Origin of the sequence: Cellulophaga sp. RHA19, assembly GCF_002813425.1 — a bacterium.
Lineage (GTDB): Bacteria > Bacteroidota > Bacteroidia > Flavobacteriales > Flavobacteriaceae > Cellulophaga.
Genome location: NZ_PHUL01000001.1, coordinates 1,626,028 through 1,680,000 on the forward strand (window position 1 = coordinate 1,626,028; position 53,973 = coordinate 1,680,000).

At 32.4% G+C, this 53,973-nt stretch carries 32 protein-coding genes and 1 rRNA gene (2 of these 33 cut by a window edge); 20 read left to right on the plus strand and 13 right to left on the minus strand.

Going from position 1 to position 53,973, the window contains the following annotated elements; all coding sequences use genetic code 11:
* The 3 genes in view from alaS to AX016_RS07275 are tightly spaced (at most 8 nt apart) and all read left to right on the plus strand, a layout consistent with a single transcriptional unit that may run on beyond the window.
* A protein-coding gene (gene alaS, locus AX016_RS07265; RefSeq protein WP_100894982.1) for an alanine--tRNA ligase crosses the window boundary here: on the plus strand, nt 1-2,595 show its 3' portion. Its footprint begins 21 nt before the window's first position; only the last 2,595 of its 2,616 coding nucleotides appear in the window; its start codon lies off the left edge, out of view; its stop codon occupies nt 2,593-2,595.
* A gap of 8 nt (nt 2,596-2,603) precedes the next feature.
* A complete protein-coding gene (locus AX016_RS07270) occupies nt 2,604-3,560 on the plus strand; it encodes a GSCFA domain-containing protein (RefSeq protein ID WP_100894983.1) in 957 nt (318 codons plus the stop codon).
* Nucleotides 3,561-3,562: 2 nt separating this feature from the next.
* Nucleotides 3,563-4,189, plus strand: coding sequence for a DUF4230 domain-containing protein (locus AX016_RS07275; protein ID WP_100894984.1), 627 nt, complete (start codon nt 3,563-3,565; stop codon nt 4,187-4,189).
* A 1-nt stretch (nt 4,190) separates the two neighbouring features.
* On the opposite strand, the gene AX016_RS07280 is transcribed toward AX016_RS07275, so the two are convergent.
* From AX016_RS07280 to AX016_RS17285, 3 genes are all read right to left on the minus strand, one after another.
* Nucleotides 4,191-5,942 carry an aromatic amino acid hydroxylase gene (locus AX016_RS07280; protein ID WP_100894985.1) on the minus strand — a complete coding sequence of 584 codons (1,752 nt, stop codon included), beginning with the start codon at nt 5,940-5,942 and terminating at the stop codon, nt 4,191-4,193.
* A 152-nt stretch (nt 5,943-6,094) separates the two neighbouring features.
* On the minus strand, nt 6,095-6,649 hold the full coding sequence (locus AX016_RS07285; protein ID WP_100894986.1) for a DUF4136 domain-containing protein: 555 nt from the start codon (nt 6,647-6,649) through the stop codon (nt 6,095-6,097).
* An 82-nt stretch (nt 6,650-6,731) separates the two neighbouring features.
* Nucleotides 6,732-6,893: a DUF5522 domain-containing protein gene (locus AX016_RS17285; RefSeq protein ID WP_198519413.1), complete on the minus strand. Its 162-nt coding sequence runs from the start codon at nt 6,891-6,893 to the stop codon at nt 6,732-6,734.
* 167 nt (nt 6,894-7,060) lie between these two features.
* Here AX016_RS17285 and AX016_RS07290 point away from each other — a divergent pair, with 167 nt between their 5' ends.
* The 4 genes from AX016_RS07290 to hemL are packed head-to-tail and all read left to right on the plus strand — an operon-like array spanning nt 7,061 to nt 10,433.
* Nucleotides 7,061-7,390 carry a hypothetical protein gene (locus AX016_RS07290; RefSeq protein WP_100894987.1) on the plus strand — a complete coding sequence of 110 codons (330 nt, stop codon included), beginning with the start codon at nt 7,061-7,063 and terminating at the stop codon, nt 7,388-7,390.
* A 12-nt stretch (nt 7,391-7,402) separates the two neighbouring features.
* Entirely contained in the window at nt 7,403-8,308 is a 906-nt protein-coding gene (locus AX016_RS07295; RefSeq protein WP_100894988.1) for a 1-aminocyclopropane-1-carboxylate deaminase/D-cysteine desulfhydrase, read from the plus strand.
* Entirely contained in the window at nt 8,301-9,143 is an 843-nt protein-coding gene (locus AX016_RS07300) for a glucosaminidase domain-containing protein (protein WP_100894989.1), read from the plus strand. Before AX016_RS07295 ends, AX016_RS07300 begins: the two co-directional genes overlap by 8 nt.
* A 9-nt stretch (nt 9,144-9,152) precedes the next feature.
* Nucleotides 9,153-10,433 (plus strand): glutamate-1-semialdehyde 2,1-aminomutase, encoded by a 1,281-nt coding sequence (gene hemL, locus AX016_RS07305; RefSeq protein WP_100894990.1) that lies wholly within the window; start codon nt 9,153-9,155, stop codon nt 10,431-10,433.
* 52 nt (nt 10,434-10,485) lie between these two features.
* On the opposite strand, the gene AX016_RS07310 is transcribed toward hemL, so the two are convergent.
* The 5 genes from AX016_RS07310 to AX016_RS07330 form a co-directional block, all read right to left on the minus strand.
* Entirely contained in the window at nt 10,486-10,998 is a 513-nt protein-coding gene (locus AX016_RS07310; RefSeq protein ID WP_157811109.1) for a hypothetical protein, read from the minus strand.
* A 156-nt stretch (nt 10,999-11,154) separates the two neighbouring features.
* Nucleotides 11,155-11,334 (minus strand): hypothetical protein, encoded by a 180-nt coding sequence (locus AX016_RS07315; RefSeq protein WP_100894992.1) that lies wholly within the window; start codon nt 11,332-11,334, stop codon nt 11,155-11,157.
* Between the two features lie 322 nt (nt 11,335-11,656).
* The gene (locus tag AX016_RS07320) at nt 11,657-14,137 is read right to left on the minus strand and encodes a zinc-dependent metalloprotease (protein WP_100894993.1); all 2,481 of its coding nucleotides are present in this window, start codon (nt 14,135-14,137) and stop codon (nt 11,657-11,659) included.
* A gap of 342 nt (nt 14,138-14,479) precedes the next feature.
* Entirely contained in the window at nt 14,480-15,910 is a 1,431-nt protein-coding gene (locus tag AX016_RS07325; protein WP_100894994.1) for an SLC13 family permease, read from the minus strand.
* A gap of 91 nt (nt 15,911-16,001) precedes the next feature.
* Nucleotides 16,002-17,510, minus strand: coding sequence for a hypothetical protein (locus AX016_RS07330; protein WP_100894995.1), 1,509 nt, complete (start codon nt 17,508-17,510; stop codon nt 16,002-16,004).
* Between the two features lie 149 nt (nt 17,511-17,659).
* Between AX016_RS07330 and yiaA the strand changes: the two genes are divergently transcribed.
* Nucleotides 17,660-18,139: an inner membrane protein YiaA gene (yiaA, locus tag AX016_RS07335; protein ID WP_100894996.1), complete on the plus strand. Its 480-nt coding sequence runs from the start codon at nt 17,660-17,662 to the stop codon at nt 18,137-18,139.
* A 120-nt stretch (nt 18,140-18,259) separates the two neighbouring features.
* On the opposite strand, the gene lysS is transcribed toward yiaA, so the two are convergent.
* Entirely contained in the window at nt 18,260-19,951 is a 1,692-nt protein-coding gene (gene lysS / locus AX016_RS07340; RefSeq protein ID WP_100894997.1) for a lysine--tRNA ligase, read from the minus strand.
* Between the two features lie 271 nt (nt 19,952-20,222).
* Between lysS and AX016_RS07345 the strand changes: the two genes are divergently transcribed.
* Nucleotides 20,223-20,381 (plus strand): YqaE/Pmp3 family membrane protein, encoded by a 159-nt coding sequence (locus AX016_RS07345; protein ID WP_013620258.1) that lies wholly within the window; start codon nt 20,223-20,225, stop codon nt 20,379-20,381.
* 15 nt (nt 20,382-20,396) lie between these two features.
* On the plus strand, nt 20,397-21,101 hold the full coding sequence (gene lipB / locus AX016_RS07350; RefSeq protein WP_100894998.1) for a lipoyl(octanoyl) transferase LipB: 705 nt from the start codon (nt 20,397-20,399) through the stop codon (nt 21,099-21,101).
* A gap of 5 nt (nt 21,102-21,106) precedes the next feature.
* Here the strand turns inward: lipB and AX016_RS07355 are convergent, their stop codons facing one another.
* The gene (locus AX016_RS07355; protein WP_100894999.1) at nt 21,107-23,536 is read right to left on the minus strand and encodes a ribonuclease HII; all 2,430 of its coding nucleotides are present in this window, start codon (nt 23,534-23,536) and stop codon (nt 21,107-21,109) included.
* Nucleotides 23,537-23,575: 39 nt separating this feature from the next.
* Complete coding sequence (locus AX016_RS07360; protein ID WP_100895000.1) at nt 23,576-24,172, minus strand: ribonuclease HII; 597 nt, start codon at nt 24,170-24,172, stop codon at nt 23,576-23,578.
* A 436-nt stretch (nt 24,173-24,608) separates the two neighbouring features.
* Here AX016_RS07360 and AX016_RS07365 point away from each other — a divergent pair, with 436 nt between their 5' ends.
* The 8 genes from AX016_RS07365 (at nt 24,609) to AX016_RS07400 (ending at nt 44,716) form a co-directional block, all read left to right on the plus strand.
* On the plus strand, nt 24,609-27,728 hold the full coding sequence (locus AX016_RS07365; protein ID WP_100895001.1) for a SusC/RagA family TonB-linked outer membrane protein: 3,120 nt from the start codon (nt 24,609-24,611) through the stop codon (nt 27,726-27,728).
* Between the two features lie 12 nt (nt 27,729-27,740).
* Complete coding sequence (locus AX016_RS07370; RefSeq protein WP_100895002.1) at nt 27,741-29,159, plus strand: RagB/SusD family nutrient uptake outer membrane protein; 1,419 nt, start codon at nt 27,741-27,743, stop codon at nt 29,157-29,159.
* Between the two features lie 394 nt (nt 29,160-29,553).
* Nucleotides 29,554-32,817: a SusC/RagA family TonB-linked outer membrane protein gene (locus tag AX016_RS07375; protein ID WP_100895003.1), complete on the plus strand. Its 3,264-nt coding sequence runs from the start codon at nt 29,554-29,556 to the stop codon at nt 32,815-32,817.
* Between the two features lie 4 nt (nt 32,818-32,821).
* Nucleotides 32,822-34,339, plus strand: coding sequence for a RagB/SusD family nutrient uptake outer membrane protein (locus AX016_RS07380; RefSeq protein WP_100895004.1), 1,518 nt, complete (start codon nt 32,822-32,824; stop codon nt 34,337-34,339).
* Nucleotides 34,340-35,010: 671 nt separating this feature from the next.
* Complete coding sequence (locus tag AX016_RS07385) at nt 35,011-38,067, plus strand: SusC/RagA family TonB-linked outer membrane protein (RefSeq protein ID WP_100895005.1); 3,057 nt, start codon at nt 35,011-35,013, stop codon at nt 38,065-38,067.
* 5 nt (nt 38,068-38,072) lie between these two features.
* Complete coding sequence (locus AX016_RS07390) at nt 38,073-39,449, plus strand: RagB/SusD family nutrient uptake outer membrane protein (RefSeq protein ID WP_100895006.1); 1,377 nt, start codon at nt 38,073-38,075, stop codon at nt 39,447-39,449.
* Nucleotides 39,450-39,987: 538 nt separating this feature from the next.
* Nucleotides 39,988-43,176, plus strand: a complete 3,189-nt coding sequence (locus tag AX016_RS07395) for a SusC/RagA family TonB-linked outer membrane protein (RefSeq protein WP_100895007.1) — start codon at nt 39,988-39,990, stop codon at nt 43,174-43,176.
* A gap of 10 nt (nt 43,177-43,186) precedes the next feature.
* Nucleotides 43,187-44,716, plus strand: coding sequence for a RagB/SusD family nutrient uptake outer membrane protein (locus AX016_RS07400; RefSeq protein ID WP_198519414.1), 1,530 nt, complete (start codon nt 43,187-43,189; stop codon nt 44,714-44,716).
* Between the two features lie 144 nt (nt 44,717-44,860).
* On the opposite strand, the gene AX016_RS07405 is transcribed toward AX016_RS07400, so the two are convergent.
* Both AX016_RS07405 and AX016_RS07410 read right to left on the minus strand, forming a co-directional pair.
* Nucleotides 44,861-45,562: a hypothetical protein gene (locus AX016_RS07405; protein WP_100895009.1), complete on the minus strand. Its 702-nt coding sequence runs from the start codon at nt 45,560-45,562 to the stop codon at nt 44,861-44,863.
* Nucleotides 45,563-49,834 (minus strand): thrombospondin type 3 repeat-containing protein, encoded by a 4,272-nt coding sequence (locus AX016_RS07410; RefSeq protein WP_100895010.1) that lies wholly within the window; start codon nt 49,832-49,834, stop codon nt 45,563-45,565.
* Between the two features lie 283 nt (nt 49,835-50,117).
* On the opposite strand from AX016_RS07410, the gene AX016_RS07415 reads away from it, so the two are divergent.
* Both AX016_RS07415 and AX016_RS07420 read left to right on the plus strand, forming a co-directional pair.
* Nucleotides 50,118-52,079, plus strand: a complete 1,962-nt coding sequence (locus AX016_RS07415) for a putative porin (protein WP_100895011.1) — start codon at nt 50,118-50,120, stop codon at nt 52,077-52,079.
* Between the two features lie 694 nt (nt 52,080-52,773).
* A 16S ribosomal RNA gene (locus AX016_RS07420) occupies nt 52,774-53,973 on the plus strand (it continues 320 nt past the right edge of the window).

Genomic DNA, 53,973 nt, shown 5'->3' on the forward strand with positions numbered 1-53,973 from the left:
TCTCAGTTTTTAGAATTTTTTCAGAATAAAACACACAAAATTGTTTCTTCTGCCCCAATGGTCATTAAAGATGATCCTACTTTAATGTTTACCAATGCTGGGATGGTACAGTTTAAAGAGTTTTTTCTTGGAAATACTGAAGCCAAAAATACTAGAGTTGTAGATACTCAAAAATGTTTGCGTGTTAGTGGTAAGCATAACGATTTAGAGGAAGTTGGTAAAGATACCTACCACCATACAATGTTTGAAATGTTGGGTAACTGGAGCTTTGGAGATTACTTTAAAGAAGAGGCTATTGCTTGGGCTTGGGAATTGCTAACCGAAGTTTTTAAAATTGATAAAACAAGTCTTTATGTTACTGTTTTTGAAGGAAGTAAAGACAGAGATAATTTAGATATGGACCAGGAAGCATTAGATTTATGGAAAAAAATTATTCCAGAATCTCAAATTCTTTATGGTAATAAAAAAGATAACTTTTGGGAAATGGGAGATCAAGGACCTTGTGGACCTTGCTCAGAAATACACGTAGATATTAGATCTGCAGAAGAAAAAGCAAAAGTTTCTGGTGAAGACTTGGTAAATATGGATCATCCTGAGGTTGTAGAAATATGGAACCTTGTATTTATGCAATACAACCGTAAAGCAAACGGAGAATTAGAAAACTTACCTGCAAAGCACGTAGATACAGGTATGGGATTTGAACGTTTGTGTATGGTAATGCAAGGTGTGCAGTCTAATTATGATACAGATGTTTTTACTCCTATCATTAGAGAAATAGAGACTATTACCAATGCAGAATATAACAAAGAAGAAGAAATAAATATAGCAATACGCGTTATTGCAGATCATATTAGAGCTGTTGCTTTTTCTATAGCAGACGGTCAGTTGCCAAGTAATACAGGCGCTGGTTATGTTATACGTAGAATTTTAAGAAGAGCAATACGTTACGGGTTTACTTTTTTAAATACTAAAGAACCTTTTATGTATAGGTTGGTAAATGTGCTAACTAATACTATGGGTGATGCTTTCCCAGAACTTAAAGAGCAAAAGCAATTAATAGAGAATGTTGTTAAAGAGGAGGAGCACTCTTTCTTAAAAACATTAGACCAAGGCTTGGTATTGTTAGATAGTGTTATTAACAACGCATCATCTAAAAATATAGATGGTAGAAAAGCATTTGAACTGTATGATACATATGGTTTTCCTATAGATTTAACTGCTCTTATTTTAAGTGAGCGCGGGTATACTTTAGATGAAAAAGGGTTTGAAGCAGCAATGCAAGAACAAAAAAAACGTTCTAGGTCTGCGTCTGAAGTATCTAAAGAAGATTGGGAAGTTTTATTGCAAGATGCAGAACAAGAATTTGTTGGGTATGATGCTTTAGAAACAAATGTACGTTTGGTAAAATACAGAAAAGTAACGTCTAAAAAAGATGGTGAGCAGTATCAGTTGGTATTTAATATAACTCCTTTTTACGCAGAGGGAGGCGGACAAGTAGGAGATAAAGGGTATTTAGAAGCACAAAACGGAGATGTTGTGTATATAGTAGATACTAAAAAAGAGAATAACGAAATTATTCACTTTGCTAAAAATTTACCTAAAAATACTACAGATACTTTTAAGGCTGTTGTAGATGTTAAACAGCGTCAAAGAACAGCAAGTAACCATACAGCTACACACTTATTGCACCAAGCATTAAGAGAAGTTCTGGGTACACACGTGGAGCAAAAAGGTTCTGCTGTACACTCTAAATACTTACGTTTTGATTTTTCTCACTTTTCTAAAGTTACTGCAGAGCAGTTAAAAGAGGTAGAAGATTTTGTAAACGCAAGAATAGAAGGTAACTTACCTTTAGAGGAAAAACGTAATATACCAATGCAAGAGGCTTTAGATGCTGGTGCAATGGCATTGTTTGGAGAAAAATACGGAGATACGGTTAGACTTATACGTTTTGGGCAGTCAGTAGAACTTTGTGGAGGTACACACGTACAAAACACAGGAGATATTTGGCACTTTAAAATTAAGTCAGAAGGTGCAGTTGCTTCAGGAATACGTAGAATAGAAGCTATTACTTCTGATGCTGTTAAAGATTTTTATGCAGCTAATAGTGAAGTTTTAACAGATATTAAAGAGGTATTAAATAATGCTAAAGATCCTGTAAAAGCTGTAACTTCTTTGCAAGAAGAAAATAGCAAGCTTAAAAAAGAAATAGAGCAATTATTAAAAGATAAAGCTAAGAACTTAAAAGGCGATTTGTTAAACGAGTTACAAGATGTAAATGGCGTGCAATTTTTAGCTAAAAAAGTAGATTTAGATCCTGCAGGGATTAAAGATCTATGTTTTAATATGGGTGCAAACGCTACTAATATGTTCTTGCTTTTTGGAGCAGAGAACAATGGTAAAGCTACCTTGTCTTGTTATATATCTAAAGAATTAGCAGGCGATAAAGATTTAAACGCGGGTACCATTGTACGCGAACTTGGTAAATACATTCAAGGAGGTGGCGGTGGCCAACCATTTTTTGCAACTGCAGGCGGTAAAAACCCTGGCGGAATTACAGAAGCTTTAGAAAAGGCAGTATCTTATATAAATTAAAATAGTGTATGAAACTACAAACTAAAGTACCACTTAAGCCAAGTACGTTTCAAATAGACTATTCTAGTAAGCTATTGTTATTGGGTTCTTGCTTTGCAGAGCATATAGGTAATAAGTTTACGTATTATAAAATGCAAGCCGCAACCAATCCGTTTGGTATTTTGTTTCATCCGCAAGCAATAACGCAGTTGATAAAAAATGCAGTTTTACAAGAAAAATACACAGAGGAAGATATATTTAAACAGAATGAGCGTTGGCATAGTTTCAACGCTCATTCTAGTTTAAGCACGCCATTAAAACAAGAACTACTACAAAATTTAAATACAGCAGTAGTAAAAACTAAGTCTACTTTAGATACCGCTACACACGTGGTAATTACCCTAGGAACTGCTTGGGTGTACAAACACTTGGAGTTAAGTAAAGTAGTTGCAAATTGTCATAAAGTGCCACAAAAAGCCTTTAAAAAGCAATTGTTAACCGTGGCAGAGATAGAGAATAGTTTACAAGAGCTTATTACATTGGTAAAAAGTGTAAATGCTAATGCTAAATTTATTTTTACGGTTTCTCCTGTTAGGCATATAAAAGATGGTTTTATAGAAAATCAGCGTAGTAAATCTCATTTGCTAACTGCTGTACATAACACCATAGAATTAGAAAAAAATAGAGGTACTACTTTTTATTTTCCTAGTTATGAGATTATGATGGATGAGTTGCGTGATTATCGATTTTATAAAGAAGATATGGTACACCCAAGCAAATTAGCTGTAGATTATATTTGGGAGAAGTTCTCTAGTGTCTGGTTAACTAAAAAGGCCTTAGAAACTACTGAAAAAGTAGGCGCTGTACAAAGAGGATTAGAGCATAGACCATTTAATTCGCAATCAGAGGAGCATCAGAAATTTTTAAAAAATATTCAAGAAAAAATTACGTATCTTCAAAAAGAATATCCTTTTATTTCGTTTTAATTATGAAGAGAATCCTTGTAGGAATTATTATTGTTTTAGTAGCTTTACTTGTATTTAAAACTTGTTCAGATAAAAAAGAAGAACAATCTATTTTACAAGAAAACTCAATGTTAATACAGCAGCAAATACAAAATGTATCTAAGCTTGTGGTAACCGAAGGTCACTTTGCAGAGGTGTATAATTACAAAGATTCTCAGCAGCTTTTTGGGCCGCTAATTACAGCAGAAAAAAAAGCATTGGTTGTAGTAAATGCAGATGTTACTGTTGCTTATGATTTAAGTAAAATTGTTTTTAATCTTGATGAAGAAAACAAGGTGTTGCAAATAACAAGCATACCAGAACCAGAAGTAAAAATAAGTCCAGATTACGAATATTATGATGTTACGGCCGACTTTTTAAATCAGTTTGATGCTAATGATTATAATAAAATAAAGAAAAACGTAAAAGCATCATTACTTAAAAAAGTTGAAAATTCAACCTTAAAAACAAATGCGCAAAACAGACTTTTAAGTGAGCTGTCTAAGTTTTATGTATTAACAAATTCTTTGGGGTGGACATTACAATACAATGACAACCCAATTAATAAAATTGAAGAGTTAAATTACATTAAAGAGTTAGAGTTACAATAACTTATACAACCAAACTTTTATCTACCAGTTCCAGTCCGTCATCTATTAAATGTCCAACCTTAGGATTGTTTTGTTTTACAGTTTCTAAGTGCTGTATAATTTCGGAAGCAAAATCCTCATCATTATTAGATTTGGCTAATTCATACAATTCTACTGGCAACAACCAATCTGTTGGGTAGTTGTTTTTTACTTCCTGAAAAACTTTGTTTCTAGAGATTGTAATATTAGTGCCTTCTCTAAACTCACGTACTTGTTTATATAAATTTTCAAGCAGTGTTTTTGCTTCTGTTTGTTTAGGTTTAATAGTTTCTTCAGTAATGCTATGTGTAATTAAATCAAAACTATGCAAATCTGCTGGTCCGTTAAATGCAGAAACAATGTTTTCGCCCACTGCCATATGGTATAATCCCCATTCTGGTTTAAACAGTATAGTTTCTCCTTGTGTAACAGTACAGTTTTCAAAAGTAATAAGAACAATTTCACCTTTTAGGTTTCGTGTTCCGGTTATAATACTTCCTTTAACTTTTATGCCGCCAACAAATTCTAAGGTAATGGTTTGTCCTTCAAAAATATTATAAGCTTTTAAGTCGCGCGGACTCATATCTTCAATGGCTAAATTAATGCCTTTTAGTTTGCCAATAGGAGAGCCAAAGCCATCTGCGTGGTGTTTTGTACTGTGTCCAACCAATTCTTTTTCTCTGTAAGACAAAGCTGTTTTACCAGTAGTTTGTATGTAGCTAGGTTTTCCTTTATGAGTAATTACATTTGTAAATACACCAGATATTTGCAAGCCTGTGCTAAGTTCTACAGTTCCTAAAGCATTAGAGTCTATAAGTTTATTAACGCCGTCTAAACCACCAGTACGTAAAGCCATTGTGTTGGCAAACTCTTCTAAAACCTGACTTAAAAAAGCAAAGTCTGGTGTTACAAAAAGCTGAGGTTGAGGTTGTGTAATATCAAAAGATTTATGAGCAGCTTCACTAGAGTATTCTAATTTTTTAACTTGGTCTGTCATACACCAAGCACTTTCTCCTATAGAAGAAAGTAAACCAGCACCGTAAATTTTAGGATTTTCAGTAGTGCCTATTAATCCGTACTCTACGGTCCACCAGTGTAAATTACGAATTAACGCCATTTCACTAGGTTCGCCCATATTTTGTTGTAAATCTTCTACGTGTTTTTCTGCTTTTTCTATTTCTTTTTCATCAGATCCAGCAGCTTCCTTTATAATAGATAAATGCCTAACAGCTTCATACAGCTCATAATCTTTTCCGCTAGATATTGCTTTGCATCCTATTTCTCCAAATCGTCTTAAATACTCTGCGTATTCAGGATTTGCAATAATGGGAGCGTGGCCAGCACCTTCATGAATAATATCTGGTGCAGGTGTATATTCTATGTTTTCTAATTGTCTAATGTCAGACGCAATAACCAATACGTTGTAAGCTTGGAACTCCATAAAAGCAGAAGGAGGTATAAAACCATCTACTGCAACAGCAGCCCACCCTATTTCTTGTAAAATACGGTTCATACCGTACATATTAGGAATGTTTTCTATAGAAATACCTGTCTTTTTTAAACCTTCTAAATAAGATTTATGGGCAACTTTACTTAAATAATCTACATTTTTACGCATAACATAACGCCAAACAGCTTGGTTTACGGGAGTGTAATCCTCATAATTTTGCGGTTTTATATATTGTTTTAAATGCGTTGGTAGTTTATCTAATATGTAATTGCTTGTGTAAGACATTGCACTTTATGTTAGGTATTAACTTAATGGCAATAAAGATACAAAATTGGAAAATGATTTTAGTTTTATTTAGTTGAAATAAGCATTAATAACGAAGAATAAGTTTTGAGTTTTAAGCAAAAAAAAACCGCTATAAATAGCGGTTGTAATTTTTATTTAGATGCTAACTCTGGCGGATAAGCTTCTAGTATCTGAGAAACAAACTCTTTAATACGTTGTTCCTTTTTTTCTATGTTACTAGTGTTGTTTAAGGTTCCAATACCACGGCCTTGCCAAACTAGCTCTTTATTTTTAGCATCAATTAAGTCTATATATAAAGATCCTTCTGTACTTGTAGAAACATTACTTCTGTTAAACCCGTTACCAAAATAATAAGGATTCCAGCCCCAGCCAAAGCCTCCGCCCCAGTAGTTATTGTAAATATCTACACGTTCTTTTTCTTTGGTAAAAATACTTACTAGAATATCTGGTGTTGCAGATTTTACAAAGCCTCTAGAACTCATTTCAGCATCAATAGCTTTTAGAATTCTTTTTTTATCTAGGTCAGATATTTGAGCTTTATCTATGCCTGTTTTATAAAAAGCATATGTTTTGTATGTGTTAAAACTTGCTTCCTTATCGTAGTCAGACAATACGCGTACAGACGTACAAGAGCTAAAAAGAACCAGAGCAAGTACTGGTGCTAATGCTAACTTTAATGCTTTCATATTTTTGATGTTTTTAGTTTGTATAAATAGCACAAAAACTGTGCCGTTACTTTATAAACGCCTAATAATAAGCTGTTTTAATTTATTTTTGAGTATTTGTTTTAGCATTGTAACCATAAGGACAGTGTCTGCAACCACTTTCGCAACAGTATCCTCTTCTTTTGTGGTATTGCTCTGTAAATACTCTGTAACCCTCTTCAGATAAATAATAGTCACCTTCTATAGGTTGAAGATTTTTTTTCATATCGGTAAAATTACGAGTTTTTGCGTTAAGTATGTAAAACCGTAATTGTTAAAAGTTAAAAATAGTTGGTAGTCGGTGTTTTCAGTTATTAATCGTTTTAAGTCTTAAAAATGGTATAGTTTCTGTACTAAGTTGTTAAATTTGACAATGTTAATTAATAAGTACGTATGATTTTAGTTTCAAAACTCTTCTTTAGAAAAAATTATGTAGGCCTATCTTTATGGCCTTTTATAATTTTAAAGAGTGATGCGCTAAGGGATGATGACTCTTTAATTAATCACGAAAAAATACACTTAAGGCAGCAATTAGAACTTTTAGTTTTGCCTTTTTATATATTGTATTTGCTAGAGTTTTTAATTCGTTGTTTGTTTTATTGGGATAGTTATAAGGCTTATCAGAATCTTAGTTTTGAAAGAGAGGCTTATTATAATGAAGATAACCCTAATTATTTAAATGAACGTAAACCCTTCAGTTTTATTAAATATCTTTGGCGCTGAAAATTATAAAACGTGAAAGTTTTAAATCAGCAAGTACGACTTCCTATTTTATCAGAAAAAAAGATATCACTCTGTATTAAGAGAGAAGATACGCTACACCCTTTTATCTCTGGTAATAAGTTTAGAAAATTAAAGTATAATTTACTGCACGCTAAAGAAATAAAAGCAACAACACTTTTAACATTTGGTGGTGCGTACTCCAATCATATTGCGGCAACTGCCTATGCAGGAAAAGAAAACGGTATAAAAACCGTTGGTGTAATTAGGGGTGAAGAATTGGTAAGTAAATGGCAACATAACCCAACTTTGGCTTTTGCTAAAGAAAACGGAATGGAGTTTAAATTTATAAGTAGAGAAGCTTACAGACAAAAAAATAATTCTGAATTTTTAACCAATTTGCAGTTAGAGTTTCCTAATAGTTTTGTGTTGCCAGAAGGTGGTGCTAATGACTTGGCTGTAAAAGGTTGCGAAGAAATATTGACAGAAAGAGATGCTGATTTTAATGTGGTATGCAGTGCTGTTGGTACAGGTGGTACAATAGCAGGTATTATAAATTCTGCAAATAAGAATCAATTGGTTTTGGGTTTTCCGGCGTTAAAAGGTGATTTTTTAAAAGAAGATATTTGTAAATTTGCTAATAACACAAATTGGGAGCTTATAAATAGCTATAATTTTGGTGGTTATGCAAAGGTAACATCAGAATTAATAAATTTTATAAACTCTTTTAAAAATGAAACCAGTATACCTTTAGATCCTGTGTATACGGGTAAAATGGTTTATGGTATTTTAGATCTAGTACGTAAAAATTATTTTGCACCTGGCACTAAAATTGTAGCAATACACACTGGCGGATTACAAGGAATAAAAGGAATGAATAGTTTATTACTAAAGAAAAAATTACCTCTTATAAATGAATAATAAGACACAAAAAAATAGTTTAAGGTTAATTTATAAAGCAGGAATAATAGTGTTGCTTGTTTTTTTTGCAAGTTGTAAAGCTAAAAGAAGTGTTACCAAAAGGTCTCATAAAAAAGTATCTACAGTTACGCCTAAAAGTAATTCTAACAATGGTGACGCTCTTTATGGTTTGCCAAAAGATGAAGGTAAATTTGTAAGTTTTGCTATAGAAAATACAGACGATTATATAAATACATTTGCTGCAATAGCCCAAGATGAAATGAAAACTTATGGAATACCCGCAAGTATAACTATTGCACAAGGTATTTTAGAAAGTGGATCTGGAAAAGGAGAGTTGGCACGTAAAACCAACAACCATTTTGGTATAAAATGTCATACTGGTTGGGAAGGAGATTTTGATTATCATGATGATGATGAAAAAGGGGAGTGTTTTAGAAAATACAACCACCCAATGTACTCTTTTAGAGATCATAGCTTGTTTTTAACAACAAGAGGTAGGTATTCTTCTTTGTTTGATTTACGCGCTAATGATTACAAAGGATGGGCTAAGGGATTAAGAAAAGCTGGTTACGCAACAGATCCTAAATACCCGCAAAAGTTAATTTACTTAATTGAAAAATATGACCTTCATAAATATGATGGTAAGCATAAAGCAGTGCGTACAGCTCCAAAAGAATATGTTGTAAAAAAGCATAAGGTAGAGGCAGGTGAAACACTGTATGCTATATCTAGAATGTATTTTATGGGAGTGCCAGAGTTAATGAAACTAAATAATTTAAAAAATACAAACCTAAGCGTAGGTCAAGAACTTATTGTAAAATATACTAAAAATTAAATCTTAAAAATGATTTATAAAAGAAGCAGTGAACTTTTTAACGAAGCTAAAAAATACATTCCAGGTGGTGTAAATTCTCCTGTAAGAGCTTTTAATGCAGTTGGTGGTGAACCAATTTTTGTAAAGGAAGCAAAAGGAGCATATTTGTATGATGAAGACGGAAATAAAATTATAGATTATATAGCATCTTGGGGACCATTAATCTTAGGTCACGCTTATGATCCTGTAATAAATGCAGTAATAGAAAAAGCAAAAAAAGGAACCTCTTTTGGTATGCCAACAGAGATAGAAACAGAGTTAGCAAAACTAGCAGTTTCTATGGTTCCTAATATTGATAAGATTAGATTTGTAAATAGTGGTACAGAAGCTTGTATGAGTGCCGTGCGCTTGGCAAGAGGTTTTACTGATAAGGACAAAATTATAAAGTTTGCAGGTTGTTATCACGGACATTCAGATTCGTTTTTAATACAAGCGGGTAGTGGAGCTGTAACTTTTGGTAGTCCTAATAGCCCTGGAGTAACAGCTGGTACAGCTAAAGATACTCTATTGGCAACGTATAATGATTTAGCAAATGTTACCTCTTTAGTAGCAGCTAACAAAGGAGAAATAGCAGCGATAATAATAGAGCCAGTGGCAGGTAATATGGGCTGCATAATTCCGTCTAAAGAATTTATTACTGGTTTAAGAGAACTTTGTACAAAAGAAGGTATTTTATTAATTTTTGATGAAGTAATGACGGGCTTTAGGCTGGGTAGAGGCGGAGCTCAAGAAGTACTGGGTATAGATGCAGATATTGTAACTTTTGGTAAAGTTATAGGTGGTGGTTTACCTGTTGGTGCATTTGCGGCTCGTAATGAAATTATGGATTATTTAGCGCCTAATGGACCTGTATACCAAGCAGGTACTTTAAGTGGTAATCCTTTGGCAATGAGTGCTGGTTTGGCTATGTTAACAGAGTTAAATAATAATCCTGATATTTTTAGAAGTTTAGCAGACAAAACAGAATATTTACACAAAGGATTAAAAAAAGCTTTAGATAAAAAAGGAATTGCATACCAAATAAATAGGTTTGGAAGTATGATTTCTGTACATTTTACAGATGAACCTGTTGTAGATTTTGCTTCTTCGGCAAAAGGAAATAATGATACGTTTAAAAAGTATTTTCACGGAATGCTAGATAGAGGTGTTTATTTGCCCCCAAGTGCTTTTGAAAGTTATTTTTTAAATGATGCATTATCGTATAAAGATCTAGATGATACTATTGCCGCTCTTGAAGACTTAGAGTTGTAATAAAATAATTATATAATAAAAAAAAGGAGCCAATATTGGCTCCTTTTTTTTATTAAGACCTAATGGTCTTATTTCGCTTTTGCATCATTTGTCTTCTGTTTACTTTTCTTTTTTCAGGAGAATGATGTCTTTTTTTATGTACTTTATTCCACTGTGCATATTGGTCTTTAGATAAAATTTTCTTCAATGTCTTTTTTTGAGCTATTTGCAGGTCTAACTTTTCGTTAGTCATTGCAAATTTTTCATTAGAAGTTAATTTTTTGTCAGCTTCTTTTCTTGCTTTTCTTTCTTCTGCTTTTTGATGAAATAATTCAGCATTTTTTAAATTTAGCTTTTCAATTTTTGATTGTTGTTCTTCTGATAGATCTAGGGCAAGTGTCATTTTTTTAGTTTGCAAAATAGCTCTTTGTTCAGGAGTAAATTTTGCCATTTTATGCATAGCTCTTTTACCGTCTTTTCTCTTATGCATTTTGTGTTTTGCATCTTTAGATTTTTTCTTGCTTTCTTGTGCTGATATAGTTAAAATGCCTAGCATTAAAACCATTACAAATGTTATTTTTTTCATATTACTATTTTTTATTGTTTAGTATTTTGACTTTCAATTTTTAAAATAGTTTAATCTAAAATTTGTTTTTGGCAGCATTTTAACATTGGGTTAGGTGTAAAAAAAAAGTCTGAAACCATATGGTTTCAGACTTTTTCTGTATTAAAAATAATACGTTTACTCTTCTTCAGTTAACTGTACAATTAAGTCGTTACTGTTTGTGTTCTCTTCAATATTTTGAAGCTCTACCGTGTTGTTATTTTCTTCTAAAACGTTTTCGTTGTCAACTTGTACATAGGCAAAAATTGCTACAACTAAACAAGAAAAATAAACTAAGCTTTTAAGTTTGTATGACATAAGATTTGGGGTTTTTATATCGGTTCTATAACAAAGATACCTAGGTTAATGAATTAATTATAACTCTTGTTGTATAACAACCGCTTTTTGGTTGTGAAACAATTGTTTTTTGTTGTTTGTCTCTTGCAATATATTAAAAAAAATGGATAAACAAGATAAAGTACATCATTTTATAGATGAAATACACGTTTAATTGTGATTTTAGCTTTATTTGTTGTGTAGCTGTTTTTTTAGTGTAGTGTGTTGCTATTAAGTATGTTGCATAAAAAAGGCTGTAATGTAAATTACACTACAGCCCTTTAATAATAAAGATGATATATTCTTATTTAGGATCTAAAATAGATTCTATTCTCTCTTGTATATCTTTTAAGTGAGCTCTTCTAATACCGCTAGAATTTGAAGCAGCAGATTTTACAGAACGTTGCAGCGTTTGTAATTCAGCTCTTACTACAGCTCTAATATCAGACTGACTAACATTTACAGCTGTACCAAACCTAGATGATTTAGGGTTTACTGTCATTAGGTACTCCATACGATCTACATAAGCACGTTGTAAATTACGTCTGTATGTATCTATAGATCTTCCTGTGCTTAACTCTTTCCAAATGCCTTTTCTTACGTCAGCCATCATTGTAGTTAAGTTGTAGGCTTTAGATCCGTTTAAAGCTTCGTTTTCTATTATACGAGCCATTCTACCGGTATCTAAAAGATTATTTAACGTTCTAGACTGTGTATTTCTAATACGTTCAACAGCACCAGCATTTTCAATTTTGTTTAAAATATTGTTGTCTAGCAACCAAGTAGGTGTAGCAAACAATTGTTTATGTAAAAACTGAATTGCTCTTTTTTGTTTTTCTTTAGCTACGTGAGAGTACACATCACCTTCTTGATCATATGTTTTGTAATCTTCATATACGCCACCTACGTTGTTAGATACGTGACCCATATATCTGTTATATTGTCCTAAAACTTGTCCGTATAATTCATCTAAATCATCATAAGACTTGCCATCTTCTGCTGTCCATTTAATTAAGTTAGGTACAATTCTTTTTAGGTTAGCAATACCATAACTACTAGCTTTCATTGCATCATCACCTAAATCTTCGGTTTGTGAACTTGGATCTATAACCCCAAATTGTTGTCTTCCAAAACGATAAAGAGGATCACCAGCGTGCTTTAAAATCCAGCTATCTAAAGTTTTCTTTTCATCTTTAGCAGATTTGTCTAAAATAGGACGGTAACCCCAACTAATAGAATATTTGTCATAAATACCAATATTTGGCATTAAAGCAACACCTTCATCTCCTGGTTGTGCTATGTAATTAAAACGTGCATAATCCATAATTGATGGTGCAGTACCATATTTTTTTGTGAAAGATGCAGAGCGTAAAGAATCTACAGGGTACGCAGCACTACTTCCCATGTTATGAGGTAAGCCTAAGGTGTGGCCAACTTCATGAGAAGATACAAAGCGTATTAACCTACCCATAACTTCAGTTTTAAACTCAACACCTCTTGCATCTGGATTAATAGCTGCGGTTTGAATAAAAAACCAGTTACGTAATAATGTCATTACGTTGTGGTACCAATTAATATCAGATTCTAAAATTTCACCAGTTCTTGGGTCACTTACGTGAGGACCATTTGCATTTGGAATTGGAGAGGCTAAATACCTTACAACAGAATACCTGACATCTTCTGCAGACCATTCTGGATCTTCTTCTGGAGTAGGTGGTGTTTTTGCAACTATAGCATTTTTAAAACCAGCAGCTTCAAAAGCAACTTGCCAATCTTCTATACCTTGCTTAATAAAAGGAACCCACTCTTCTGGAGTAGCCCTGTCTATGTAATAAACTATTTGCTTTTTAGGCTCTACAAGTTCACCTCTTTTAAATTTTTCTAAATCTTCATCTTTAACTTCTAATCTCCAACGATCTAAATAAGTTACAGATTTACTTTTTTGAGCATCCAAACCATAATCTACTTGACTACGAGCAAACCAGCCTACACGTTCGTCAAAATAACGTCTTTTCATTGGGTTGCTTGGAAGCAAAATCATAGAGTTATTAATCTCTAATGTAATAGACCCTAGCGCAGAGTTAGATGGTGGGTTGCCAGCAAAGTATGTTTTTACGTGTCTAGCCTCAATATTTAAAGGGTAACTTTTAACACTTTCAATATAACTTCTGCTATCATCTAAACGACTAACCTTGTATTGTTTTCTGTTACGCTCTGGTAAACCTAATGTTTTTACATCTTTCTGAAAAAAGTCATTAATTTGTATAACAGTTGTAGGGTTTAGAGAATCTTTTTTTATCGCTTTAATATCAAAAGAATATAAAACAGGCTCTAAGTTAGAGTTCATTACAGCTTCATGTACAGGTAGTTTTTCATCTGCAACAATGTTTGTAGACATAATGCGTAGAAGAACTTTTTTGTCTTTTTTCTCCCAACGTAACATTTGAGTGTTAATTTTTCCGCCGCCAAAACCTAATCCGGTTGCTGTTTTTGCTATTCTGCTAACCATTAACATTTCTTTGTTAAACAAAGAATCTGGAATTTCATAATAACGTTTGTCATCTACAGTGTGTACATTAAACAAACCAGTGTCTGTTTTAGCATCTTTGGTAATTACCTTGCTGTAAGGTAAAATAGCTCCTTTTTTTGGTTTTGAAGCTGGAGCTTCTGTTTTAGCATTTTTCTTGCTTTTCTTGTTCTTCTTTTTAGATTGAGCTTCTAAATTGGTAAGAGAACCAAATAGAAAAACAGCTAATAGAAGTTTGGTGAGTAAACTTTTAATCATTGTTAGTTTGAGTTAATTTTTTTGAATAAAAACAAATAACTGCAAAAAAATCCTAATTCTATGTTAATAATATCATAACAATATAATAGGTAGAGTAAACTTGTCTTGATTTTAAGTCTATGATAATCAAGTGTTTATGCAATAAATTAACACAACTTAACATTTGTTAATTAAATTACGATTTAATGATTATTATGTTAAAATCTTACATTTATTGTAACTTTTGAAGATTTTTTTCGTCTATTTATATAACAATCAACAACAAATAGGAATTACAATATCTCTTTGTAGGATTGAATTAGTCGATTGAATAGCCTTTGCTTTGCAGAGGCTATTCTATTTTTAAAAAAGTATTGGTAGTATAAATTGATAAAGTAAAATTAATAAGCCTACAGCAATTAAATTTAAAATAATACCTACTCTTGCCATTTGTTTAACTTTAATATAACCGCTAGCAAAAACTATAGCATTTGGTGGTGTAGCCATTGGTAACATAAAAGCACAGCTACTGGCCATTGTAACAGGTATAAGTATGTGTAGCATTGGAATGTTTAACCCAATTGCAATACCAGCAACAATTGGTGCTAAAACTGTTATTAAAGCTACGTTGCTCATAAGCTCTGTCATAAATAACATTAATAATATTAAAAGCGATACAGTAAAAAAGATATTTATATTACTACTAGATATAGCCTCTGTTACTGTGGTTACAATACCTGTGGTAGCCATACCATTTGCAAGAGCTAAGCCTCCACCAAATAATACTAAAATTCCCCAAGCAAGTTTTTCTGTGTCTTTCCAATTTAAAATAAAATCTCCTTTTTTTAAATTATAGGGTACTGCAAATAAAGATACGGCAGCTATCATACTAATTCCAGTATCAGACAATCCTAAATTGGGGAAAATGGAGTTTATTAATGTTCTAAAAATCCATAGAAAAACGGTGATTCCAAATATTGTAAGAACCATTTTTTCTCTTTTACTAATAGATCCAAGTTTTTCTAATTCTGAATTGATAACGTCTTTAGATGCAGAAAACTCTAGTTGTTTGTTAGGGAACATCCATTTTACAAGGACAAAGTAAATTACAGTTAGCAGTACAATTGAAAATGGCAAGCCAATAATCATCCATTTTAAAAATGATATTTCTATATTATATTGTTCTTCTAACAATCCTATTAAAACCGAATTTGGAGGTGTGCCAATAATGGTTGCAATACCACCGGCATTGGCAGAAAAAGCAATGCCAAGCATTACACTTAGGGCAAAGTTTTTATCACTTTTTGTAAAACCATCTTCATCATTAACAAGTAATTTTATAACAGATACTGCTATGGGGAGCATTACAACTGTACTAGCTGTATTGCTAATCCACATACTTAGTGTAGCAGTAGCAATCATAAAACCTAAAACAACTTTATTAGGTGTTGTACCTGTAATTTTAATAATATTTAAAGCAATACGTTTGTGAAGGTTTACTTTTTCTAACGCAAGCGCTAAAATAAAACCACCAAAGAATAAAAAAATAATTTTATTGCCATAGTTAGCACCTACTGTGTTTAATGGCATTATATTAAGTATAGGAAATAAAATTAAAGGTAATAGTGCAGTTACAGAAATAGATGTCGCTTCTGCAATCCACCAAATAACCATCCAGGCAGCAACGGCTAATACAGCATCTGCTTTTGTAGATAGTATTGTTATTGGAAAAAAAAGAATACAGATAAATACCAAAGGACCTGCTATAAGTCCTATTTTTTTGCTAATTGCCATAGTTTACCATACTTATAAGTATACAAATATAGAGTTTGAGAACAAACCTGAAAGAAAAGTTAGTACTAGCTGATACATTATCAATATAAAATTAATTTTCTTTAGCTAATTGCACCATTTCTAAAGTTGTTTGGTACAGCGGTTTTTTTTCCATTTTACTCTTTAGCCAAGCGTAAAAACTCATTACAAAAATGTCTTCTTTTTCTTTTCCTACCCACTCAAAAGAACTTTGCACTTTTTCTTTAAACTTATCTGTTAATAATTGTGATGGGTCTTTATAATACAGTTCTATAAAAGATAAATATGTAATTGCTCGGTGCTGATTTATTTGTTTTAAATATTTAAAGTAATTTCTTTTAAAGCTAAGCAGTCTAGATTCTACTAGGTTAATGTTATTAAGCTCTATGTGTAAAATAATTTCTATTAAATTTTTTTTAATAACCCAGTCTTTACCAGCCTTACTCTCGTAATAATTATCTGTATGGTAAAATTTAGAAAAAATTTGTTGAGCCTCTTTAAGTTTTTCTGCTTGTATGTAAAATGTACTTAACCCTAAATGAATTTTAAGCAATGAGTCTAAATCACTGTGTTTGCTATTTATATGCTGCTCTAAAATGCTAATGGCTTTATTTTGTTGGTTGGTATAATTGGTATTTAGGGCAAGTAAAAATTGATACTTTAATTTAAAAGCATTGTAATATTTTTTTTTATTGGCTAACATTTGTGTTTCCATCTGCTTTAAATAGTGTAATGATTCGTTAAACTTTTTGTTTCTAAACAAGGTATTAGCAATTAAAAACAATACTTCTATATGGTAATACAGTTGTTTGCTGGCGCTTTTATGTGTTTTTAAAATAGCGTAGGTTTTTATTATAAAGGGTTCTGTTTTTAAATAATCATTAGTTACAAAAGCAGGTATGCTAACTAAGGTTATTAATTGGTATAAAGATTTAAAAGATAAAGACTCAGTTATAGTTATTTGGTGATCTTGCAGTGTGTTTTTTAATAAGGTTTCAATATCTATAACATCTCCTTTATAAGTAATGTTGTTTAATGTTTGCCGCATTTTAGCATACACTATATTTAATTGGTCCTCTAGCAATAGGTTTTTTTGGTTGATTTTAAATTTAATGATTAAGCTATCAATATTTAGATCTGGTACTGCATAAGCATATTGGATTTTAGTATGATATATTTCGTTTAAAATTGCAAACAAATAATGAGTCTCTGCTAAAACCTCTGCTTTGTGCAATATTTTATAGGCAAGCTTGTATTGCTTGTTATGTAAAAAAGACCTAGACGCCAATATGTATTTAATAATTTGCATATCAACAGAGTTTTCTTCTTCTAAATTAATATTAGCTATAAAATCTATTAAAGAGTTGTATAAGCGTTTTCTTAAAGCGTGATAGGCATTTTTTTTATTTGTTTGGTATAACTGCAAGCAAATTTCTGTGGAGGATAAGTTGTTTTGCTGAAGAAGCTTAAATAACTGAATGTTTTTAATGTCGCTACGTTTGTTCTTTTTTTTCAAATAAAGTACAAATTGTTGTTGCTCTTCTGCAGTTAATGTAGTTATTATTAAATTTAAATCTGTCATTTAATCGTCATTAAAAATGTATATATCTTAATAAATATAGTCTATTTAATTGTTTTAATATAAAATATATCGTCAGTTTTTTATGTAAGTTGTGTTGTTGTAGGTTTTAAACCGTCACATATTTGTACCGTAATCAAAACACAAAAATTATGGATTATCAAACAAATGTTTCAGTAGAAAAAGAATTAAAATCAAAAAAGAAAAAAGATAAAAAAGTGTATGACCAAAAACCAACCTCTGCTTTTATAGGAGCCGCTTGGACATCTTTACTTGTTGGTATGGTTGCCTTTTGTATAGGTTTATGGAACGCAGATATGCTTTTAAATGAAAAAGGATACTACTTTACAATTTTACTTTTTGGATTATTCTCTGTTATATCTGTGCAAAAAGCAGTGAGGGACAAGTTAGAAGACGTACCAGTAACAGATATTTATTATGGAATTAGTTGGTTTGCAGCTGTAGCGTCTATAGTATTATTAGTTGTAGGTTTATGGAATGCAGATTTGCAATTAAGCGAAAAAGGATTTTACGGAATGTCTTTTTTATTAAGTTTATTTTCTGCCATTGCAGTGCAAAAAAATACAAGAGATGTGCAGTATATAAACCGTAATGATAAAAATGAAGACTAATTAAATAATACTTAAAAATTAAAACAAACAAGGTTATTTGTTTTGATGACGGTTATTATTTAACCAAAAACAGCGTTACTGTAAAAGTAACGCTGTTTTAAATTTATAGGTAAATGGATTTTAAGCTATTTCTACAAATAAACCATCATCTGTTTTGTTGACTTTAGCAACACCATTTTTGTTTAATTCTTTAATAGTTTTATCCCATTTTTTATTACTTAAACCAGAAGTAGACTTTAATTCTTCTAACGGTAATTTTTCGGCTTTTTTAAGAATAGCTAAAATCGCTTTTCCTTCATCACTTAAAGCAACAGCTTTGCGCTCTGGTTTCATTTGAGGAAAAAACAATACCTCTTGTATAGATTGGTTGTTGGTTAAAAACATAATTAACCTATCCATTCCTATTCCCATACCAGATGTAGGAGGCATACCGTATTCTAATGCACGTAAAAAGTCCTCATCAATAAACTCAGTAGCTTCATCATCACCTTTTGCAGCAAGTTTTAATTGGTGCTCAAAACGCTCTCTTTGATCTATTGGGTCGTTAAGTTCAGAATAAGCATTTGCAATTTCTTTACCACAAACCATAAGCTCAAAACGCTCTGTAAGTTCTGGGTTATCTCTATGCTCTTTACATAACGGACTCATTTCTTTAGGATAGTCAGTAATAAATGTAGGTTGTATGTAGTTGCCTTCACATTTTTCACCAAAAATTTCATCAATAAGTTTTCCTTTACCCATTGTAGCATCAACCTCTATTCCCATACCTTTAGCGGCTTCAAAAATTTCGGTTTCAGTTTTACCAGTAATATCAAAACCAGTAAAATGCTTAATAGAGTCTGCCATTGTTACACGTGCATAAGGAGCTTTAAAATTAATTTTATGCTCGCCAAATGTAGCTTCGCTTGTACCGTTAACAGCAATTGCACAATGTTCTAGCAATTTCTCGCAAAAATCCATCATCCAATTATAATCCTTGTAAGACACATAAATTTCCATAGCGGTAAACTCTGGGTTATGTGTTTTGTCCATTCCTTCGTTTCTAAAGTTTTTAGAAAACTCATAAACACCATCAAAACCACCAACAATTAAACGCTTTAAATAAAGCTCGTTAGCAATTCTCATATACAACGGAATATCTAAACTGTTGTGATGTGTAATAAATGGTCTTGCCGCAGCACCACCAGGAATAGGTTGTAAAATAGGAGTTTCAACTTCAAAATAACCAGACTCATTAAAAAAGCTACGCATTGCGTTAAACAACTTAGTACGTTTAACAAAAACCTCTTTAACGTGTGGGTTTACAACTAAATCTGCATATCTACGACGGTAACGCAATTCTGGGTCGTTAAACTCATCAAAAACTTTGCCTTCAGAATCTACCTTTGGTAAAGGTAACGGTCGTAAAGATTTACTAAGTAATGTAAATTTTTTAACCATTACTGTTTTTTCACCAACTTGTGTTGTAAACAAATCGCCTTCAATACCAATAATATCGCCAATGTCTAGTAATTTTTTGTATACATCATTATACAAAGTTTTATCATCACCAGAACAAATTTCATCTCTGTTAAAATATACTTGTATTCTGCCTTCGCCATCTTGTAGCTCCGCAAAAGAAGCTTTTCCTTGAATTCTACGAGACATTAATCTACCAGAAATTACCACCTGTTTACCCTCTTCAAAATTCTCTTTAACTTGTTTAGAGGTAGTGTTTACTGGGTATAAGTCTGCAGGATATGGGTTAATGCCCATTTCTCTAAGCTTGCCTAATTTTTCCCTTCTGATGATTTCTTGTTCCGAAAGCTGCATATATCTATAATTAAGGCTGCAAATATAGTTACAAACTAGTAATCTATCAAAGTAGAAAGTGTATTAGCATACAAAGGTTTTTAATTTTTTACATTTTGATGTTAGTATATTGTAAATCATTAGTAATAAATGTGTTGTTTTCGGTTGATGAGCATTAGGTTATCAACCTAAAAACAAACCTTAAATAGTGTTTTATAATAAAATTGAAGAAAAACAGTAACAAATAGTGTTTTGGTGCGTCTTATAAATACATCAATCAAAATAATAATAAATGAGTTTTTGGAGAGTTTTATTGGCTATTTTATGTCCGCCTTTGTCTGTAATTGGTAAAGGATGCGGATCTATAGTTATTGTATTTTTACTGTGGTTATGTGGTTGGGTTCCTGGCACAATTGCAGCACTTATAATCTTGAATAATCCGGACAGATAATTGTATCTTTGTAGAATGAATAAAGAAGTATTTCTACAAGATTTAGGACAAAAGGATTATAAAGAAACTTGGGACTACCAAGAAGATCTTTTTAAAGAAACTTTAGATATAAAGATTAAAAACAGGCGAGAAGATGCAGGTTTAAAAACACCTAATCACTTTTTGTTTGTAGAGCATCCGCATGTGTATACCTTAGGAAAAAGTGGGGATATGGCTAATTTGCTAATAGATGAAGAGCAACTAGCTAAAAAAAACGCTACTTTTTATAAAATAAATAGGGGAGGAGATATTACGTATCACGGTCCTGGACAAATAGTTGGTTACCCAATTTTAGATTTGGATAACTTTTTTACAGATATACATAAGTATTTACGCCTACTAGAAGAAATGGTAATTTTAACCTTAGCGGAGTATGGACTAAAAGCAGAGCGCTCTAACGGAGAAACAGGAGTTTGGTTAGATGTAGGAACGCCTTTTGCGCGTAAAATTTGTGCAATGGGTGTGCGCGCTAGTAGATGGGTAACAATGCACGGTTTTGCTTTAAATGTAAATGCAGATTTAGGGTATTTTGATCTTATGATTCCGTGTGGAATAAAAGACAAAGCAGTAACATCTTTAAATGTAGAGCTAGGTAAAACTACAATTGACGAAGCAGAAGTAAAAAGTAAATTACTAAAGCATTTTACAGCATTGTTTGAGGCAGAAATGATTGCAAAGTAAACAACTTAATTTATTTTATACACAATTAAAGAGTTGTCTAAGTCTTTAGCAACCAGTTCTAGCTTTTTATCATTGTCTATATCGGCTAAGTCAATTAATGAACTCCCATAAACCGGAAAGTTCTGTATAGTTGCTGCATTGCTGTCGAACAAATATATTTTCTGGTTCTGTAAATCTGTAACGCTAACGTATATTTTATTGTTAATGTAAAATATTTTTGGTTTACTGTACATACCTAGGTCTAGGGTTACTTTCTTACCTTTTATAGTAATTGTATTTTGGTCCATTAGTACCAATGTATTTGTGGTAGCATCTAAGCCGTGTTCTTTAATTAGATTAAATTTAGAAGCAGAAGTTTTGCCGTTAGTTGCTATTTGGTGTAAAACAGCAGTAGTATCTGTAACTGTAAATTTGTTTTTAAATAAAACTACATCGTTGTTAGAAAATGCAATTTTATTGGTTGTTTTAACTCGGACTTCACCAACTCGGTTTAAAATTTTAAGAGAACCATCTTCAAGCATAAATACGAGGTAATCTTTATTGCCAACAACAAAGTGGTTTGGCTTTTTTATAATAGAACTACTTGCTTCTGTGTATTTAAAACCTGTTACAATTTCTGCTTTGGCATTGTACATAAATACTTTTTTGCCTTGGGTTACAATAAATCTGTAATTTTTGTTGTTTTCATAATCAAATACTGCAAGGGCATTTAAATTTCCACCATCATAAGTTATAGAAAATGGCTCTACCGTTTCTCCATTTCTATCTAAAATTAAAAACTGATTACTTGTCGTAAATGCAAATTGTAAACGTCCATTTTTGTATAGGTCTACTTGTGCTATTTTTCCTTGTATTTTACCTTCCAATTGTTTTTTCCACAATACTTTTCCGTCTGTAGAAATTAGATATAAATTATTTTCTATATCCTGTACTATAATTTCTTTTTTATTAGTTCTGTGGTTTTTAACAAATTGTGGTTCTGTTGCTAAATCATTATCTAACTGTACTGTAAAAATAGGAACAGTAGTATTAGCCTTAGTTGCTTTATTTATTTTTTGAATAGTTATGTTGGTGTGGTAAAAGTTAGCGTCTGCAACCAACTGACGAGCATAAAAGTAATTGTCTAAATTAGGCTTGTTATTGCCTTTTGAAAATTTTGAAATAATAGCTTCCTCAAGCTTTTTAGAATTGCCAATTTCTAAAATTGAAGATTGTTTTGCCATAGTTTCTGTGGCAGATGTGTAAAGAGGCGTTTTGTTAAACGTAGTGCCTGCTTTGTAATTACTAATAATGTCTTGTAGGGTCTCAATTTCTTCAGTAAAAATAAAAGCATTACCTAAAATTGTGTAGTAATTGGCGCTAAACTCCTGTATTAAAGGATTAAAAATATCTGTTAAAACAGTGTTGTTATTTAATGTAATTATAGGATTGTCTTTGTTGCTAGCTTTTTTATAAGTAACTAGGTATTCATCAATATTATCAGCACCAAAAGTTTGTAATAAAATAGCTTTTTTAGATTTTATGGTAATAATGGCTATTTCTTCTACTGTATTAAAAACAGAATCTATTTTAATGTCTTTGCTTAGGTAGTTTTTTCTGTTTTTAGTAAATATGTTATAGTTTGTAAAAGTATAAGATGTAATAGCCTCTGTTTGCTGCGGAGCGTATTCTTGTGCTCTGTTGGCAACAGCAGTTGTATTTTTAAATAGGCTTAAAAAATTTAAAATTGAATCATTAGACATTGTAACACCTGCTAAATTTAACTGGTCTTGTTTAGTGTTAATATCTAAAGATACCCAAGTAGTGTTTTTTCTTTCTTTTAAGCTATCAGTTTGTATTGTGTTTTTTAGAAAAGGACTATTTTTTTGTTGTAAAAATAAGGTGGCAGTTTTGTTATTATTGGAAGCTTGGTACAGCTTACGAACATCTTTATTTTTGTTGGTATTACCTTTTTTTAAGGTGTTTTCTATTAGATTTTTATCTGAAGAGAAAATAGTAAATTTATTATCCTTAACACTATAATAAGGTATGCTATCTAATTTATACTCTTTATATGTTTTGTTATCTACAGAAATGTTGGTGCTTGTAGAGATGCTATCTAAACGGACTAAGTTTATAGAATCTTTAGTAACAAAATAAAAGTCTGTAGTTGTACTGTCATTTGTTATAAACGCTAAAAGCCCTTTTGTATTTGGTTTTATATGGTTTAAGACGTTAGTAGCTCTTTTAAAACTTTTTAATTGGTTGGATTTGGTGAAGAAACTTAAAAGTTCATTGTTTTTAATGTTGCTAGTTAAACTGTTGTAGTCGTTAATTTTTAAAACCGTAATAGTTTTAGTAGGTAAGTAGTCTAAAATAGTGGTTTTAGCTGGTTGTTTATTGGTGCACCCAATACAACAGATACTTAATAATAGAATAGCAATCTTTAATTTCATACAAATACAACTTATAATAACAAAGTTAAATTAATTTAATTACAGCGGAAATTTTAATTGCTCAGGTAATTGCTTAAAGCTTTTTCTGTGGTATTTGGTGATTCCAAATTCTCTAATAGCTTCTCTATGTTCTTTAGTTGGGTATCCTTTATTTTTTTTCCAGTTATACATAGGAAACTCTTTGTGTATTTTTTCCATATATGCATCTCTATATGTTTTTGCTAAAACAGAAGCAGCAGCAATACTCATATATTTAGAGTCGCCTTTAACAATGCATTCGTGTTCAATTTTTTTATACTGCTTAAAGCGGTTGCCATCTACAATTATAAACTCAGGTTTAGTGCTTAGTTTGCCAATGCTTTTGTGCATAGCAAGTATAGATGCATTTAAAATATTTATTTCATCAATTTTTTTAGGATGAATATGAGCAACACCAAAGCAAATACCTTGTTCTTCTATAATAGGCTTTAAAAGTTCTCTTTTTTTTTCAGAAAGGAGTTTAGAGTCGTTTAATATATCATTTTTAAAACCTTCAGGTAAAATAATTGCAGCAGCAGTAACAGGGCCGGCTAAGCATCCACGGCCAGCTTCATCGGTACCGGCTTCATTTATTAATTTGTAATAAGCTTTTAGCATAAAAGATCTAAATATTGAAAAGGTAAAATTAAGAATTTTTCAAAGCTAGGTTTTAAATACTTAATTATAGAGTTGTTTTAATTGAGGTAAAATATATCTTTAACATTTGAAAGTTATTTAAAATATATACTATGTTAACTTATAAAGTATTTTAAATACGCAATAAGTAAACATATGTTATTTTTTGTATTTTTTTTTGTTCTTTTTGTAAGATTTTGTCTTCATTTTTTATGGAATAAATTTTATTTTTTTCTTATGAATCAGCTGTTATTTGATATTAAAATTAAATTTTTGTTTATTTATTTATCATTTTTTTAATTATTATTCATTTTTAATCTTTTTTTTAACATAAGTAGGCTCCGTTAACGGTAATTTCTTGGAATCTTAACCATTAATTAAGAGTTTTGTTGGGTACTAACTCAAAAAATAATAATAAATGAGAACGAAAGTAACGTGGATTTTAACACCCTTGTTGGTGTTATTGATGAGCTTTTCTTATGGACAAGAAAAGACAATTACAGGTATTGTTACAGATCATGAAGGTCTAACATTGCCAGGGGTAACTGTTTTAGTTGTGGGTACAACGACAGGTACTCAAACAGACTTTGATGGTAACTATACTATTAAAGCAAAAGTAGGGCAGGTATTGCGTTACAGCTACGTTGGTCAAAAAACAACGGAGCGAAAAGTAGGTGCTTCAAGTACTATTAGTCTTCAGATGGAAGAAGATGCAGAAGCTTTGGATGAAGTTGTAGTAGTTGCATACGGTTCTCAAAAAAAGAAGTCTATAGTTGGTTCTGTAACTTCTTTAGGAGTTGAGGAAATAGGAAACCAGCAATTAACTACTGTAACTAGTGCTATACAAGGTACTGTTGCAGGTGTAAACGTAATTACATCAGGTGGTCAGCCAGGATCTAACCCAACAATTAGAATTCGTGGTGTAGGTTCCATTAACGCTAGTGCTGATCCACTAATTATATTGGACGGTGTTCCTTTTAACGGAAATATTAATAGTATTAGTGGTGATCAGATAGAATCTATGAACATTCTTAAAGATGCATCTTCTACTGCATTATACGGTTCTAGGGCGGCTAATGGTGTTGTTTTAATAACTACAAAAAAAGGTAGTTATAATTCAGAAGCTAAAATTACTGTATCTGCTGTTTCTGGTTTTTCAACTCCAGCTGTAGCTTTACATGACCGTATTGGTAATGATGACATGATGAGGTATTCATGGGAAGCAGAAAGAAATAAAAATATATATGTGGCAGGTCAATCTGCTGCAGATGCTGGTGCAAATGCATCTAGAGATTTAATTTTAAATTTGGGTTATAACCCTTATAATGTCGCGCAACCTGTAGATCAGAATGGAAACCTAGTTGCCGGAGCTAATTCTCTTTGGGAAACTGACTGGGAAGATGCAATGTTAAGAAGTGCTGCTCAGCGTAATGAGTATACAGTAAGTATTTCTGGAGGTGGAGAGTCATCAAGATATTTTTTATCTGCTAATTACTTAAATCAAGAAGGGGCAGTTAGAGAATCTGATTTTGAAAGATTTACTACGCGTTTAAATTTAGAGTCTAATGTTAAAGATTGGTTAACTGTTGGTTTAAATACTTCATTATCTACATCTAAGCAACAATTTCCAACCCAGTCGGGTAGTACTTTTGCTAGTACTTACCAATGGATATATAGTATGTCTTCAATTTATCCATTGTACAGAAGAGGTAACAATGGAGGTTTAGTTTTAGATAACTTTGGCAACCCTATTTATGATTACGGTTCTACAACTGGGCAGACAGTAAACGGTAGTAGACCTTTATTGGCTAATGAAAATGCGGTGGGTACATTATATAACAATGATGATGTAAATAAAAGAACAAGTGCTATAATAAATGGTTTTGCTAAAATTAAGTTGTCTGACAACTTATCTTTTAAGACAAACTTATCTTATGAAAATTACCTATATGATAGTAATTCATATAGTGCATATAATGTTGGTGCAGCTTCAGGTGTTGGTGGTCGTGTAGACCAAGATAGGGATATTACTACAACTTTTAACTTTACAAATTCTCTTAATTACGATAAAAATTTTGGAGATCATAATATTCAAGCAACCGCAATTTTTGAAGCTTATAAGCTTAAGGTAGATGCGTTAGGTGCGCAAGCAACAGGTTTTTTACCAGGCGTAAAAGTTTTAAATGGTAGTACGCTTCCTGAAAGTGTTAGAGGGTTTATAAATGAAAATAGGTTAACTTCTTACTTAGGTCGTTTGGCTTATAGCTACAAGGATAGATATTTTATTGAAGGGTCTTACCGTAGAGATGGTTCTTCAAGGTTTTCTGCGGACACGAGATGGGGTAACTTTTTCTCTATTGGTGGTTCATGGGTTATATCTGATGAGAACTTTTTAGCAGGCAATAATACTATAAACTTATTAAAGTTAAGGTCTTCTTATGGAGAATTAGGGAACCAAGGTACTACATCATACTTTCCTTATGTACAGGGATTTGAGACAGGATTTAATGAGTTAGGTAATACGGGTGTTATATTAGGCAATGTAACTGACCCTCAATTAACTTGGGAAAATCAAGCAATTTTTAATGTTGGTTTAGATTTTTCTTTGCTTAATGATAGATTGGATGGTAGTGTTGAGTACTACAGTAAAGAGTCAATAGATTTAATTTATACTCAGCCATTACCAATTTCTACAGGTAATGATGGTATTACAACAAATGTTGGTTCTATAAAAAACTCTGGTTATGAGTTTTCTTTAGCAGGAAGAGTTATACAAACTAATAATGTTACTTGGTCTGTTGGGGTTAATGCTGCAATTAACAAGAATGAGATTACAGAGTTAACTCAAGATGAATTCATTAATGGAACAAAGAAATGGAAAGAAGGAAAATCTTTATATGATTTCTTTATTCAAGACTGGGCAGGAGTAGATTCTGCAGACGGTTATGGTATGTGGTATAAAGACGTATTGGATGTAGATGGTAACCCAACAGGAGAGAGAGAAACTACAAAGGATTATTCGGAAGCAACTAGATATTACAAAGGTTCATCTTTACCAGATGTTACAGGTGGTTTGACAACAGATCTTAAGGTTGGTGGTTTTGACTTTAATATGTTGTTTAACTTTAGTTTTGGATCTCAAGTATATGATAGTTCTTATGCAGGTTTAATGGATGGTTTTTCTAGACCAGGTTACAATGCTTCTCCAGATGTTGCTAACAGATGGACTCAACCAGGAGACATTACTGATGTACCACTTTTATTAAACTCTCAAAATGATTTTAATGGTACGTCAACAAGATTCTTATTTGATAACGATTACCTTAGATTAAGAGCTATTACTTTAGGGTATACTTTACCAAAAGATATAACAAACAGAATGACATTGGATAATGTTAGAATCTATTTAAGAGGTGATAACTTATTTACATGGCAAAGTCATAAAGGTATAGATCCAGAACAAAGTTTGGCAGGTACTACAGATAGTAGATCTTCTTTGTTAAAAACGATTAGTTTAGGTCTTAATGTTCAATTTTAATATTTATTATAAATGAAAAATTATATAAAAACAGGATTTTTATCCTTAATGATAATAACTTCTTTCATATTTGTTGGTTGTTCAGAGGATTATTTAAGTGATCCAGAACCAACAGAAGTTGTTGCGGAAAGCGTTATTTTTGGAACAAGAGAAGGTGTTGAAGCCTTTTTGTCAGGAATAAATAGAAGAGCAAGAGGTCAATTTACCAGAACAGATTCAGGAGGTTTAAATTCAATGTATTTTGCACGAACTGTAAAAGGAAATGATTTAATTCATGCGCGTTCTTGGTTTAGTTTTGATTACGATAATGACAATAGGGAGCCAACGTATACTAGAACTGTATTTAGTTGGGAGTTTCCTTATTACATGATTAATCAACTTAATTCATGTATAAATGGAGTTGAGGCTTCTGCTTTGTCTGAAATAGATAAAACAGAGTTAATTGGTCAAGCAAAAGCGTTAAGAGGTTTTTATTACTTTCAGTTAGCTTTGGAGTTTCAAGAAGGATATACTGCTTCGAATAGAGATTTGCCTGCACCTCCAATTTATACAGAACTTTCATTAGAGGGTAAGCCAATGGGTACATTGGGTGAACTTTATGACTTTATAGTTGATGATTTGACTACGGCTGTTTCCACTTTGCCAAAAGATAGGTTAGGAAAGTCTTACATGAATGTAGATGTAGCTAATGGTATACTAGCAAGAGTTTACTTAACTATGGGGAACTGGAAAGGTGCTGAAGATGCTGCAAATGCTGCTTATGGTGGTGATGTAGCTTCTGTGTTAGATTCTAAAAGTTATGGTAATGGTTTTGATGACATCAACAATAAAGAATGGATATGGGGATTGCCTCAGACGGGTGATCAAACTAATTATTATTATAATGCACCATCTGCATTTATAGATAATGTTAATGATGCATATAATAATATGTATATTAATGAATTCTTTTCAAATGAATTTACAGCTACAGATGCACGTAACACTTTTGTTGTTGGTACAGCTCCTAATTACACTAAAGTTACTAGTACTAAGTTTATTTTTGCTTTCTCTAGTGATATAGTTATTATGAGAACGGCAGAGATGATTTTGATTGAGGCTGAAGCTAAATTTAGGCAAGGAGATGAAATTGGAGCAAGAGATTTGATGTATGAATTACAAAGTGATAGAGATCCGTTGGCTGTTAAGTCTACTAATACTGGTTCTGCTTTAGAGGAAGAAATTCTTTTAGAAAGAAGAAAAGAATTGTACGGTGAAATAGGTGTTGAATGGTTTGATGCAAAGAGACTGCAAAGAGGAATTGTTAGAACTCCAAACCATAGAATTGTAAAAACCTTGGAACCTAACGATAAAAGATTTTATTTAAAGATTCCACAAGTAGAAATAGATGCTAATGAAAACATAGATGATTCTGTGAATTCAGGTAGATAATCATAGAATAAATATTTTTTATTTAACCGCTATGAGCAATTGCTCATAGCGGTTTTTTCGTTTTATAAAATTAACAATTAAGAGTATCAAATTACTTAAATACTAATTCTAGAGGTTGCTTTATATTCATAATAACTCTTTTTGTTATTGATTTTATGTTTTCAACCTTATATAATTCTCTATACTTTATCAGTTGTTTCTAAGTAATACTTTTCTTAACAATTGACACTCAAAATTAATGAACAGTTGTTTTTGTAAAGTTAACAATTAGGTAGGTATTTACTTATGATGTACACTTTTTGGTTTTTAATTGTTAATTTAATTAACAATTATTGTTTGTTTCTTTAACTTAATTTTAAGATTTTTGTTGAACTAACTCAAAAATTGAAAATAAATGAGAGCAAAAGTAACTTGGATTTTAACACCCTTGTTGGTGTTATTAATGAGTTTCTCTTACGGACAAGAGAAAACAATTACAGGTAATGTTACAGATCAAGATGGTCTTCCATTACCAGGAGTTTCTGTTTTAGTTGTTGGAACAACAACAGGGACCCAATCAGACTTTGATGGTAATTATACTATTAAAGCAAAAGTAGGGCAAACTTTGCGTTACACTTATATTGGTCAAAAAGCAACTGATAGAAAAGTTGGATCAAGTAGCACAATTAACATTCAAATGGAGCAGGATGCTGAGGCATTGGACGAGGTAATTGTTACTGGATTTGGTAATGTTTCTAAAACATCTTTTGCTGGTTCTGCAAAAGTAGTGGCAGGAGAAAACATTTCTCAAAAGTCTTTCACAAACGTATCTCAAGCATTAGCAGGTGAGGCAGCAGGTGTTTCTGTTTTTAATACCAGTGGTCAACCAGGTAGTACTTCTACAGTAAGGATTAGAGGTTTTGGTTCTGTAAATGGTAGTCAAGCTCCGTTATACATCGTAGATGATGCGCCATTTAGAGGTAGTTTAAATGATATCAATCCAAATGATATTAAATCTGTAACTGTTCTTAAAGATGCATCTGCAACATCTTTGTACGGAGCAAGAGGTGCTAATGGTGTAATTGTTATTACAACAAAAAGAGGTTCTGATACTGGTAACGAAATAAGTGTATCTATTAAAACTGGTGCCAATTTTCAAGGTATTGGTAGATACGAGACTATTGATTCTCCAGAAGAGTATATTGGTATTGCTTGGGAAGGTACTTACCAAAGAGGTTTATTGGAAAATAATGGAGATCAAGTAGCAGCAGTAGATTATGCTAATGCAAACTTATTTGAAGGTGCAAATGCAGATGTTTCAGATATTTCTCCAGTATACAATATGTGGAACACTAGTGATAGTGGAGCTATTGGAGTGTCAGAATTAATAGACCCTGCAACAGGTATGGTTAGACCAGGTGTAACTAGAAGGTATTCGCCAGAAGATTGGGAAGATTTTGCTTTTCAAAGTGCAAATAGAATTGAAGGAAATGTTTCTTTAGCTAACACAGGAGAAAACTCTTCAGTGTATACTTCAGTAGGTTTCATAGATGATCAAGGTTATGCAAGTAATACAGATTATCAAAGATTAAATGCTCGTATCTCAGCAACAAATAAGTATAAAGATTTCATAAAAATGAATACATCTTTAAACTATGCGCAGAGTGAGACTAATAACAATGGTACAGGAAGTTCTTCTTCTTCACAGTTTTGGTGGATAGACAACATTCCATCAATTTACCCATTATTCACTAGAGATGCTAATGGAAATAAAATTGACGATCCTATATATGGTGGTTCTCTTTATGACTATGGTTTAGAAGATGGTCGTGGTTTTGGTTTTGCTACAAATGGTGTTGCAGATTCTCAAATTAACATTAGTAGATCTAAAGACAACTCGGTAAACTTTACAAATGACTTAAAAATTACATTGGTAGAAGGTTTAACTTTAGATAACAACTTTTCATATCAATACTTTATGAGTGATGATATAGATTTAAACGAGCCTTTTTATAGTCCTGCTAAAGGTCAAGGTGGGGTAATTAACAGATCTAGATCTGAAGTTAAAAACTATTCATTAAGAACAGGTCTTAGATATAATAAATCTTTTGGAGCAACAAATTTATCTGCTTTCGTATCTCACGTAGCTACATCTTATAAGTTTAACTATTTAGAAGCAGAGCGTTCTAAGTTAGTAACACCTTTTGGAACAGATATTTCTAACGGTGTTGTAAATGCACCTAGTGATGGTTTTACTAGAGATGAAACAACAGAAAGTTATATAGCAAACGCTACTTTAGATTTTTCTAGTAAGTATTTTTTAAACGCTACATTTAACAGAGATGCCTCTTCAAGATTTTTGAATGAAAAATGGGGTAATTTTTATTCTGTTGGTGCAGCATGGGTGTTATCTCAAGAAGATTTTATGTCTGGCTCAAACTTTGTAGATTTCTTAAAAGTAAAGGGTAGCTATGGTGTTCTAGGTAATTCTGGTGTATTAACAGGTACCGCTAACAACTATTATCCAGGGTACAACTTATATTCTGTAAATAATTTAAATGATAACATATCATTAGCTTTTGCTACTAAAGGAAATCCAGACCTTACTTGGGAAAGTTCTAATCAGTTTAATGTTGGTGTAGAGTTTGAGCTTGGTGGTTTTGTAGATGGTTCTGTAGAAGCATATAGTAAATCTACTACAGATATGTTTTTTGATAGAAGAGTTGGTCCTTCTGTAGGCTATGCTTTAATTTCTGTTAATGATGGTGAGATGGTTAATTCAGGTGTAGAATTTGATTTAGATTTTAAATTGGTTCAAAATGATAAATTTAGCCTGTCATTAGGTATTAACGGTTCTACTTTTAAAAATGAATTAAAAGCAATGCCAATAGATCCATCAACAGGTGAACAACAAAAGCTTGATATAAGTGGAAATTACGGTCGTACAGTTGGTCGTTCTTTATATGATTACTATATGCCAGTGTATGCAGGTGTTAATGTAGATACAGGTGCAGCACAATGGGAGCGTAGCTTTAATGATTTAGATGGTGATGGTGTTTTTGGAACAGGTGACGAGATCATAACAAATTTAACATCTTATACTAATGATAATCCTGATGCTAATGTAGTTCAAGATATTACTGAGGTATATTCTGAAGCTGCGGATAAATTTATCAATAAAACTGCTATACCAGATGTAACAGGTTCTTTTAGATTAAATGCTAGATATGGTAACTTTACATTAAGTACTTTGTTTAATTACTCTTTAGGTGGATATGCTTATGATACTGCTTATGCCAACTTAATGGATAACGATTATGCAGGTACAAATAATTTTCACGTAGACATTAGAGATCGTTGGATGCAACCTGGTGATGTTACAGATATTCCAAGGCAAGATGCTAGATTTCAAATACAGCAAAGTGCTACATCTACTAGATTTTTAGTTAAATCTGATTATTTAGCATTAAACAATGTTAGACTAGGGTATACATTACCAAGTGACATTAGTAAGCAAATTGGACTTAAAAACTTAGATTTTTACATAACAGGAGATAATCTTGCATTTTTCTCTAAAAGACAAGGTTTTAACCCATCTACATCTATAACTGGTGGATCTTCAATTTACCGTTACAATCCATTATCAACTGTTGTTTTAGGTGTTAATTTAAAATTATAAAACTATGAAAACTTTAAATAAAATAATATACGCAGCAGGAGCTTTGTTGTTTATGAGCTCGTGTAGTGAAGACTTTTTAGAAGTGTTTCCAACAGAAACGTTGTCTCAAGAGCAAGTGAGTGAAGCTTCAAAAATTAATCCAGATGTTTCTAAGGCTACATTATTGGGTATTTATGAAAACTTATACCGTAGAGGTAGTGGAGGAACAACCAGCCAAGAAGATTTTGGTATTACCACACAGTACATACAGTTAGATATGTTATCTACAGATATGGCTCATTTAGGTAAGAGTTACAATCGTCAAACACAAATTTCAGAATTAACAGCTACTGTAGATCCAGATTCTGATTACAATTATAGACCTTGGAGGTTTCTTTTTAGAGTTGTAAATCTTTCAAACCTGGTTATAGATGGTGCTGGTGGTAATGATGTTGTTCCAGAAACAGAAAATCTTAGGTACACTGTTGGTCAAGCAAAAGCTTTAAGGGGTTATGCATATTTCTTTTTAGCACATGTTTTTGTAAATGATATTTCAAACTTGTCTCAAGAAGCGCTTCCTATTTATACTAGTGCAGAAGACATAGATCAGCCTAAATCTACTTTACAAGAAGTTTTTGATTTAGTTATAAAAGATTTAACAGATGCTGAAACATTATTAGAAGGTTTTGTTAGAGAAGATAAAATTGAAATTAACCAAGATATAGTAAGAGGGTTATTAGCTAAAACATATGGAGCATTAAATAATTGGCCAATGGCTGAAGATTATGCAGAGTTAGTAGTTAACTCTGGTAATTACCCAATAATGACTGCAGATGAAGTAGCTTTATTGCCAGATGAAAGCGGTGCTGTTGGAGGTTTTAATGATATTAACTCTATCCCAGGTGTTATGTGGGGTATTGATATTACACCAACAGGTCAAGGTTTAGCATCTTTATTTTCATGGTGGGGCTTTATGGATGTGTATAGCTATAGCTATGCAGCTGTAGGTAATTCTAAAGGAATGGATGCAGATTTACATGCTAATTTTAGAGATGATGATATAAGATTAAATCAATTTTCTGGAAGTTTACAGCCTTCAGGTAAGTTTTATTATAAAGGAGCAGAGCTTAATGGTTTTGCAGCTTTCTCTGGTCCACAATCTAATATAGATTCAGATTCTCATTATATGAGAATAGCAGAAATGTATTTATTACACGCAGAGGCTGCAGCAGAAAATGGTAACGATGCAGCGGCTAGAACTAGCTTAAAAGCATTACTAGATTTAAGATTAGATGATAGTTCTTATATTGATGGTTTATCTGGTGCTGCATTAGCAGAAGAGGCAGCTTTACAAGCACGTTTGGAATTATTTGCAGAAGGGCAATCTTATTTTATTATGAAAAGAAGACGTGAAACAAGAACAAGAGGATCTAACTGGTTAGATTTATCAGGAGATTCTTTTAATCATGATGATGAGCGTTTAACTTATGAAATTCCACAAGAGGAAATTTTATTTAATCCAAATATTAATACTCAAAATTAATAGTTTTTATATTATTAAAAAAATTTTAACCGCCAAGAGCAATTGCTCTTGGCGGTTAAAATTTTTTTAATAATTTATTGTCTATTTTTATTACTATAGTATTTTAAATAGACAGGGTAATAGCAATTCATTTTATTTAGAAATAAAGTTATTGTTTCAAGTGTTTTTAAAGTTTAACAATTTATTAATCAATGTATGTAGAAAGATGAGATTTGTTATTACAGATAATATTATTAGTGAAGTGTTAATTTTTGATAAATCCTATGTAAAAAACACTCATTTTATATCTTTTATCTATAAAAATATATACTTCTTTAGGTAAAAGGCATTGACTAGTTTTTTTTAACGTTCTCTTAAATTGATTTAACTGATTATTATTTGATATCAAACGTTAATATATAAAATAACATTTCAAAATATTTAAATACACAAACATTAATAATTGCTTGTTTTTCACTTGTTAAAAATCTTCAATAAGCGTGTTTTTTTTGCATTTTAATCTGTTAAATAGTTAAAAAAATAAATATTAACACGTAATATTATTAATTAATAGTAATATTTTAAAATTAACATTTTTTTTAACATTTACTGTTTTCGTTAACACTAATTTTTTGGAATCTTAACTATTTATTAAGAGTTTTGTTGGGTACTAACTCAAAAATTAATAATAAATGAGAACAAAAGTAGCTTGGATTTTAACACCCTTGTTGGTGTTACTTATGAGTTTCTCTTACGGACAAGAGAAAACAATTACCGGTAATGTTACAGACCAAGATGGTTTGCCATTGCCAGGTGTTTCTGTTTTAGTTGTAGGTACAACAACAGGAACTCAAACAGATTTTGATGGTAATTATACTATCAAAGCAAGTGTAGGGCAAGTACTGCGTTACAGTTATGTTGGACAAAAAACAGCTGATAGAAAAGTTGGTTCTTCTAGCACAGTAAATGTTCAATTGGCAGAGGACGCTGAGGCCCTTGAGGAGGTTATTGTATTAGGTTACAGTACTAAATCTGTAGATGAGGTAACCGGTTCTTCTGTACAAGTTAGTTCAGAAGACATTAAAGATGTTCCTGTTCTATCTGTGGATCAAGCTTTACAAGGTAAAGTGGCTGGTTTACAAATATCTACTACTTCTGGTACTCCAGGAGCACAGCAAGATATTAGAATTCGTGGTGTAGGTTCTATTAATGCAAGTAACTCACCATTATATGTTATTGACGGAGTTCCTGTAGTAAGTGAGAATTTCTCAGGTAGTGCTAACAGAACTTCTCTTAGTTCACTTGTATCTCTAAATAGTAAGGATATAGAATCTATGACTGTTTTAAAAGATGCATCAGCAACTGCAGCTTACGGAGCTAGAGGTTCTAATGGTGTAATTGTAATTACAACAAAAAGAGGTAAATCAGGAAAAGCAGTATTTAACTTTTCATCAGTTTTAGGTTTTCAAAACAATGCTTATAATAAAAGAAGCCCTTTAACAGCATCACAAAGAGCTACATTAATTGATGAAGCAACTTTTAATGCTTATGGAGAAGGTTTTGATTTTGAAAGAGATGAAGCTAGAGATTTTGCAGTAGCTAATAATTTAGGAAATATAGCTAATTGGGATGGTAGTGAATATGACTGGCCTGGACTAATGGAAAATAAAGATGCATTAATCCAAGATTATAATTTTTCAGCATCAGGCGGTACTGAAAAAACAAATTATTATGCATCTCTTGGATTTAATGAAACTGAACCTACGGTTATTGGTGATTCTTTCAGAAGAATATCTGGTAAGTTAAGTTTTCAAACTTGGCTTAGAGATAATGTTAAGTTAGATAATTCTATAAATGTATCTAACTCTAGACAAAATCCAGTATTAGAGAATGGGGCTTTCTTTAATAACCCACATTTAACTAGGTATTATATGACTCCTTTTGCTAACCCATACAATGCAGATGGAACTTATAATATAAATAACTTAGGAACTTCTGTATTTAATACATTATATACTAATGAGAATGATGAAGTTTACAATAAGTATACTAGAGCAACTACTAACACTAAATTAGATTGGGAGTTAATTGAAAATTTAACTTTTTCTTCTCGTATAGGTTTAGATTTTTCTTTGTCGGAGTACAAAGCTTATAATAATAGATATCATGGAGATTCTGATGGTGATGTTAATGGTAGTAGTACTGCTTCAGATGAGAAAAACTACAACTGGGTTTCTCAAAATTCATTAAACTATCAGTTTAAATTAGGTTCTAAACATAATTTTGATGTTACAGCTTTATTTGAATATCAAAAAAATAATTATACATATTTATATGCTTACGGTGAAAACTTTTCTACTGATGGTTTAACAAATATTGCAAGTGCAGGATCTAATTTCGATGCTTCTTCATCTTTTACAGACTGGACTAATATTTCTTATTTAGGAATGTTAAATTATAACTTTGATGGTAGGTATATCTTAGATGCAACTTTCAGAAGAGAAGGTTCTTCAAGATTTGCAAATGGTCATAGATATGGTAATTTTGGATCAGTTGGTCTGGGTTGGAATGTTCATAGAGAAGATTTCTTAGAAGGATCTGTTTTTAATGAATTACGTTTAAGAGGTTCATGGGGTATAACAGGTAACTCAGGTATTGCTACAAATACTTACCAAGCATTTTTGGCTTATGATGCAGATTATGCAGGCAATGGTGCTGTTTATCCTAGTCAATTAGGAAATGAGTTTTTATCATGGGAAAATGGAGAAACAGTAGACGCTGGTTTTGATTTTGGAGTATTTGACAATAGATTATCTGGTAGTTTTGCTTATTTTAATAAAAGAACATATGATCTATTACAAGATGTCCCTTTGTCACCTACTACTGGTTTTGCTTCTCAGAATACCAATATAGGAGAAGTGGTAAATAAAGGTATAGAGGCTCAACTTAATTACGATATCTTTAGAAGTGAAGATTTTAATTGGAGTATTTCTGGAAACTTTGCTACTGTAGACAACGAGGTTACTAAATTAGCTTTAGATTCTACAGGAGAAGAGATTAATCCAAGTGCTACTAGTACATATAAAACTACAGAAGTAGGCTTGCCTATTGGAGCTTGGTTTATGCGTACCTGGGCGGGTGTAGATACGGAAACAGGAGAACCTACTTGGTATGTAAATGGAGTAGATGGTGAAGTTACATCTAACTATGCTTCAGCAGCAAGAGTAAACCAAGATGAAGCTAGTGCATTACCAACTTTCTCTGGAGGTTTCTCAACTCATATAGAGTATAAAGGTATTTTTATGGATGCTAGTTTATACTATGCAGGTGGACATAAAGTATATGAGCAATATGCACAACACTATTTTAGAACTAATAGCTTTACTTTAGGTTCTTACAACGGTGTAGAAGAACTTTTAGAAAGATGGCAACAACCAGGTGATGTAACAGATGTCCCTAAATTGGTTTATAATGGAGCAGACAATTTCCATGCTACTTCTTCTAGACACTTATATGATGGAGATTACATTAGATTAAAAGATTTAACCTTTGGTTATAACTTACCAGCTAAGTTTACAGAGGATATTGGTCTAGATGCAATTTCATTTACAGTTAAAGGTACCAACCTTTACACATGGGTTAAGGATGATGGATTAAAATTGGATCCAGAAGTAGGAGCAGCTGGTTACACAGGATTGGTAACTCCTCCAGTAAAATCTGTTGTTTTTGGTGTTAACGTTAAATTTTAATTAGAATGAAAAAAATATTATATACAGCAATGGTGTTTGCCTTGCTAATAGGAAATACTTCTTGTTCTGAGGATCAACTAGATCCTACAGTTGCTCAAGAAAAAGACTTTAATTTAAGTATAAACACGGAAGAAGATTTAGAGGGTATATTGGCAGGTGCTTATAACAGGTTGTCTATTGAAACTTACTACGGTAGAGATTATATAGTCTTCAATGAGGTAAGGAGTGATAATGCATTTTCTAATGCTAATTCTAATAGATTTGTTACCGCTGGACAGTTAGAAATTTTACCTTCAGATGCATATCCTACTGATACTTGGTCACGTATTTATTCTGTTATAGGTTCTGCAAATATTATTATTAATGCAGAAAACATAGAAGGTGATGCAGCTTTTATTAATCAAATGAAAGGTGAAGCTTTAGTTCTTAGGGCTATGGCGCATTTCGATTTGGTTAGATTATTTGGTCAGCAACACGTAACAGGTGGTACTTCACCAGGGGGAGTTCCTTATGTAACTACATTTAGAGACGAAGAAAACTTTTTCCCTGCTAGAAATACTGTTGAAGAAGTTAAGAATTTAGCTTTAGCTGATATTGATGCAGCTTTGGCAATGATGTCTACCAGTTTAGATGGTTCTAAAGAATTCATTACAACAAGTGCTGCAAATGCAATTAAAGCAAGAATAGCTCTTTATTTTGGTGATATGACTACAGCTGCTACAGCAGCGAAGTCAGTTATAGACTCAGAAAAATTTTCTGTGGCTAGTGAAACAGAATTTGCATCAACTTTTTCTGAAGATAATGCTGTTAACTCTATTTTTGAAATAGCTATGTCTCCAACAGATAATAGAGGTATAAATGGATTAGCTAATATATTTTTAGATACATCTTATGGTGATGTTGTAGTATTAGATAATTTCTTAACTATTTTTGATGATGATGATATTAGAATTGGTGAAGATTTTATTGAAGTTGATGGAAAAGGTTTCACCAGAAATATTGGAAAATACCCTTCTAGTACATTTGATGATAATATTAGTATTATTAGATATGAGGAAGTAATTTTGACATATGCAGAAGCTATGTTAACAGTAGATCCTGCGGTCTCATTACAATATTTAAATATGATACCTGCTCAAAGAAATGCTAGTCTTTATACTGAAGCGACTCTTGATAATATATTACTTGAGAGAAGAAAAGAATTAGCTTTTGAAGGTGCTCGTTTTCATGATTTAGTAAGAATAGGGCAAGGTATTCCGTTGTTAGATCCATTACAACAAACACATAAAGGTGTTCCTTACGGGTCATTTAATTTAGCATTTCCTATTCCAAATAGTGAGGCAGATGTTAACTCTAATGTTTCACAGAATAAAGGTTTTTAAAAAGAAAACTTATTTAAAAAACTATATTTTAACCGCCAAGAGCAATTGCTCTTGGCGGTTTTTTTATGCTTAAAATTTACATCTTCTTATTGCTTGTTTTTTTACTCAATTAACTAAATAAAATACAAGTGTACGTGTTAAATTAACGTTGGTTCTTCTTACTTCTTATTTTAATTTTATTTACATTAAACTGCATATCATTATTGATTTAACAAGAAATAAACTCTTTTTGTTTTGATTATTCAATAAAAAGCAACTTTTTTTAAGCTTTATTGTAATTAACAAAGTTTTTGTACGACAAAATTCGGCATAGATACTTTTTAAGTTACTGTTTTTCTTATTTAAAAAGATTTTTTGGGTAGTACTATTTCTTTGTAAGACAATGAATTTACTAAGTATCTATATTTTTTATTAAATAATTTTTAGCTAGCATTCATTATTTGTTTTTCAATTTAAAAGATTAATTAAATGTTAATCTTAGATAATCTGCTTAACAAAAGATTGGGAATTAGTTAAAGCTAACTCAAAACTAAATTAAATGAGAAAAAAAGTAACTTGGATTTTAACTCCCTTATTGGTGATGTTAATGAACTTCTCTTATGCACAAGAGAAAACAATTACAGGTAATGTAACAGACCAAGATGGTTTACCTTTACCTGGGGTTTCTGTACTAGTAGTAGGTACAGCAATTGGGACACAATCTGACTTTGATGGTAATTATACCATAAGTGCAAAAGTAGGTCAGGTTTTGCGTTACAGTTATATTGGTCAAAAAACCACAGATAGAACTGTAGGTGTATCAAGTACAATTAATCTTCAAATGGAAGAAGATGCAGAAGCGTTAGAGGAAGTTGTGGTAACCGCCTATGGTGTTCAAAAAAAGGAATCGCTTACTGGGTCAATTGCAGAAATTAAGTCTGAAGAAATTGCAAAAGTAGCTTCTGGTAATGCAGTAACTGGTTTAACAGGTAAGGTTTCTGGTGTTCAAATTTTTTCAAATTCTGGACAACCTGGTACTGCTCCAACCGTAAGGTTTAGAGGTATTGGTTCTTTAAACGGATCTTCTGCTCCTTTATATGTTGTAGATGGTGTTCCGTATAACGAATCTATAACTTCGTTAAATCCTAATGATATAGAATCAATATCATTTTTAAAGGATGCTGCCGCTGCGGCTTTGTACGGTAATAGAGGTGCAAACGGTGTTATTATTGTAACGACTAAAAAAGGTAAGGCGGGTAAAGTAAGTGTGACTTTAGACGTTAGAACTAGTTTTACTAGCAGAGCAACCAAAGATTATGATGTTTTTGATGATGCTGGTGAGTATTTAGAAGCGTACCACAAAATGTTAAAAAATAATGATATTGTAGAGAATGGTACAGATGTAGCTACAGCAGGGCTTAATGCTTCTACAAATTTATTTGATGGGCCTCAAGGTTTAGTGTATAACCCTTTTGGTGGAGATAGAGCTACGGTTATAGATCCTAATACTGGAAAATTAAGATCGGGCAATCAATTATGGACATCAGATTGGGAAGATGACTTATTTAATGACGGTAGTGGTATACAAACTTTATATGCAAGTATAGCTGGTGGAACAGAAAAAGCAACTTATTTCTTTTCGGTAGGTAATGAAGATAATACTGGTTATAACGTTAATACAGGATTTAAAAGGTTAACACTAAATATGAACCTTAGTTCTCAAGTTAGTGACAACATTAGATTGGGAATGTCTGCAAATTATGCAAACAGAGAGCAAACAGGTACTTTAACTAATAATATTACAGGTAATTTTGCTTGGGTTAGAAATATTGCTCCTATATATCCTGTTTTTGCAGTAGATCATGCAACAGGTGCTACAGTTTTAGATGACAAGGGAAATCCTCTTTGGGATTGGGCAGATGTTACTTCTCCTAATGCTACAGCCGGAAGACCATTTAATGGTTTTTCTAATCCTCATGCATTACAAACTTTAAATGTTAACAAATCTGTTAGAGACAATTTAACATCTAGAGCATTTGCAGAGATCAAATTTTTAAAAGACTTTACATTCACGTATAATTTTGGTTTAGATTTAGCTTTTTATAATACTACTAATTATACAAATAAAATTGTTGGTAGTTCTGCTTCTTCAGATGTCAATGGTAGGTTGTCAGAGCAATTTGGTAGAGGAACAACATACACAAACCAGCAACTATTAGGTTGGAAAAAAACAATTGCAGATGATCATCATTTGGATATTTTGTTAGGACATGAAAACTCAGATTATAATTTTAAGTTTTTAGACGCTAATAAAAAAAATCAATTTATTTCTAATGATATTTCTGCTAGTCTTTTTGCAGAAAATGACGGTGCTGGTAATGTAACTGGCGGACCAACAGAATATTTGTTAGAAGGTTTTTTTGCTAGAATGTTGTATGATTTTGATAATAAATACTACATAAATGGTAGTTTCCGTAGAGATGGCTCTTCTGTTTTTTCTGAAGATAACAGATGGGGTAACTTTTGGGGTGCTGGTGTTGCTTGGAGAATATCTAAAGAATCTTTTATGGATAATGTAGATTGGATTTCTGAGTTAAAATTAAAGTCTAGTATAGGTCAACAGGGTAATGACTATGTGGGTTATCCAGATAATACAGCTGTTAGAAATTATGCTCCTTATTTAGATCAGTGGGATGTTACTACAGATGGTGAAGAGTTTAACTTAAGTAAAACTGTTTTAGGTAACAAAGATTTAAAATGGGAAACATCTACCAACTTTAATGCTGGTTTTGAGTTAAATATGTTTGATAATAGACTAAGAATAGAATCAGAATATTTTCAACGTAAAATAACAGATCTAATTTTTAATAGACCATTACCAAATTCATCTGGCTTACCGTCTATCCCAGAAAATGTTATGGATATGCAAAACGTAGGTGTAGAGGCTAGTATTGCTTATGATATAATTAGAAGCAAAAATTTAAATTGGACTGTAGATCTTAATGCTACTCATTATAAAAATGAAATTACAAAATTAGCTCCAGGAAGAGATTTTATAGATCCAGGTACAGTGTACAGGTGGGAAAAAGGTAGTAGTGCTTTTGATTATTATATTAGAGATTTTGTTGGCGTAAACCCTACAAATGGTAACGCAATATGGTATACATCTAGTGAGTTTGAGGCAGATGGTACAACGCCTATAATTAATAACCAAACTGAAGATTATTCAGTAGCATCAGAAACTAATTTAGGAAAATCTGCTTTGCCAGATGTTAATGGTGGTTTTACATCGTCACTTACATATAAAAATTTAGATTTTAGCTTTGCGCTTTCTTACCAGTTTGGAGGGTATGCTTTTGACGCTATTTATAATGATGCTTTTGGTGGCGGAATTGGAGAAAATCTTAGTAGAGATTTTTATAAGACTTGGACGCATGATAATACTACGGCTAGTTTACCTAGAGTTATAGATGGTTCTAGAAATTATAATACATCAGATTTACTTTTAGAAAAATCAGATTTTATTAGCCTTAACGATGTTTCTATTGGTTATACTTTACCTAATGATGTTGTAGAAAAAATAGGTTTATCTAAAGTTAGAATATATGGTTTGGGTAATAACTTGGCCTTATGGACAGCTTCTGGTAGAGATGGTTTTGATCCAAGAGCAAGTGTTACTGGTGGTAACAACTCTGTTAGGTATGCAACGTTAAAGACGTTTTCATTAGGTTTAAATGTTAATTTTTAAAAGTATTAAAATGAAAAAAATAGTATTAATAACTGCAGTTTTAGCTGTTATGGTTAGTTGTAGTAAAGATCAGTTAGAGTCTGATTTAGAAAACATAGTTACAGATGCTACTATATCTGAATTAGCAGAAGAATCTCCAGAGGCATTATTGTCTACAGCTAGTTCTTTTGATGCAGGAACAATAAATAACATGCGTACTTTTGATGTAGCTGGTACAGGAGGTGATCATAACGATTACGGTCAAAAATCTATTGATGTTATGATGGATATTATGTCTAACGATATGATAGATTCTAACAACGGTTGGTGGTATGACGATTTGTATAAGTACATTGGTAGAACACAAGAGTCTGGTACAGAAACTAATTTAATCTGGGACTATTACTACGAGATTATAAAAGGAGCTAACCAAACAATTACATTAATTGGTGGTTTAGATGAGTCTGTTTTAACAGAAGATTTATCTTATGTTTTATCTAGATCTAAGGTTGTTAGAGGTTTGGCATATTTACAGTTGATACAAATTTACCAAAAAGGGCAACCTGCATTGTCTGATGCTGGTGTACCTATAATAGATCCAACAGCTGATTTAATTAATGGACCAGGTTTTGGAAGATTAACGGTTGGTGATGTCTATGGTCAAATTGAAACAGATTTAAAAGAAGGTTATGATGGGTTAGAAGGCTTTTCTAGACCAGATAAAACAGTTATTAACCAGAATATTGCTGCAGGTTATTTAGCAAGATTTTATTTGTTATCTAAAGATTATAATAAGGCAGTTCAGTTTGCAGAAATTGCAAAGTCTGAAGGAGCTTTAGCTGCAGATCAATTGTTAGATGGTTTTCAATTTATTTCTAATACAGAATGGTTATGGGGTGCAGATATTAATGGTGATACATCATCTTTATTTGCTTCTTTCTTTTCGCAGATGCAATCTTATTCTCCTGTACAAAAAGCGGCTGGTGGTGTAACTCCAGGATACACGGGGCAATTAGGACATCATAGAACAGTAGATGTTAGGTTGTACAATGCAGTATCATCTACAGATATTCGTAGCAATTGGTTTGGTCCAGATAATGGTCAAATAGATCAGCCAAAAGAGGGTCAAATCTATAATTATAAATTTTATGATGATACTTTTTTTGAAGCAGATTATGTTTATATGAGAGTTTCAGAAATGTACTTAATTATTGCAGAGGCTAAAGCAGCTGCGGGAGATGATTCTGGTGCGGCTCAAGAATTATTTAATTTAATTTCTACAAGAGACCCAGAATATACATTATCTACAAATTCTGGTTCTAGTTTAATGGATGAAATTAGGTTACACAGGCGTATAGAATTATGGGGAGAAGGTTTTGGTTTGTTAGATATGAAGAGATGGAATGTAGGTCTTGTGCGTGATTTTGAAGGAACAACACACCCTAACAACCCAGCATCTTTTTATAATATTCCTGCTGGGGATGCAAGGTTTACTTTTCAGATTCCAGAAACTGAAATTAATTTAAATGATGCAATTACTCCTGCAGATCAAAATCAATAATTTAAAACAAGCATAGTTAATTGTTTTAAATAAAAAATAGTCCAAATATTGTTTTGTATTAGGACTTTTAATTTGAATTAGTCAATAAAAAAAGCTCTTAGATTTTTATCTAAGAGCTTTTTCATTATAAAAACTAAAAATTAGTTATTCAACTTTAAATTCAAACACTTCAGAGGACGATGTGTTGTCTTGACTATCTTTTGTTATTACTTTCCAATAATAAACTGTATTAGCAGTAACTGTTGCGTCTAAAGTTGTTTCTGTTGTAACTCCAATGCTGGTAGTTGGGGTGTTATTTGTTCCAAATAATATTTCATAATCAACTATATCATCATCTACATCTTCACCAGACCATTTTAAAGATACTGTAGTTGTTGTTGCAATAGTTGCGCCTCTATTAGGGCTTATAACATCAGCAGGAAAAGGAGCGTAGTTTTCCGTTCCAACTCCTTGGTTATAAAACTTCCAAGTTGCACTTGTAGCTGTTTCTGTTGTACCATTAGCTTTAGATACAATAAACCATTCATAAGGTGTTCCTCTATCAATAGTTATAGCATCAGAAGTAGTGGTGACTGTTTTAGACGAGCTATTACCGGTAGCTAGGTTTTTAATGTTAATTTCATAACTATCTGTATCGGCAGCAGCACTCCAGCTAAATTCAACAGAGCTACGAGTATCGCTTATAATAGCACCTTCATTACACTCGGTGTTGTTTTCAGGAAAAACAAGAGTGGTTGCTTTAGGTGTTGTAATTGGGTCTGGTTCTGTGCCTCCATCATCACTACCGCCGCCACAAGAGGCTAAAAGTAAGGAGCTAATGCAAGTAATTTTATATATTGTTTTCATTTATTTTCTAATTATTTTATAAGTAAGTATTGTTTGGTCAGTTTTTATATTTAACACATATATACCTCTTGCAAGAGAATCTACACTAAATTTTATAGCGCCATTATTAGTTTTATGATCTTTTTTATAAACCTTAGTGCCGCTAATTGTAAATAAAGAAATTTCTACTTGCTCAATATTTGGTTTATTTAACTCTATGGTTAAATCACCTCCAGACACAGGGTTTGGGTAAATAAATATATCTGAGCTAGAAATAATTCGTTCTTCGTATATACCTTGGCAATCTTTGTTAGTCTTAATACTAATTTTGTTTTCTATTTTATCTAAAGGCAATGTTATGTTGCTTTTAGTAGTGCTGTATGTTTTATCGTTAATATTGATGTTATAAACACTGCCGCCAGTTAAATTAAAAGTTACCTTATTTGATATAGAATTTACTGCAGTAGAAACACCTAAAGGTTCTGGTTCTAATATTGAAACTGAAAAACAATTTTCATATCCTGTTTGCCCTTCAACAGTAATACAAACAGTATAAGTGCCTAGTGATAGGTTATTAAAAGAAGCTGCATTAGTAAAAGATTTAGTTTCATTTATGTTCCCAGTTATAGTTGCTGTATAATTAAGTTGTGTTTCAGCAGTAATATCAATAGATCCATTGTTGCTAGATATACAGCTTTCTGCAATTGTTTTTATTCTAAAGTTAGAAGATGGTAAAGAAAATACTTCACATCCATTTACATTTACAACTGTATCTATTGGTGTATTAGGGCAAAGGTCTACACTATCTATAACGCCATCATTATCATTGTCATTATCACAAACATCGCCAATATTATCATTGTCTGCATCTGCCTGGTCTGGATTTGCAATTAAATTACAATTATCGTCTACATCTAGAATTCCATCATTATCATCATCAGTATCGCAAACATCACCTATGCCATCACCATCTGTATCTAGCTGGTCTGCATTTGCAATAGTTGGACAGTTATCATCTACATCTAAAATACCATCGTTGTCATCGTCATCGTCATCTGTTTCTCCGTCTAAAATAAAATCATCAATAACTACACCTTCTTGACTAACTCCTGGGTCAGAATGAAAAACAATTCTAAAAATTATATTTTCTTCAATACTTAAATTAACTTCTCCTAAAGCTGCATTAGCATTAAAATCGTAACTATATTCTGTAAAAGTAGTATTAGTACCTGTCCATTGTTTACCAGGACAATTTTGACAATCATCAGCAACTCCAGATAAAGCATTTGTTCTGTCGCTATTGTACCAGTTAGGCTGGCTATTGATATTACCTAGTACTTTCCACTCTTCACCTTGGTCTGTAGAGTATTCAACATAAACAATATCCCAGTTTTCTTCTAGGTCATAAGCCATTTTAAACTTTAATACTGGATTTGCTATTGTAGCTATGTTATAACAGTTACTAACTAAAAATGCTTTAGTGTTATTTGGATGTTCGCCATCTAAATTTGTTGCATATACATCTGTTCCAGAACTAGCGGTATTTAATAGCGTTCCTGTAGGTGTACCTTTTTCCCATAATGAAAGATCGCTAGACTCGTTAAAACTGATTAAAGCTTCCTCATTACTATCAAATGTGTTTAAAATACTTCCGTTACCTTCTTTATTAATATATATAGTTTTATTTTTTGAATTGTTTGTATTAAAAGTGTCATCAGTAACTGTGGCGGTAACCTGTAATGAGGTTTTGCCAAAACCTGAAGAAGCAATACTTGGTAGGTCTATAGTTGTAGATTCATCAAAATTTAAAGTACCCGTCCAAATAAAATTTTTATCGGTATTGTTTAACCCATAACTAAAAGTTACCTCTGTTATGGTGTTTGTTCCAATGTTTTTTATAGTTGCTGTTGGTGTAATGTCTCCGCAAATAATAGCGTTTACATTTGGAGTTATAGAAGTTAAACTAACGTCATTTTCAGGATCTTTTGTTGGTATAGGGGATTGCCAAACACCTCTTCCGTAAGTGGCCGCTGTAATAATGTTATCTAAGCTGTTAATATCTATGTCTCCAATTGCAACGTTGGGTAGGTTTGTATCATATTCTTCCCATTCTGTAAGTGTATCATCTAACCTGTATATACCTAAACTAGTACCAATAAAAATAGGATTGTCTTGGTGTAACCCTTGATGAGCAATACTAAAATAAGCTTGGTCTGTTGGTAGGTTTAGAGTAATATTCTCTGATGTAGCATCTGTGCCGTCGTTAGTAATTTTGTATACACCACGATTAAATGGTTGGCTAGCTAATTCTATACCCACTCTATTAGATGTTGTTGCGTAAAGTATAGAGCTGTCTGAGTTGTTAATTGCTAAATCAGATATAGCACCTGGTAAAGTTATGTAACTTGAGAAGTTGATGCCATTGTCATCACTTTTATAAATAACATTGTTGTTTACAGCATAAAGAATATCCGGATTTAAAGGATCTGCTTCTAAATCTTCAATTTTACCAAAGCCTGCCGAAGTGCTTACTTTTACCCAACTAGTACCTTCTAATTTATAAATTGCATCAAAGCCAGCAAAAACTTCACCTCTGCTGTTAATTGTAATTGGGGTAATCCAATTTCCTTCAATATCTTTAGTTTCTCCATTAGTTGTAGTTTGTGGAGGTCCAATTTGCGCTATATTTTCTCCTGAGTTAGAAGATATATTTAAAGATCCGCCAAATTGAGTAAAACCGTATATTAAATTGTTGTTATTTGGGTCAATAGCATTGTCCATACCATCACCTCCATGGTAATTATTCCATTGGTTGTTATTAAATACATTGCCGCCATTATCTTGTAATCCGCCAATCATTTTAGACGAGTCATCTTTAGCAACAGATATTCTGTAAAACTGACTTATAGACATTCCGTTTGTTACATCTGTAAATGTTGTTGCACTGTTTTCAGATACATATAGTCCGCCATCACTACCACAAAAAAGTTTGCTTCCAAACATTTTAAGGGTATGTATATCTGCATGCGTATATGAGCTATTATTGGAACTCCAATTATTTCGCCTGCTAAAACTATTTCCTCCATTGGTGCTTCTCCATATATTTAAACAGCCTGTAAATAAAGTGTTTTCATCTGTAGGAGATACTTCTAAAGCTAAATCAAACCAAGCTTGTTTAGATTCTAAAATATCTACAGTGTTAGATGTTTTTGTAAATACAGTTCCGCTATCTGTAGATTTGTAAAATCCTTGAAAAGAATAATCAGTATTGGCACTTAAAACATATACAAGGCCCTCATTTGCAGGTGTAACACCTAAAACTAGTCTTCCAGAGCTAGTAGGTAAATTGCTGGTTACTTGTGCAAAAGTGTTTCCGCCATCGGTAGATTTGTAAAAATTATTAAAATCAACAGCATAAATAGTATTGCTTTCTCCAGGTTTAAGCTTAAAGTCAGTAATATTCTCTTCTAATTTATTGGTCCAAGTTGTGCCACCATCTGTAGTTTGGTAAAGTCCGTTGCTAGAGCCAACCCAAACAATATTACTATTTGTAGGGTCTATTGTAATTTCATTTGTAGTAAAAGAATTTCCAGAAGGGGTTGTACTTGGGTTTAAGCCTGTTTCGTTCCAGGTTGTGCCACCATCAGTAGATTTAAAAACACCAATGCTGTATGAGTCTCTGGCATCATCATCACCTGTAGAAATATATATAATATTAGAGTTGTTAGGGTCTACAGCAATACCAGAAACACCAATTTGCAAGAAGTCAGAAAAAAGGTTTGTCCAGCTAGTGCCAGCATTTGTAGATTTCCAAATTCCACCAGCAGGAGCTCCTGCGTACCAAACGTTTTCGTTATTAGGGTCTACTGTTATGGCGTTTATTCTACCATTTCCAGGTAATCTACCAGGAAAAACATTGCTGGTAGATGGCCCTACTGTTGTCCAGCTACTTGTAGGGTTTACTTTGTTTGCAGTATTATTTTTAGCTAACCAAGAGTTGTATATTTCTTTAGCATTAGGTAAGGTTCCATTAGAGTTTTGGTAATAGCTCCAGTAGTTTTGCCACCTCATAAAAGGTTTGTATCCACTACCTTTTTCATTTTTGTTTCTGCTTTCCCAGTAAGTGTCAAAAGAAATTTTTAAATCGTCAATAGACAAATTAGAGTTATTTCCTTTTAATGATGTGCTTGTTTTTCCTTTTTTTAAATTTTTCATCCAAGGTGCTGCTTCATTAAACTGAGCAAAAGCAAAGGAGAAACTTAGTAGAAAAAGTAGGAATAGTTTTTTTGTCATTTTGATTTATTTGGTCTTTGTTATTTTATATGAGTAAACAATTTTAGTTTTCTTTAACATTTTAATATGCTATAAAAAGCTAAATATCCTAATTAATAGTGCTGTCTACAAGCTAATACGTGTTTATTCGTTAAAAGAATCTTAAAATTGAGTAAATCTCTAAACAAAACGCTTGTTAATAATCAGTATATTTTTGTTAGTTGTTCTTTGGTCAGTAAAACGTAACAAAACTTTCACAGATAATTAAATGTAAAAAATTACCTTTGCTTATATTTTTTTATAAATGAGATATATTATACTTGTATTTTTACTTTGGGGAACTGTAGTTTTTGCTCAAGATCCAACTTTGTCTAATAAAGATTTAGGTAAAAAACCTGGTAAAGTTTTAAAAGAGGGAGAAGAGGAAAAGCCTAGTGTAGAGGAGTATAAAATTTTTACAATTAAAAGGGATACTACTTTTTTAGACACAACACTTACAATACAAAAGGAGTATAAATACAACTACCTAAGAAAAGATGGGTTTGAGTTAATGCCATTTGCAAACATTGGTAAGCCAGCTAATGAGTTAGGTTTTGATTTTGATAACGAATCTATGTATCCTGCTTTGAGTACATCAGCATTAAATGCCAATTATTGGAGTGTTAATGAAATTAAATATTATAATGTTCCTACGCCTTTAACAGAGTTAATGTTTAAAACTACAATGGCTCAAGGTCAATTGTTAGACGCTATGTTAACTTTTAATATGTCGCCTCAGTTAAATATATCATTAGGTTACAAAGGCTTTAGGTCTTTAGGTAAGTACAATTATGATCAAGCTTCTTCAGGTAATTTTACCTTTACATCTAATTATACCTCTAAAAATAATAGATATTTATTGTTAGCACATATAGCGGCACAAGATGCAACGTATCAAGAAAATGGAGGACTAATAGACGGTGAAACTCAATTTGAAACTGGAGATGATGAATTTACTAGTAGAGATAGGTTAGATGTAGCTTTTATAGATGCGGAAAGTGTTGTTTTAGGAAAAAGATATTTTTTAGATCATCAGTACAAGTTGATTAAAAAAGCAGAAGACTCAACAACCAGTTCTATTGCTACGTCTATAGCAGTAGGACACCAGTTTAGTTATGAAACTAAATTTTCAAAATTTAATCAAGATGATCAGTACGATTATTTTGGAGATTCATTTCTAAAAGAAACTAATGATAAGGCTCATTTACAAACCACATACAATCAGTTAAACGCAACATTTTCTAATAGATTACTGGGGAAACTAAAAGGTTATGTAGGTCTTTATAATTACAATTATTTTTTTAAGAGTCTGCTTATCACCCCAACGGGTACTATAAGTAATCAATTAAAAGGTACAGAAGTTTCTTTAGGAGCTGCTTATAGTAAACAAATAGGGGAGTTTAACTTAAAAGGAGATGCGGCGTATAATATTTCTGGTGATTTAGGAGGTAGTTTAATTAATGCAGAAGCTACCTATATATATAAGGATAAACATCGTTTTACCGCAACCCTGCATAACGAGTCTAAAATGCCCGATTTTAATTTTCTGCTCTACCAAAGTAATTACCAAAACTACAACTGGCAAAATACCTCAAACTTTGATAAGCAAAATATAAACAGTTTGGCTTTTAAGTATAGTTCCAAGGCATATGGTACATTGTCTGCAAAATACACCAATATAGATAAGTATACTTATTTTAAATCTACGGCCACACAAGAACAGATAGATGCTGGTCGGGAAAATGCATATATTAAACCTTTTCAAGAGAGTGCATCTGTTGGTTATTTAAAATTAAAATATGGAAAAGAGTTTAAATTTGGTCGTTGGGCTTTAGATAATACAGTAATGTATCAAAATGTAACCCAGTCCAATTCCGTTTTAAATGTGCCAGACTTTGTAACCAGAAACACACTTTATTTCTCTAAAGATGTATTTAAGGGGGCAATGTTTTTACAAACAGGAGTTACGTTTAAGTATTTTACTGCTTATAATATGAATGCCTACAATCCTGCTTTAGGGGAATTTTACATTCAAGATCAAGAAAAGTTAGGTGCATATCCTATGTTAGACTTCTTTATAAATGGAAAAGTAAAGCAAACAAGAATCTATTTAAAGGCAGAACACTTTAACTCGTCCTTTACGGGCTACGATTTTTATTCGGCTCCAAATTACCCTTATCGTGACTTTGTTATACGTTTTGGGTTGGTGTGGAACTTCTTTTCTTAATCTAATATTAGAATAACTCCCATTTATTACCCATTATACAAATAATTCTATAGGTTGATAATCGCCATTCAATAGTTAAAGTAATAGAGTTTAAGAGCGGTTAAAACTCGTGGGCAGATATTTTTTAAAAAAGCATCAAAAAAGAATAGGTTTTAAACGTCTGAAAAATAGCGCAGTAAAGCTTGTTTTAAAAATACTTTTAAAAAAGATGTAAAAAAGACTTGTGGTGTTAGAAAAGCTGCCTATATTTGCACCCGCTAACGGAAAAACATACGTCATTAAAGTTAGCAAAGTTCATTGAGAAAAGCGTAAAATTAGTTTAAAAATAAGGTTAAGAAATAAGTTAAAAAAAAGCTTGTTTGGTAACAATTAAAAGAACTACTTTTGCAGTCCGAATTTGACAAGGTTGTTAAGCGGAAATAACCAGTAAAATAATTTAATTTTTTATTTTGTCAGTTTAAAAAAACGTTTTACATTTGCAACCGCTTTCAGAGAGGGCAAAACGATAAGAAATTTTGGAATGATTTGTTTTGAGAATCAGCTAGTTCGAGTCTAGTATTTCTACAAGAATTAAAAGTTCATTTGACATATTGAAGAGACAGCAAAATAATACTACTTGTAGTGTTATTGAATTAAAAAAGAGAATGAGTTTAGTTGAAGACGATTTTAGGTTGTTAAGAATATTTACAAAACAACGATGAAGAGTTTGATCCTGGCTCAGGATGAACGCTAGCGGCAGGCTTAACACATGCAAGTCGAGGGGTAACAGGGGAGCTTGCTTCTGCTGACGACCGGCGCACGGGTGCGTAACGCGTATACAATCTGCCTTACACTAAGGGATAGCCCAGAGAAATTTGGATTAATACCTTATAGTTTATTAAGATGGCATCATTTTAATAATAAAGATTACGGTGTAAGATGAGTATGCGTACCATTAGTTTGTTGGTAAGGTAACGGCTTACCAAGACTACGATGGTTAGGGGCCCTGAGAGGGGGATCCCCCACACTGGTACTGAGACACGGACCAGACTCCTACGGGAGGCAGCAGTGAGGAATATTGGACAATGGAGGAGACTCTGATCCAGCCATGCCGCGTGCAGGAAGACGGTCCTATGGATTGTAAACTGCTTTTATACAGGAAGAATAAGGACTACGTGTAGTCTGGTGACGGTACTGTAAGAATAAGGACCGGCTAACTCCGTGCCAGCAGCCGCGGTAATACGGAGGGTCCGAGCGTTATCCGGAATTATTGGGTTTAAAGGGTCCGTAGGCGGGCCATTAAGTCAGGGGTGAAAGTTTGCAGCTCAACTGTAGAATTGCCTTTGATACTGATGGTCTTGAATTATTGTGAAGTGGTTAGAATATGTAGTGTAGCGGTGAAATGCATAGATATTACATAGAATACCGATTGCGAAGGCAGATCACTAACAATATATTGACGCTGATGGACGAAAGCGTGGGTAGCGAACAGGATTAGATACCCTGGTAGTCCACGCCGTAAACGATGGATACTAGCTGTGTGGTTTTCGGACTGCGCGGCCAAGCGAAAGTGATAAGTATCCCACCTGGGGAGTACGTTCGCAAGAATGAAACTCAAAGGAATTGACGGGGGCCCGCACAAGCGGTGGAGCATGTGGTTTAATTCGATGATACGCGAGGAACCTTACCAGGGCTTAAATGTAGATTGACAGGTTTAGAGATAGACTTTCCTTCGGGCAATTTACAAGGTGCTGCATGGTTGTCGTCAGCTCGTGCCGTGAGGTGTCAGGTTAAGTCCTATAACGAGCGCAACCCCTGTTGTTAGTTACCAGCACATTATGGTGGGGACTCTAGCAAGACTGCCGGTGCAAACCGTGAGGAAGGTGGGGATGACGTCAAATCATCACGGCCCTTA

What these genes read in the sequence shown, in the direction of transcription:
- AX016_RS07270 (WP_100894983.1), top strand. Translation starts at nt 2,604, where the DNA reads ATGAAACTACAAACTAAAGTACCACTTAAGCCAAGTACGTTTCAAATA.
- AX016_RS07275 (WP_100894984.1), top strand. Translation starts at nt 3,563, where the DNA reads ATGAAGAGAATCCTTGTAGGAATTATTATTGTTTTAGTAGCTTTACTT.
- AX016_RS07280 (WP_100894985.1), bottom strand. Translation starts at nt 5,942, where the DNA reads ATGTCTTACACAAGCAATTACATATTAGATAAACTACCAACGCATTTA.
- AX016_RS07285 (WP_100894986.1), bottom strand. Translation starts at nt 6,649, where the DNA reads ATGAAAGCATTAAAGTTAGCATTAGCACCAGTACTTGCTCTGGTTCTT.
- AX016_RS17285 (WP_198519413.1), bottom strand. Translation starts at nt 6,893, where the DNA reads ATGAAAAAAAATCTTCAACCTATAGAAGGTGACTATTATTTATCTGAA.
- AX016_RS07290 (WP_100894987.1), top strand. Translation starts at nt 7,061, where the DNA reads ATGATTTTAGTTTCAAAACTCTTCTTTAGAAAAAATTATGTAGGCCTA.
- AX016_RS07300 (WP_100894989.1), top strand. Translation starts at nt 8,301, where the DNA reads ATGAATAATAAGACACAAAAAAATAGTTTAAGGTTAATTTATAAAGCA.
- hemL (WP_100894990.1), top strand. Translation starts at nt 9,153, where the DNA reads ATGATTTATAAAAGAAGCAGTGAACTTTTTAACGAAGCTAAAAAATAC.
- AX016_RS07310 (WP_157811109.1), bottom strand. Translation starts at nt 10,998, where the DNA reads ATGAAAAAAATAACATTTGTAATGGTTTTAATGCTAGGCATTTTAACT.
- AX016_RS07315 (WP_100894992.1), bottom strand. Translation starts at nt 11,334, where the DNA reads ATGTCATACAAACTTAAAAGCTTAGTTTATTTTTCTTGTTTAGTTGTA.
- AX016_RS07320 (WP_100894993.1), bottom strand. Translation starts at nt 14,137, where the DNA reads ATGATTAAAAGTTTACTCACCAAACTTCTATTAGCTGTTTTTCTATTT.
- AX016_RS07325 (WP_100894994.1), bottom strand. Translation starts at nt 15,910, where the DNA reads ATGGCAATTAGCAAAAAAATAGGACTTATAGCAGGTCCTTTGGTATTT.
- AX016_RS07330 (WP_100894995.1), bottom strand. Translation starts at nt 17,510, where the DNA reads ATGACAGATTTAAATTTAATAATAACTACATTAACTGCAGAAGAGCAA.
- yiaA (WP_100894996.1), top strand. Translation starts at nt 17,660, where the DNA reads ATGGATTATCAAACAAATGTTTCAGTAGAAAAAGAATTAAAATCAAAA.
- lysS (WP_100894997.1), bottom strand. Translation starts at nt 19,951, where the DNA reads ATGCAGCTTTCGGAACAAGAAATCATCAGAAGGGAAAAATTAGGCAAG.
- AX016_RS07345 (WP_013620258.1), top strand. Translation starts at nt 20,223, where the DNA reads ATGAGTTTTTGGAGAGTTTTATTGGCTATTTTATGTCCGCCTTTGTCT.
- lipB (WP_100894998.1), top strand. Translation starts at nt 20,397, where the DNA reads ATGAATAAAGAAGTATTTCTACAAGATTTAGGACAAAAGGATTATAAA.
- AX016_RS07355 (WP_100894999.1), bottom strand. Translation starts at nt 23,536, where the DNA reads ATGAAATTAAAGATTGCTATTCTATTATTAAGTATCTGTTGTATTGGG.
- AX016_RS07360 (WP_100895000.1), bottom strand. Translation starts at nt 24,172, where the DNA reads ATGCTAAAAGCTTATTACAAATTAATAAATGAAGCCGGTACCGATGAA.
- AX016_RS07365 (WP_100895001.1), top strand. Translation starts at nt 24,609, where the DNA reads ATGAGAACGAAAGTAACGTGGATTTTAACACCCTTGTTGGTGTTATTG.
- AX016_RS07370 (WP_100895002.1), top strand. Translation starts at nt 27,741, where the DNA reads ATGAAAAATTATATAAAAACAGGATTTTTATCCTTAATGATAATAACT.
- AX016_RS07375 (WP_100895003.1), top strand. Translation starts at nt 29,554, where the DNA reads ATGAGAGCAAAAGTAACTTGGATTTTAACACCCTTGTTGGTGTTATTA.
- AX016_RS07380 (WP_100895004.1), top strand. Translation starts at nt 32,822, where the DNA reads ATGAAAACTTTAAATAAAATAATATACGCAGCAGGAGCTTTGTTGTTT.
- AX016_RS07385 (WP_100895005.1), top strand. Translation starts at nt 35,011, where the DNA reads ATGAGAACAAAAGTAGCTTGGATTTTAACACCCTTGTTGGTGTTACTT.
- AX016_RS07390 (WP_100895006.1), top strand. Translation starts at nt 38,073, where the DNA reads ATGAAAAAAATATTATATACAGCAATGGTGTTTGCCTTGCTAATAGGA.
- AX016_RS07395 (WP_100895007.1), top strand. Translation starts at nt 39,988, where the DNA reads ATGAGAAAAAAAGTAACTTGGATTTTAACTCCCTTATTGGTGATGTTA.
- AX016_RS07400 (WP_198519414.1), top strand. Translation starts at nt 43,187, where the DNA reads ATGAAAAAAATAGTATTAATAACTGCAGTTTTAGCTGTTATGGTTAGT.
- AX016_RS07405 (WP_100895009.1), bottom strand. Translation starts at nt 45,562, where the DNA reads ATGAAAACAATATATAAAATTACTTGCATTAGCTCCTTACTTTTAGCC.
- AX016_RS07410 (WP_100895010.1), bottom strand. Translation starts at nt 49,834, where the DNA reads ATGACAAAAAAACTATTCCTACTTTTTCTACTAAGTTTCTCCTTTGCT.
- AX016_RS07415 (WP_100895011.1), top strand. Translation starts at nt 50,118, where the DNA reads ATGAGATATATTATACTTGTATTTTTACTTTGGGGAACTGTAGTTTTT.